Below are 46851 nucleotides of genomic sequence, written 5' to 3'. Positions count from 1 at the left end.
GTGAACCTCTTGGCTATAGACGAGTGCGGTGGTGACGGGAAGCGTCAACACGAGATTCAATAGCGTCGCAAGTCTCATTTCATTCGCTTTTCTTCGACGCCGGCGTTCGTTCCAGCTGGTGAAGTGAGTGACCATCGACAAAAAAGGCGTCAAGGCTGTCATGCGCTTTGTAAGTCTCACTACTATTCCTTCCGGTTGTATCGATGTGGTTTGTAGTCCGCCTAATACGCTCTTTTGGGAATCGCACACGGTCGTAGCTTCCAGATTTCGGTTGCGTACTCTGTGATGGTACGGTCGCTCGAGAATCTGCCGGAACCGGCCACATTCAGAATGGCTCTACGCGCCCACTCATCAGGGTCGGCGTACAAAGCTCGAAGCCGCTCGTCTGCCTCCAAGTAAGACGCGAGGTCTGCGAGGTGCAAATAGTGGTCGCCGTTCATCAACAACGTTTCGTGCAACGGCGCGAAGACGCCCGGCTCATTGCGACTGAAATAATCGGTAAAGATCAGATCTAAGGCTTCGCGGGTCTCGGGCTCTTGCTCATAATGCCTATCCGGGCTGTACCATGATCGGCTGCCCATCACTTGTTCTGCCGTAAGCCCGAAAAGGAAGAAGTTTTCCTCACCGGCTTCTGCGGCCATCTCGATCGTCGCGCCGTCGCGTGTGCCGATGGTCAACGCGCCGTTCATCATGAACTTCATATTGCTAGTGCCGCTGGCCTCATAGCCTGCCGTCGAAATCTGGTTTGAGATATCGCTGGCAGGGATCAAGTGTTCCGCAACCGAGACGCAGTACTCGGGCAGGAATACGACTTTGAGACGTCCGCGAACTGCGGGATCACCGTCGATGGTCCCAGCGAGATTGTTGATAAACTTGATAATCAGTTTGGCCAACCGATATGCGGGGGCAGCCTTTCCGGCGAACAGGAATGTGCGCGGATACATTTCCAGAGAAGGATCTTGTCGAAGCCTGTTATAGAGCACCACAATCCTGAGTGCGTTCAGTAGCTGGCGTTTGTACTCGTGGATACGCTTAACCTGGCAGTCGAAGATTGCATCCGGATCGAGGCTCTGCCCAGTCGAGTGCCTATACCACTCGCAGAACTGCCGCTTCGCATTTCGTTTTGCGTTCATGAAGTCGTCGCGGAATGCGCTGTCGCCCGTGAATGCTTTCAGCTTGTGCAGTTCACCCAGATCGGTGATCCATCCGTCTCCAATCGCATCCGTTATCACTCCGGCGAGGGCGGGATTACAGAGCTTCAGCCAACGGCGGGGAGTGACTCCGTTTGTCTTGTTGTTGAAGCGCTCGGGAAGCATCTCAGCCAAATCTCTGAGGGTCGTCTTGCGCAGCAAATCCGAGTGGATTTCGGCGACTCCATTTGTACTGTGTGATCCGATAGCGGCAAGACTGGCCATCCGCACCTTCTTCCCGACTCCCTCTTCGATAAGGCTCATGCGCCGGACACGGTCGTCATCGCCGGGGAATCGCCTTCGAACATCACTCAGGAAACGGCGATTGATTTCATAGATGATCTCGAGTTGCCGGGGCAACATGTCTTCGAGCCATGAGACGGGCCACTTTTCGAGCGCCTCTGGTAACAGGGTGTGGTTGGTATACGCCAGCGTGTTCTGCGTGATGCGCCAGGCGTCATCCCATCCGAGGTGTTCCTGGTCAACGAGGATTCGCATGAGCTCCGGCACGGCCAGCGCCGGGTGCGTGTCGTTCATCTGAAATGCGACTTTATCTGCGAACAGACTCCAGTCCGAGTTTCGGTTTCTAAAGCGACGAACCGCATCTGCGAGCGAGCAGGCGACCAGAAAGTATTCCTGCAGCAGGCGCAGGCCTTGGCCCATGAACTGCGAATCATCCGGATAAAGAACTCGCGTCAGAGTTTCAGCCGAAAGAGTCTGCGCAAACGCTTCTATGAAATCTCCATGAGAGAAATTCTCGAACCTGAAGTAGTCCGGCGCGGCCGCGGCCCAGAGACGGAGAGTATTGACGGTGGATCCACCGTAGCCAATTACCGGGCGATCAAATGGGATGCCAATCAAGGTGGACGGACGACCGGGTACTGGGCGCAGACTGCCTCCGCTGAGTTCGAAAGAGCACCCCAGGTTCACCTCCACCTTCTCGTTGGGGCGAGCGACCTCCCATGGATCAGGAGAACGAAGCCAGTTGTCGGGCAATTCCTGTTGCCATCCATTCCGGATTGATTGCTTGAAGATGCCGTACTCATAGCGCAGGCCATATCCCATAGCAGGGAGTTGCAAAGTGGCAGCGGATTCAATGAAGCAGGCCGCCAAACGCCCGAGGCCGCCGTTACCCAGGCCTGCATCGGGCTCCTCTTCCAGTATCTCGAGAAGATTGAGTCTCTTTTCCTTGAGGACCTCTGTCGCAAGCTGGCTCAGCAGAAGGTTTGCGACATTGTTTGAGAGCGAGCGGCCGATGAGGAACTCCATCGAGAGGTAATAGAGCCGTTTGCAGTTTTGTTGCTCATAGGTCCTCTCAGTTAGGAGCCATCGTTGCGAGAGAATGTCTCGCACTGATCGCGCGAGAGCTTCGAATCGATCACGCATGGTCGCCGATGACAGGTCGACGCCAGTGTCGAACAGCAGGTGCCGTTCATACAGTGCCTCGCTCGTTCCGGCGAACTGCACTGGACCGCATCCGTATTGGGTGTTAATCAAGGTAGCGGGATCTGGCATTGTCTGCACACGCGCTATGAGGTTATCTGTCATGTTCTTGTTCTCCAATCAGGCCGCAGGGCATCACAACAGGCTCTCCACAATCAATCGCTGGCGTGATTCGCACGACTCGAGACCCGCGGACCCTGCGAAGCCGCTGAATCAACTTGTGGGCGGTGTAATAAATGCAAATTCCAACGAATGCAAGACCCAGCAAAATGGTTCCCGTACGCGACAGGTACGCAGCGGCGCGGTCCAGGTCATGGCTGAAGACATATCCAAATCCGCCATAGACGCATGCGTAGAGAGTGGCGCCCGCTGCATCGAAGGCGAGGAACCGAACTCTGCTGGTGCGCGAGATTCCTGCCAAGGGCGGCGATACCGCGTCGACGCCCGGAATAAACTTGGCAACCAGTAAGAGAGGCAGCCCATGGCGGGCGAAAACCCTCTTCGCTCTGCGGTCGTGGAAGTCAGGATCGCGCGTGAATCGATGCATGAAGTGCAAGATCTTGTCGCCACCCTGACGACCCAACTCGTACCATAGCCAGTCCGCTGAAACACAGGCCATGATTGTCAGACCGATCACAGCGAGGAAGCCCAGCTTCCCCGCCGCCGCGAGCGCCCCAGCTGCCAGCAGAAAGAGAGGCCCCGGTATGGGCAAACCTAGTTGGTGCGCAAATAACGCAGCAAACAGGAACGAATACCCATGCTTCAAAATGAACTGAAGAATCGCACTCACTGGCGACCTTCCGTGCGCACGAGCTCAGCGCGGGCGACGACCCGCTGCATCTCCGCTTCGAAGAGTTGCGCCTTCGCATCGGCCAGTTGGGCCTGCGCATCCTTGAGTGCAGTCTCGTTAGCTGTCTTCGCCACGACCTCGTCATTGGTGATGCGAACCAGTTCGGTTCGTGCGGCGACGCCTTGCCGCGCGGCTTCGAGGCCGGACTCGGAACGATGAACTTTGCGAGTCTCAGACTGGACATCCATCCGAATCTTCCTCTCTGTAGAGAGAAGATTCTCTTCAGCCTGGGCCAGCTGAGCTTTACGCTCACGAACCAACCCGATTCGCTTGCCGAACTCCGAGATCGTCCAATCCACCCGCACTCCTATGGCACCATTGCTTTGTGGCAGCAGCGGCACACCATTCTGATAAGCATGCTGTGCGACGATCGAGATGTCCGGAATGTACTCTGCCTTTGCTGCCTTTAGGCCGGCATGCGCCCTGCTCAAGGCTTGCTGCGCGGAAAGAAACTCTGGATTGTGCGCCATCGCTTCGACTTCTGGATCTGCAGGGAGCGAGTCTAGAGCGGCAATGGGCGAGACGGCAGCCACTTCCATCTCAGATAGCTCAGCCGGCGGCTCGATGAGCTCGGTGTCGGTTGGCAGTGGCAGCCCGACGAGGTCGTTGAAGGAATTGGTCAAGTCGGCGATCTGATCTTCGAGCGAGCCGAGCGTGTGCCGCGCTTCGGCAACCTGTGCTTCACTTTCCAGCGCCTTGACTCTCAGGACGACTCCGCTTTCGCTGGCATGTTCGTCCTCCTTCATGTGCTCTTCTCCGGCCTGCATGCGCAGCTCGGCCGCATGCTTGCGTTCCTGTGTTGATAGGAGCTGGTAATAGAGCCTCTTAACATTAAGCGAGACTTCGTTTCGCGCGCGATCGAGATCTTCGTGCGCCATCCGCGCCTCAGCCTCAGTCGCGCTTACGTTGGCATGAATCTTGAAGAACATCTGGCTGATTGGCTGCACGAGTGTCGTCTGACTCAAAACAGAGTTCTGTTCGCCTTGTGCAAGCTTTACGTTGGTTGACGGGATCGGTCCAGTGCTACTGTACGTTCCCAGGGACCCTGCGGGTATGGTGAGAGCCTGTGTTTCTCCAACATGAATCGCGTTGGTTTCATTCGTAACCACGGGAAAGTAGTCCGCTTTAGCCTGAACCACTTTGGCATCGGCCTCCCTGGTCTTCTGTTCGGCTATTCGCACCGTGGTGTTCTTTTTCATGGCCATTTGCAGCGCCTCATCGAGCTTGACGGAGCGCTGCGCCGACCCCAACGACGGAAGGCGGTCGTTGGGGACCCCGAGTTGCTGCGCTTGGCTGGGAGTCGCAAGAGCAAGCAGGAAAGCGATGCTTGCAGCCGCTGCAACCGCGGGTTTGGAGACTTTCTTCATGTTTACCACCACGAACAGCACCGGGATGACAACCAGCGTAAAGAACATGGATCCGAGCAAACCGAAGGCAATGACGCTTGCCAGGGGTGACCACATGGTAGAGCCGGAGATGATCATGGGAGTGACGCCGACAGCGGCTGCCATGGTAGTCAGAAAGATGGGGCGCAGCCTGCGTTCGCCTGCTTCGAGAGTTGCCTCCTCCAATGGCACTCCATGCTTCATGCGTTCATGAATGTAGTCGACAAGGATGATCGAGTTGCGCACTACCAGGCCCCCAAGGCTGATGACGCCGATGAAGGCGGTGACGCCGAAGGGGTTGTGGGTGATAAACAGCCCCAAAGCAGCTCCGGGTAAGGCCAGAGGGATCGCAGCCATGACGATGAGCGTATCGGTCAGGGTGCGGAACTGGAGCAACAGGATCAGGAAGATCAGCACCATGCTGATTCCGAGCGCAGATCGCATCTCGACGAAGGTCTCTTGCTGGAGTTCAGCTTCGCCGCCGTACTCGATGCGATATCCGGGCGGCAATTCGAGTTGATTGATTTGCTTTTTGGTATCGGCCAGAATTTGGCTGGCAAGCCGCCCGCGCGCGGGGAAGGCCCGCACCGTCATGGTACGCACGCCGTTGCGGCGCACGATCCTTCCTGGATGCCACTCCGGCGAAAGCGAAGCCACCGCTCTGACGGGAACGCGGGCGCCAGTTATCGGTGAAAGCATGTAAGTATCCGAAACATTCTGGAACGTCTGGCGCTGCGCCGGATCGAGACGAAGATCGATGTCCACATCGCGATCGCCCTCCCAGAAGGTTGAAACGGTATCGCCATCGAGACTCCCGGCGAGTTCGTTTGCAATGGTGGTATTGGTGAATCCCAGCCGATTGGCGACCTCCTGGTGCAGATCGACTCCGGCCAGCATCTGGTCTTCATGCCAATCGGTGTGCACGTAGATCGCGCCCGGCGTGTGATCGAGGATGTTTTGGACCTGATCGCCGATCGACCGTATCGTGCCCAGGTCGTCTCCCACGATGCGCACCTCAACGGGAGCCTCCATGACATCGCCCTGCTGCAGTTCCTTGACGAACACCCTGGCTTCTGGAGCAACGGAGGGCAACTGTTCGCGTAGCTGCTCCACAAGCTTCGGCGTTCCCTTGACGGTGTGCGTGTTGACCAGAATCTGCGCGTAATTGGACGCCGGGGCCACCGGGTTGACGTTGTAATAGAAACGCGGAAAGCTGGCGCCCAGGAAGCTGGTATAGCTGCGGACTTCGGACTTCTTCTGCAGAACGGCTTCGATGCGCCGCACCGCGGCGTCCGTGGCTTCGATGCGCGTGCCTTCGGGCAGCCACACGTCCATGACAAACTGGTCGCGTTCCGCTAGGGGGAAGAACTGCTGGCGAACAAGAGCCAGAATTCCGATCCCGGCTACAAAACTGAGTACCCCCGCCAACAGCACCTTCTTCCTGTGGTGCATCGCCCAGGCAATGATGTTGTTGTAATAGCGCTGCATGTGGTCCAGGGCCGTAGGCTTCTTCTGCTTTGGGTCGGCGGACGGGTCATGCAGTCCTTTCTTGATGAAGAAACCGTTGATGAGTGGTGTCAACATCATGGCGACCACGAACGACACGCTCAATGCAACTGCCACGGCGATGGGCAGAGCGCGAATGAACTCTCCGCATGCGCCGGTTAGCAGCGTCAAAGGCAAGAATGACGCGATGATAGTGAGGGTCGCGGCAAGAACCGGCACCGCCATTTCACTGGCGCATCGCCAGCAGGCATCTGCAATCGGAACCTTGTGATCCAGCAATTCGACATAGTTGTCGGCGATCACAATGGCGTCGTCGACAACCATGCCAAGAACGACGATCAGCCCGGCAATTGACACTTGGTGGAGCTCAATTCCCGCTGCGTTGAGCATTGCAAAAGTAATTGAAACCGTGACGGGGATCGCGACCGCGGAGACAAGCGCGACCCGCATGGGCAGCAGCAACATGGTCACGAGGATGACGGAGATAATCGCAATCCCGAATTCACGAGTGAAGTCCCGCACGCGCTCATGGACAACGCGAGGTTGGTCGGCGACGAAGTCCAGTTGCACATCTGGCGGCAATGTAGATTGCACGCGCGCCAGAGTCTCGTGCAATTGCTTGCCGAACTCTACGATATTGTTGCCCTCGTGCATCTCGACGGAGAGCAGGATGGTTGGTTCGCCACCGATTCGCGCATACTCGGTCGGATCTTTATAGACGCGCTTCACATCGGCCAAATCGCCCAAATAGATTGGCTGCCCGGTCGGTGATACATCCACCATGATCTGCCGGATCTGCTCTTCGGTCTGGAACTGACCATTAGCATCAATAAGAGGCTTGCTGTCTCCGCTCTCTACGCGGCCGCCGTACATGATGGTGTTACGGCCTTGCAGAGCCTTTTCGACTTTCTGCGGATCCACTCCATACTGCGAGATCCGTTCCCAGGAGCCGGTCACCTCGATGCTCTCCTTCTGGTCACCAATGCGCTTGATTTTGGACGCTGCGGGGATCGTACGGATCGCACTTTCCACACGTTGCGCATAGTCCTTCAATTCACGATATCCATAGTGGCCACCCTTGACGGCGATGAGGGCCGCGACTGTATCGCCGAAGTCGGAATCCACGATAGGGCCACGAACTCCCGCGGGAAGGTCAGTCTGCTTCAACTGCGCCATGTCGAGGCGCAGCTTTGACCAGAACTGGTCGGAGTTCTTCACCGACTTGTTCAACTCGACGTTGATGATCACCAGGCCATTGCGCGAAGTGGAGTAAGTCTTTTCCCGACGCACTTCTTCAAACCGGAACAGGCGCTCTTCGATCTTGTGGGTAACTTGGCTCTCGACCTCTTCTGCGGTGGCGCCGGGATACTCCGCGATCACCAAGCCAGTACGGATGGTGATTTTCGGATCTTCACGGCGCGGCATAGTAAGGAACTCAGTAATGCCGACCACAAAAAGCATGGCGGTGAGAACAAGCGTCACCTGGGGGAAGCGCAGGGATGCACGTACTGGATTCATCGGCCGCCTCCAGAATTGCGAACCAGGGATCCTTCATGAACATTCTGCTGACCGCCAACCACAATCTGCTCATCCGACTTCAAGCCGCTCTTGATCTCGACTTCATCCCCGACCAGATCGCCTAACTCAACACGGCGAGCGAAGACCCGCTGCCGGGTAGCGTCGTACACGTAGATAGAAGGAAGGCCGCGAAGATCTCGAATGACTGCCACGGCAGGAACCGTTAGCACGTCGATCATGGTGGAATCGTAGACGCGCGACTCGCTGATCATGCCTGCACGCAGAACGTACGTAGGATTAGGAACGGCAATCTTTGTGGCGAAGGTGCGCGAAACGGAATCCGCCGAATATCCGACGGTATCAACCTTACCCTCGAATTGCTGATTGTTTAGTGACGGTATGGTGACGCGGGCGTGTGCGCCTTGGTGCACCATGCCGATTTCCGCTTCGGGGATTCCTACGCGTACTTTGATCGGATCGAGGTCGAGTACTGAAATGACCGCATTGCCGACTGACACCGTATCGCCAACATCGACCTTTTTCATTCCGACGAAGCCACTGATGGGCGCGCGCAGTTGACAATCGCCCAGGCGCTTCTTCGCTTCGCTTAGGTTGCCGCTTGCCGCCCGCGCCTGGCCCTGCGTGGCTACCTTCTCTTCACTGCGGTAACCCTCTCGAGCCATATCGTATCGTTGCTTCTGGACGACGTAAGCCGTCTCAAACTTGTGATAATCGTTGGCTGCGAGGCTCTGGTGATCATAGAGATATTTCTGGCGCAGATACTCGTCCTGTGCACGCTCAAAATCCGCGCGCGACTGCTCGAGTTCCTGCGCTCGCACTCCGTTTTTCGCCTGCAGTGCGTTAGCCTCCGCAGTCGCTGCCTGGCCGAAAGCTGCCTCAAAGGCGTTGCGATAGTCGGAACAATCGAGCTCAGCCAGGGGCTGGCCCCGCTTTACGAACTGTCCTTCTTCGACGAACACGTGCGCCACCCGGCCGCCGATTTCGAAGGCCGTCTGTGCGGTTACATTGGCTTCCACCGAGCCGCTCGCGGCGACTGATGCCGCCTCATGAAGACGGTGAGGTTTGCTTAGCTGAACTGGGACAGGCTGATCCGCTGCTATCTTCGGATCCCGACTGCATCCGGCAAGCAGGCCAACGGAAGCACCGATAACTGCGAGAGAGCGACTTACGTCCCTGGTGAGTTTTGAAGTAAAGCAGAAGTTCATCTTAGTCCCCTTCACATATTCGGAGTGTTTCCAGACAGGATTCAGCATGGATTTACAGGCAACCCAAACTTCGTCCATATTGGGATTCCGGAGCACGTGAGCTTTCCCAGATGATCCTCACCCCCGGCCAACGTCGACAGCCCTGCCTTCTCATATCCAGGGAAGTCTTAGCCTCGTCTTACCATTTGCACTTCGATGCCCAAAATGACAGCTGGCCGCTCCGCTGAAACAAAACGAGATGAAGAGGCTCAGAGAGCCTGGACACGCGGAATGAGTGCCGCTATTGCGTCACATGCCGCGGTCGCGTCAATGTGGGTCACATTTCTTTTCTGCGCGACGCCACTATCTGGCTAGGAATGACAGCCGCTCATGCGGTAATCGCTGAATAACCAAGAGTGTGGAAGAGTTGCGCGCGGAGATGCAAAGAGCGTAGGCCTCTTCGCGCTTTGGCATCCGGGTTGCCCAAGGTATGTGCGTAGGGGATCGGGAGAACACACTTTGAAAGTCTTTGATCGATCAATCTCGCATTTGGGGTCTGGCTGGTTGGCGAATCAATAACTTGTTAAGAGCAACATGCCAGTCCCAATGTTCTTCCGATTACCACAGCGGAGAAAGCATATGTTGAACATCGCTGAAATCGGACGTCCTCACATCCCGGAACTGATTATGCACTGGATCGACGTATGCACTGATCCGGCGTCTCACAGGGACACGGGCCGATCAACGAGTGCCACGAATCCACTCACTCACCGGGACCAACTCGTGGCCGTATGGATTGAACAGGCGCAAGTCTACCGCGAACGATCTCCTAACTGGTCCTGGGAGTTGGTCAGGCGCTCGATGGAGGAGGAATGAACAAACGTTATCGTGTCAATACTAACGAGAAGGGTCTCTATGCGACACCCGAAGATTTCGAACAGCTCTTCGCAAAACAGAACACCGATCTTTCGAGATTATCGCTGCAGCTGACAGCTAATGCTGAGAAAGCGGAGTGCTGCTTCATCCTTGCCGTGAGGGACTGCTTTTTCCGGAGCAGAGTTTCAAAAGATCGGGTGCACACCTGGGCGCGCCGGATGGTGATACGGAATGCAATTCGGTTGGTTTGGGGGACGTCGAATGACATCCTCGGTGAATCAGGATTTGAATTTCACTTGCAGCCCAGCGATCTGCCGCTGGAAGCACTGCGGGAATCGCTCGTGATTCTGACTCTGCCCGACCTCGATCGCCTGGCCTTTGTGATCTGCGTCCTTGAGCGCTATTCCATCCTGGACTGTGCCCTTCTCCTGCGAAAAGCGCCCCAGGAGGTGCACGACGCTATCGTCCGCGCAACGAATCATGTCGTTTCCATCGAAGAACGGTAGGAGGATGACGTAACAGGTAACATCTCCAGGCAACATCTACCGCGGCTTCTGTGGTGAAGCGAGCAAACTCGACTACCCCTAAAGGTGTCAATCGATGGTGGCCGCGATCCCGCGATAGGAACGATGCACCCGTTCTCAGCAAAGACCGCGAATCGCCTTCCGTTTGGGCGATAGAGCGCCATGCCCATTCACCCCCTCGCCCGCGATCAGCACCACCACTGAACGCGCGCCAACGCGATACGTTGTCTCCGGCACATGCGTTTCCCCATTCCATTCGCAAATCTCGTGCGGCGGATCGAGTGCTGTGTCGATCCATCGCCACCAGTTCCGGGGCCCGTCCGCCAAAACGGGGAGTTCAAAGTCCAGAGGCTCCCAATACGCATTGAACATTATGTGGGCAAACAGCCTCTCGTTCTTTAATTCCCCGCTGATCGCGAAGCTGTGCGAGGGCGTCGACCAGTCTGGTTGATTGAGGGCGACCCCGTGCAGCGCGCGTTTCGATTCGCGGAGTACCTGAGCTAAGCTCACACGCCGGTGCTCATGTTCCAGATCCCGTATGACGCGCCGCTCGATGAGCAGCTTGACGAAGCGGTGTACGTCCGCGTGTTGGGAAAGCAGGGTCCAGTCCAACCAACTCGTATCATTGTCCTGGCAATACGCGTTGTTGTTGCCCCTTTGGCTACGGCGCACCTCATCTCCCATTACGAACATGGGCACTCCCACGGACAGTATGGTGGCGGTGAAGAGGTTCTTTACCTGCCGATTGCGTAGCTTCTCAATCTCCGGATCGTCCGCAGGGCCTTCGCAGCCGGAGTTCCAACTCCGATTGTCCTCGTGGCCGTCTCGGTTGTTCTCGCCGTTTTCGTGGTTGTGCTTGTGATTGTATGTGACGACATCGTTCAGAGTGAACCCATCGTGGCACGCCACGAAGTTGATGCTCTCCTCGGCTTCCCGCCCTCGCTTTGCATAGATGCTGGCACTGCCGAGTAGGCGGTCGGCCATGCGCGCAACTGAATCATTTGCACCCCGGAAGAAGTCGCGGACGTCATCACGAAAGTGGTCGTTCCACTCCTTCCAGCTATCTCCCACGAAGCTACCCACCTGATAAAGTCCCGCCGCGTCCCACGCCTCCGCAATCATCTTGGTGCCAGCCAGGGCGGGATCGGACTCAATGTCCCAGAGCACCGGAGGATTCGACATGACAGTTCCGGACGAGTCGCGGGCAAGAACGGATGCAAGATCGAACCGGAACCCATCCACGTGCATTTCAGTCACCCAGTAACGCAGGCTGTCAACAATCATGCGTCTTGTGACAGGATGGTTCGTATTGAGCGTGTTTCCTGTGCCGGTGAAATTCGCGTAACGCGAGGGGTCTTCACACAGCAGGTAGTAAGTCGGGTTGTCCAAACCACGGAAGCATTGAGTCGGTCCGTCATGTCCATCCTCCGCCGTGTGATTGAATACGACGTCGAGAATTACTTCGATGCCGGCTCGGTGGAGCGCCTTCACCATGTCTCGAAATTCATCCAGCGCGGCAAGCGGGTCCTGACGGGAACTGTATGCCTGGTGCGGCGCAAAGAACGAAACCGGCGAGTAGCCCCAAAAGTTTGTTCGGCCCGGGGGCGCATCCTGCGGGTCGAACTGGAAGACGGGAAGCAGTTCGACCGCCGTGACGCCGAGTTCCTGAAGGTACGGAATCTTCTCGATAAGGCCAGCGTATGTACCGCGTTTCGATTCCGACAGGCCGGAACTGGGATGTGCGGTAAACCCGCGCACATGCATCTCGTAAATAATCGTCCGGGCCCACGGCCGATTCAGAGGAGCGTCTCCCTGCCAGTCATACGCGCGTGGGTCCGCAAGCACGCTTTTCATTGCGGTCGCGGCGTTGTCGCGTTCCCGACGGGCGGCCTCGCGGCTGTAATTCCTGGGGACACTGATGGCCCGGCCATACGGATCGAGGAGCACCTTGGACGGATCGAACCTGAGACCCCGATTCGGGTCGAACGGCCCGAAGGCGCGAAAGGCGTAGATCTGGCCTGCCTGCAGACCAGGGACGTATACATGCCAATAGTGGTAGGTGCGGTTCACCGATCGGTCCATCGAGATCACGCGAGAAGGACGAGCGTCTTCCACCCGGTCGAAGAGCAGAAGTTCGATGCTGTCCGCACTGCGGGAGAACACAGAAAAGTTGGCGCCGCCCCTTACCACCGTGGCGCCTACGGGAAAGCTGCAGCCGGTTTCTGGGATTGAACCAGCTCCGGCGTTGCAGGTTCTGTTGCCCTGGATATGGCCGCACAAGTCCATCGCTCTATTTCTTCTCGTACGGCCACTTCCACCCGGCGATCTCCGGGCTGTCAATCCCCTGCTCGTAAGCATGGCGGCGGCATGCGATCTGACTGTCGCGGAATTCCTCCTTGGCATGCGCACCGATCCGCTGCAGCTTTGGGATGCGGTCAATCGCGTCGATGGCAAGGCTAAACCGGTCGGTCTGATTGTTGATGGCCAACTCCATCGGCGTGTTAATGTTGCCTTTTTCTTTGTAGCCACGCACATGCAGGTTACGGTGATTGGTGCGCCGGTAGGCTAGGCGATGAATCAACCAGGGATAGCCGTGGAAGTTGAAGATGATCGGCTTGTCGGTCGTAAAGAGAGAATCGAAATCCGCATCCGTCAAGCCATGTGGATGTTCGGCGCTGGGTTGCAGCTTGAACAAATCAACAACGTTGACAAATCGAATCTTCAGGTCCGGAAAGTGTCCGCGGAGCAGTGCGGTCGCAGCCAGCGCTTCCTGTGTTGGGATATCACCCGCCGCGGCAAACACAACATCAGGTTCATCACCCTCATCATTACTGGCCCAATTCCAGATACCGATGCCCTTTGTGCAATGAGTGATAGCGGCGTCAATTTCCAGGAACTGCAGATGTCGCTGCTTGTCCGAGACAATGACGTTGATATAGTTTTCCGACCGCAGGCAGTGATCCGCAACCGACAACAGACAATTAGCGTCCGGTGGCAGATAGATACGGGTCACCGCCGCACTCTTGTTGAGTACCACGTCGAGGAACCCGGGATCCTGATGTGTAAAGCCGTTATGGTCCTGACGCCATACTGTTGACGTAATGAGAATATTCAGAGACGCGATCTTGCGGCGCCACGATAGTTGATTGCAGATCGACAACCATTTCGCATGTTGATTGAACATCGAGTCGATTACGTGAACGAAGGCCTCATAGGACGACAAAAACCCATTGCGACCGGTAAGCAGGTAGCCCTCGAGCATGCCTTCCATTGTGTGCTCGCTGAGCATTTCGATGACGCGTCCGTCCGCATCCAGTTCGGTTCCATTGCTGTCCTCTGGGAACAGTTCAGCAATCCAGAACTTTTTTGAGACCTGGTAGATTGCATCCAGTTTGTTGGACGTGTTCTCGTCGGGCCCGAAAACTCGAAAGCTGTCCATGTTCGATTTCATGACGTCCCGAAGGAAACCGCCGAGTGGCGGCACGTTCTCGACTTCGGTGTTTCCGGGGCGATCGATCTTGATTGCGTAATCGCGGAAGTCGGGCAAACGCAGCTTGTTCCTGCGGTCTCCATTGGCGTGGGGACTAGCGCTCATACGGCGGACCCCTGATGGCGCAATTTCAGCGAGTTCGGGTTGCAGCTTCCCAGATTCATCGAAGAGTTCTTCCGGTTTGAGCGACCGCATCCAGTTCTCCAGAATGCGCAGACGTTGCGGATTCGTCTTGACATCCGCCAGCGGCACCTGGTGCGAGCGCCAGAATGCTTCAATCCGATGTCCGTCCACTTCCGCCGGTGCTCCCCAACCCTTTGGCGACCGCAACACCACCATCGGCCAGCGCGGGCGGGTCGCGATGCCGGTCCTCCGGCACTCTGCCTGATGTGTCCTGATGTCGGCATGACAACGTTCCAGCGTCGCGGCCATGGCCTGATGCATGCTGTCGTGCTCGGATCCTTCGACGAAATAAGGATTCCAGCCGTACCCGCGCAGCAGATTCTCCAGTTCCTCGTGCGTGATCCGCGCCAGCAAGGTGGGATTGTTGATCTTGTATCCGTTGAGGTGAAGGATAGGAAGTACAGCCCCATCGCGAATCGGATTGAGAAACTTGCTGATATGCCACGAGGTCGCTAACGGTCCTGTTTCCGCTTCGCCGTCGCCAACCACGGCCGCAACGATCAGGTCGGGATTGTCGAACGCGGCTCCGCAGGCATGCGAGAGGACATAACCCAGCTCGCCTCCTTCGTGAATGGACCCTGGAGTCTCTGGCGTGCAGTGGCTGCCAATGCCGCCGGGGAAAGAGAACTGCTTAAAGAAATCCCGCAGGCCTTTTTCGTCCTGACTTTTTTCTGGATAGATTTCGCTGTAGGTGCCCTCCAGATAGATTGGCGCCAAGACTCCAGGAGCGCCATGGCCGGGACCCGCGAGAAAGATCATTTCGGCGTCATGCTTCCGGATTACTCGGCTCAGGTGGGTATAGATGAAGGCAAGCCCGGGGCTCGAGCCCCAATGCCCAAGCAGCCGACTCTTGATATGTTCGGGCTTCAGTGATTCTCGCAACAAGGCATTGGCCTGTAGATAGATCATGCCCAGAGCGAGGTAATTGCACGCACGCCAGTAGGCATCGATCTTGTCCAGTTCGTCGGCGCTTAGGGGCGCTCCCGTGACCGTCGATCGTGCTGGACCATTGGCGCTCAGTGATCCCGTCAATTCTTCGGCTTTTGTAGTAGGTGCTGTCATCTTTTCTATGTCCTCACTTCGTCAACGTCTGATTTTCGTGTGCCGACCAGATCTGTCGGGAGTTCCTCAGCTAACATGCTCGTTCCAATACTTTGCGCACGGCCGGCATTTGCGTTCTTCCAGAACCTTACAAACGTTTCTCTTAGTTGACCGTGCAGATGCTCTGGTATTTGTCTTCACCTCTTCTTTGCAACTCACACCTAATCGGTTCGATTTCCATTACGTCGGTTGCAGTAACCGGAAGTTCGCAGGTGAGAATTACGAACAACACGTCGATGAGCGAATTCGTCGAGATGTTCATCAGTTCTCCGCGCCTTGCGCGTAACCGTAGAGCGAGTTGAGTTCAGATCGACAATCTGTATGTGCAATCCGAATGCCAGAGGTGAGTAGTGTGAATCGATGAAAAGTCCTTGCATATCAGCGATCCAAATCGGCCTAAGCAAGGTCTGCTTGCCGCCATTTGGGCACTGACGCAATCCGGGCAGTAGACTGATCAGGTAATGAAGCTGGCGTCTCTGCGGACCACAAGCACGTCAACTGCAAGCCTCTTGCCTGGCCTGGAATCAGTGTTTCTGGACTATGCTATTGCTGTGTTAGGATTTAGACTCACCGTGAAAAGAGTGAGGATGGCCGCGATTTCCCTGTGTGTTTTGCTGGGGGCCTGCACTTGCTCATTTGCCCTGAACCCCTCGCTGGACATCAGCCAGTACGCGCGCACCACGTGGAGGGTCCGGAACGGGTTCTCCCTGGGGAATATCTACGCGATGGCCCAGACGCCCGACGGGTATTTCTGGTTCGGCACGGAATCCGGGCTGGTTCGTTTCGATGGCGTTCGGAGGGTCGCCTGGCAACCACCAGCAGGCCAGCAACTCCCTGACAAAGGCGCCTATAGTCTGCTCGTCACGCGCGACGGCACCCTCTGGATAGGCACGTTTAGTGGCCTTGCAAGCTGGGACGGCGCCAGCCTCAACAATTATCCGGAGTTTGATAAGCGCTTCGTGACATCAATGTTTGAGGATCGGGAGGGAACGGTGTGGGCTGGCACGCTCGGCGGCTCGTTGGGGACTGGTACCGGCCGGCTTTGCGCAATCCGAAGAGGTAGCGCTCAGTGCTATTCGCAGGGTGACGCCTTCGGATCGTTCGTCTGGGGGCTGGCCGAGGACGCCTCAGGCGCTCTCTGGGCGGGTTCCGAAGCAGGACTTTGGCGATGGAAACCCGACGCTCCAAAGCACTATCCGATGCCGCATATGCGAATCAGCGACCTGGTGAAGGGCGACGACGGACGGCCGCTAATTGCAGTTAACGGCGCCGGACTCCAGCAGTTCACTCGTGACAGAGTCGAACCCTTTCCGATTCGAGACGCAAGCGATCCGAAAAGGGTGCTCAGGGATCGAGATGTTGATTCGAATAAGTTGCTCCGCGACCGCGATGGCGGTCTCTGGATCGGAACCGTGGCGCATGGACTCATCCATGTACATGATGGCCGGGCAGACACGTTCGGAAAGTCAGATGGTCTTTCAGGCGACATTGTGATGAGTCTGTTCGAGGATCACGAAGGCAATATCTGGGTGGCCACTACTGGAGGAATCGACCGTTTTAGAGAACTCCCCGCCACGACCATCTCTGTCAAACAAGGTTTATCCAGCGATGCAGTTGATTCCGTGGTCGCAAGCGCTGACGGAAGCATTTGGCTGGCAACTTACTTTGGTTTGACGAGATGGAGGGATGGACAAGCTACCATTTTCCGCAAAGCGGATGGACTACCGGATGGTTACGTGCAGTCGCTGTTTCAGGATGATCGAGGTCAAACTTGGGCGACGTTCTCGGGGCATGGATTGGGCTACCTCAAGGACGACCGGTTCATGGCAGTCACGGGCGTGCCCAGTTCAGAAGTGTATTCCATTACAGGAGACAAGGCGGGCAACGTTTGGCTGTCAGGCAACCGTGGTCTCTCCCACTTACGTGACGGACATTTGATCGAGCATTTCCCCTGGTCAGCACTGGGACGACATCAACAAGCAAAAGTGATAGTCTTCGATCCTGAGCGGGGCGGGCTATGGCTTTCATTCTGGACAGATGGTGGTGTCGAGTATTTCAAGGATGGCCAAGTTCGCGCGTCCTATACCGTCGCTGACGGGCTAGGCAAAGGCCATGTTCCCGGTCTTCGACTCGATCGCGATGGAGTAGTGTGGGCAGCAACCGAAGATGGCGGGCTTAGCCGCATTAAAGATGGTCACATTACAACAATGACCACCAGGAATGGTTTGCCGTGCAATACCATTCACTGGTCGATAGAGGACAATGATCGCTCGTTATGGTTGTACGCGGGTTGCGGCCTGCTGCGGATTGCGCGGGCCGAACTGGACGCCTGGATCGCCGACCCGACTCGTAGAATTGGAACGACGGTATGGGATGCTGCGGACGGCGTCATGCTTCACTCATCTTCGCCCAACTCTTACGGCCCACCCTTTGCGAAATCAATCGACGGCAAGCTCTGGCTACTGATAGGGGAAGGCGTCCAGGTGGTCGATCCCCATCATCTTGCCTTCAATAAGCTCCCGCCTCCGGTCCACATCGAGCAAATCGTAGCCGACCACACGATGTATTGGCAGAACTTGCCGGGCCCGGCAAGTTCGAGCGTGCGTCTGCCGGCGCGAACTCGCGATCTGCAGATCGACTACACCGCTCTCAGCCTCACCGCGCCGGACAAGGTTCATTTCAAGTACAAGCTGGAGGGGCAAGATCCCGACTGGAGAGAGGTGGTGAATGACCGTCAGGCTCAATATTCCAACCTGCCTCCGGGGCCCTATCGCTTCCGCGTAATCGCAAGCAACAACAGCGGCGTTTGGAACGAGCAGGGCGATTCGCTGGAGTTCTCGATCGCACCCGCATACTATCAGACGAATTGGTTCCGCGCGCTCTGCGCAATGCTCGGTCTGGGCGTCGTGTGGGCGATCTACCGCATCAGAGTCAGGCAATTGCACCACGACTTTGCCCTCACGCTGGACGCCCGCGTGGCTGAGCGGACGAACATCGCTCGAGATCTCCACGACACGCTGCTGCAAAGCGCTCAGGGTCTGTTGCTTCAACTTGAAGTGCTTTCGCAGATGCAAAAGGACCGACCCATCGAGGCAAAGGAAAAGCTGGCAGAAATCATTGACCGCACCGCCAAGGCGATCACGGAAGGCCGGGATGCGGTGCAGGGATTACGCGCCTCCACGATGCAGACGAATGATCTCGCACGGGCCATTAATACGCTTGGTGAGGAACTCGCTACTGACCCAGCCAATCACGAGTCACCGGCATTTCGCGTCACTATTGAGGGTGAACCGCGAGATTTACATCCCATCTTGCGTGATGAGATTTACAGAATCGCCGCAGAGGCTCTCCGAAACGCATTTCATCACGCGGCAGCACGGCAGATCGAGGTCGAAATCCGGTATGACGATCAACAATTCCGCCTCCGTGTGCGGGATGATGGTAAAGGTATTGATCTGTCAGTTCTGTCTCGACAGGTCAGCGAGGGACATTACGGTCTACCAGGGATGCGGGAACGCGCCAAATTGATAGATGGCAAGCTGGTAGTTTGGAGCGAAATTGATGCGGGAACCGAAGTGGAACTTCGTGTCCCGGCCAGCGCCGCCTACGCCGCAGCCGAGAAGCGCTCCTGGCTATCAGAATTGCTCGCCAAAAAGTGAAATAATCAACGCGGAGACCAAGCATGAGTACCGGCACGGCTCGAATACGTATTCTTGCGGTCGACGACCATCCAATCGTGCGCGAAGGCATCGCCGCGTTGATTGCTATTCAGCCGGACATGATTCTGGTAGGCCAGGCCTCCGACGGCCGCGAAGCCATCCAGCAATTCCGGACGCATCGCCCGGATGTGACGGTGATGGACCTGCAGATGCCTGAGATGAATGGGCTCGATGCGCTCATTGCCATTCGCAACGAGTTCCCGGATGCGAAGATCATCATGCTTACAACCTACAAGAGCGACACGCAGGTCATCCGAGCACTCAAGGCAGGTGCTCAAGGCTATCTTCTAAAAAATGCTCTTCACAAAGAATTGCTGGAGACGATCCGTGCGGCGAACGCGGGAAAGAAAACCGTTTCCACGGAGGCTTCCCTAGAAATTGTGGAGCATGCCATGGATGACGCCCTGACGCCGGCTGAAATCAGCGTACTGCAACTTATAGCCGCCGGTCGTGCAAACAAAGAAATCGCAGATCAGCTCTCCACCACGGAGGAATCGGTGAAAAGCCGGGTCAGAAGCATCCTTTCCAAATTGGGCGCGAACGATCGAACCCACGCAACGACGATCGCTCTGAAACGGGGAATCATCGAACTGTAGATTCTCGATCCTCGTTTTATCTTCCCCCCCGCCTCGAAAGAGGCTCGATCAGACCTCGATTTGGGGCTCTATTTCGTAAGGAAATCATTAAGAATTGAAGGCGTACACGAGAGGTGCGTCCGTTGCGACGCTTGTATTCTACTTTTGCTGGCGGTTGGCCCGGGATTGGTCTCATATTAATGCGGCTGGTTATCGGGTTTGCTTTGGCGACTAGTGCAGGTTCCGCCCTTCTAGGCGATCCGGCCATCCCCACGAGAATCTTGTCTGTTCTCTTAGCTGCTGCAGCGATTCTCCTCATCGTCGGGCTATTTACGCCGATTGTGGGAACACTGGTGGCTCTGGTTGAAAGCTGCAGGCTGGTCACGATGTCTGCAGACAGGTCGGTCTACCTCCTGGTAGCAGCCTTTGCCGCTGCCCTGGCAATGTTAGGGCCCGGACTATGGTCCGTCGATGCTCGCCTGTTTGGATGGAAGCGCATCGAACCCACGCCTCGCAAGAGGTAGCTCGGGCACCCGAAAGAATCCCGCCGCCCCCCAAACAAGCTTGCCTTCTCCGCCAATGGAGGCATCCGTCTGCCTCCACATAGCTCGTCGTTTGCCTCGATGCAGAGTATCGCGAAATGGAAATCGCAGCCAGAATGTCTTTCATCAAGAGCTATCAAGGGTGCTCCGGATGGAATGAAAGAGACGGGCCTAGCGAGGACCTAATCTGGCCGCTCGCATCAATCCGAACCGAACACGCGCCCTCTCGCGGGACGCTGTAGAAAGCGAGTAACGAAAATGAGGCAATCAATCAAGGTCATCTATGACGCGATCCTGGCAGCCGCAACGCGGGATGAATTGATCGTCGTGGAATCAGACGCGGATAGTTCCGACTCTGCAATGCTCTGCGCAATGTCGATGGACTCTCTCGAAATTACTCCCTTGGCCGTGATCTACGGCAAAGAGGCCGAGAAGAGTGAACCCGCCCCCTTCACCGCTGATGACGACAAGTTCCTGTTCTCAATGGGAATCACGCCCTTCGTGCTGTCCGAAATGGACGGAGCTACGTTCGGCGAACATGCAGAGTGACCTCCGTCCCAGTCGGGGCAGAAAGCGAGAAATAAACATGCGGACTTTCAATTGCACTGAACACTACGCCGACAAGGGATGCTATGCCGTAATGACGCGGACGGCAGTTGTCAAATACACGCAGCTGACGAGGATTGCTGATCAACTCCGCCGAAACGCCGAGGATCTTGCGTCCTCGACCAATCCTCCCACGCTCGAAAACTGCCGGATTGCTGGAGCGATGGTGGGTTGGGCTTTCAAACTCGTATCACTCCGCATGCCCACGGGGTTCGACTACTAGCGGATGCACATAAGACGTTTGAAGCGGCCGGGTTGAATCCCGGTCTAAGGAGGAAGGCAAATGGCGACGGTTTTCACAGACCCCGGGGGCTTCATGAAAGCACGCTTCTCCAAAGTGAGTGACTTCGAAGACGAGCAGCTCTGTCCCGGATCAGAAATCAGCTCTGGTTACGGGTTCGAAGACATAGTCGGCAAAAGCTCCGCTTTGCGTAGAGTGCTCGATCAGGTGGCGATCGTTGCTCCCACCAATGCCACCGTCCTGCTTCACGGAGAAACGGGGACGGGGAAGGAACTGATTGCACGTGCAATTCACAAGCTCAGTAGCCGGCGCCACCGCAATTTCGTTTGCATGAACTGCGCTTCCGTTCCGTCGGGATTGCTGGAAAGCGACGTCTTCGGGCACGAGAGGGGCGCGTTCACCGGGGCCCTGATGCAAAAGAAGGGCAGATTAGAACTGGCGGACGGAGGCACGCTGTTTCTTGATGAGATAGGTGACATCAGCCTGGAATTGCAACCGAAACTGTTACGGGCAGTGCAGGAGCAAGAGTTTGAACGTCTGGGTAGCACCAGGACGATTCAGGTCGATGTGCGAATGATTGCCGCGACCCACCGAAGCCTCCCTGAGATGGTCCGCAACGGAAGCTTTCGCGAAGATCTGTTTTACCGGCTCAACGTGTTCCCGATTGAGATCCCGCCTCTTCGCGAACGGCGCGAAGACATTCCACTCCTGGTGCATTACTTCGTCTCGAAGGCATCCAGACGGATGGGTAAACAGATCAGATCAATTCCCGACTACGCGATGGAACATCTCACCAAGAATCCCTGGCGGGGAAACATTCGGGAATTGGCGAACTTTGTCGAACGCGCGGTCATTCTTACTCGCGGAGATGAGTTAGAGGTTCCGACTGTCGCGTTCTCTAGTTCCCCCGAACTGTGTATCACCCCTTCATCGACCTTCCATCAGGCGGAATCCGGCGCAATAATCGCGGCTTTGAAAGAAGCGTCCGGACGCCTGTCGGGCCGCGGCGGGGCAGCCGAGCGATTGGGATTAAAGCGTACGACTCTCCAGACGAAGATGCGCAAACTTAACATCTGCCGCGCCGATTACGGTTGCTAGCCCACGCGGGCAAGGGCGAGTGCCGCCGGAGTCCGCCCTAAATAGGAAACAACTAATGAATTCGAGGCACAAATGAGCCCTGCTGCAATCAGCTTCGGAGCAAAAGTTCGAATTCCGGAATCAGGTTCCGTCCAGTTGAATGATTCCACACCCAGTGTCGATGCGCTCGCCCTGGGCGCTCCGATCATCCAAAAATCAGGGAAGTACATCCATATTGATGTCCTCAGGTGGTTATCATTGAGCGGGGTCGCAGTTTTTCTTCTCATGGCGCTGTTTATTGCAGGCCTTCATGCACAGTCACCCTGTCCCGCGAATGTCGAGTCAGTTCCGTTTCGAAATTCTCATAAGCATCAGTTGATCGTACAGGTGTCGATCAACCACGCCCGGCCCTCGGACTTTGTGCTCGACACGGGAGCGCAGATGACCGTGGTCGATCAGTCGCTTGCTGCAGAACTCCACCTGCAGATCACGGGAAAGGCGATTGTCGCTGGTATGAGCCTCCAGGGGCAGTCGAAATTCGCGCTAGTCGATTCGCTCGAGGTCGGCAATCATGTGTCAACCAATCATCGGGTGTTGGTTTACAACATGAATGGATTGCAGCGAGCGGGGTTCGCCATCCGCGGCCTCCTAGGTCAGGATTTTCTCTCACGATTCGACGTTCTGATCAACAATGCACACAACGTCCTCTGCATCGACGACACCGGCGCGCTGGATGCCGGCCTGATGGTGCGCGGCAATCTGAACGGAAAATAATCCGTCGCTTTCACTCTTGGCCGATATCATCCCCGATTTCCTGGGTGAGTGAGCGCCAACGTTTCACGTCATGATTGTGCTCGTTGTTCCAGCGATGAATCTCGCATGCGGGACCGAAGACCGCAACCACGAAGCCCATGATCACCAATATTTCGGAGTTCCCGATCTACGCCGGGGCGTCGCCCTGCTAGACCGGCTCTTGGCTGCCACTATAGCGGCAACTGCCTCTATAGCGTTAGGCGCGAGACTTGTCCTCCACTTCGTTCTTGTTTCCATCTCCTTCATAACAATGAGATTAGCTGTTCGTTGGCAGATGGCAATTGGCGTGCACATCCATCGAGTGTTTAAGGACACGATGTTTCAGGGTGCATAAGGGACCGAATGGGGATTGCAGGTTGGAAGCCGATCATTCGCCTGTTCGGCTTCCCACTACAGAGGGAGTGATACTGATCCGACAAGTCATAACATGCAATATCTGCGGATCGCAGAAGCGCCAGACCAACCACTGGTTTGTGGCGTACCAGGAAACCGGAGAGTTGCGCATCAGCGGCTGGAACTCTCTCCGCCTGCTGTCCCCTGGAACGAAGCATCTCTGCGGAGAGGCCTTGTGCGCACAAGCTGATCAGCCAATTCCTGATGAGATCTGTCGATCTAGGAACACAACGGGCTACAGACAAGAGTGAGACTACGTCGACACCGGACTCGAACATCAAGTGCGCCAGCAGGGGGCGCAGATTCGCCCAGATCTACCGATTATGCACGTCGGGAACTCGAACGCCTGCAGCGATCGCACCCGCGCACCGTAAGGAGAACATCATGACAAAGGCCAATCTCCCCAAGCTTCACACGTGCCGCTCTGTCCTGCATGTGGTTTTTCAGCGGGAACCCTTGTCATACGCTTGTGTGCAGATGGATCTTCAGGCACCAACAGGATTCCGGTAGTCCTAACAAGGGCACTCGGAAACTTGGCGCATAAGCCGCCATTGATTCACGTTTGTTCACCGAGGAACTTCCCTTCATAGAGGAGGAACGCGGCGAAGTAACTATTCTGTTCGGCGGGCTCAACTGGGAAGCATGAGCGGTTGATTGAAGGACTTCTTCGCAGCGCCGGACATCGCTGCTAGGCTCCTCCCGCAACACCGAAACGCCGTCCTTGCGGTAGTCGGGGTTCCCTATCCAGGTTACCTCGACGCCGGGGAGCGGACGACTCGCATACCACTCCTTGATGGCCTCGCCGCGGTATCCCACGGCAAATGACGAGTCTCTCGATGCCTGCCTCCCGCGCGCCGCTCATCACGTGCTCGAGGAGAGTCTTTCCATTCAGGGTTACAAGGGGCTTGGGCCCCTCTCCCGATCGGGCGGCAATGCGGCTTCCGTTACCAGCAGCGAGAATCAGAAGCAAGCTTGGCGGTTTGCAGTGCGCCCCGATCCATTGAGTTATCCGGAGAACACCGGCAAACAGCCTTCCGCCGGTGCAGCTCTTCGTCTCCACCGCCGAAAGAGCCCCCGGTGAATCTGCGTACTGCGAACCGAAGGGATTGGAGACCACCTGCACGGAGGACACGACGTCGATAGGGGGTCGATTGCCGGACGACCCGCATAGCAGCTGCGCTCCGGGCAGGTAGGAACTCCCGGTTGCATCTACGACCACCACCTGCCCCTTGATGCTGCCGGTGTTCGCACTGGTTTGCGCGCCTACGCCACCCGGGTGCGAAAGCCATAACGCGCTGAACAGGATTGCCAGGAGAGTTCCGCGGCAGTTCTGAGTGCCCGGACATCTCCCATTCGCTTGTCTGAGTTCCGTCATGTTCTTTTCACCCGGGCGGTGCAGCTTCGAAATCTTGCCTTCACACTTTCGATATGCTCTTCTGCTCTGCGGCGACACGCAGGTACCGGGTCGATCGAAACTCGGTATGAGCCGCTATGTATTCCTCGTATTCCCGTACCTTTCTGCAGAATGGTGGAATGACCGTCATCCCAGCGGATCAAACGAAACCCGCCACCGATCGAGGCGGGCACCACGGTGGGTACTACAATCTCCCCGAATACCGCGTGTACCAGCGGGGAAGAGCGAGAAGATCTTCAAGGAGCATCGTCCGTCTCACTCTCCACAAAGTGACCGGTCAGCGGCCGATGTATCAAGTCTTCCGGCATGCCCGGTTCGGCGCTGGCCAGGCTTGCGAGATCCTTCCGCATCTTCCGGTTGTTTTTTGTCCGCTTCCGAGTTAGCTACCCGACTCAACCTCAAGCGATGGCAGAGATCCTTGCCGTATGCCGATTCGGCGATGAACCTTGCTCCGCGGCCGCCGAGCAATCGCAGAGCGTCTTCGCCAGCGGAATCGACGTAGAAAACTTCCTGCAGATCAAAGATGTTGTCATATCCCTGATTTGTCCCTCGAGCGACGCGAAGGAGTTCCTGGGCCCACAAGCCGGTCAATCTGCCCTCGAGGATGAAGGCCTCAGAGCTGTTCGCCGACGGCAATGTAATTCGCAACATGCCCACCCTCAGTGCACGCTGTCTGCCAAACGCGAATGACCAGGAAATTCATTGAATTGGAAGCAGATTGCGAATATGTTCCCGCGGCTACCGGCGAATCGCTTCCGCCGGGCTTGCGGCAATGCCGCCGAAGCGGCACCTCGAAGGCTGACAAATAGAGGTGATGGGCATTCGGAAAGGGAAATTCGGCCTATCCACTGCGGGCGGCGATCCGGGACAGGCGACACAATGAGCCCACCATACTCTGGTTAATTCCGGAGATATGCCAAGACCGACCGTATAAGGAGCAACCTCCGCTCCGGTATCACACTTCTGCCACCGCCGCTATTGTGGCAGTGCCACGATCGCGGCAATAGGACGCAAGCCCATCTGCTGAAAACGAAGGAGATAGGTGGATCGAAATCTGGCACCTTCCTTGCAAGACACATGATTGAGAACTGTCCGAAAGCTGGCCGCCGCGCGGCGAACTTCAAAAGAGACCACATGGATAAACGAAACCGCATTCAAACCCGACGAGCGCACGCCGGCGCAGGTTGCGAGGAAGAGAAATGAGCAGAACCCTGGTATCCAACGATCGATGGAAACTGTACCCAGCGAGCGAATATGCAACCGCGAATGACTTCCAGAAGCTGTTCGCCTCCGAGATGGTTGAACTCTTTCGTTTGGCATTTTTCCTCACGGCCGACGCGGAGAAAGCCGAGCATTGCGTCACTCTCGCAATGCAGGAGTGCATGGCGACTGGCGACGTACTCAAAAGTTGGCTGCCACTGTGGCCCCGGAATGCGCTCATCCGTAATGGCGTCAAAATCGTGACAGGCAAGCCGGTCTGTTCTCCGGGCAACATCCCGCCCCAAAAACCGCTCCCCACGATCCATAAATCGCATCGGAGCTCCATCGCCGCATCCGATGATTCGCTCGGGATTCTGCAGTTTAGCGATTTCGACCGACTCGTCCATGTCATTTGCATTCTGGAGCACTACCCGACGCGTGACTGCGCGGTACTTCTCGCCAGCTCGCGGCAAGAAGTCCGTGACGCGCAGAATCGGGCCCTCGGGCTGACTGCCGCATTCGAGCGCGAATTCCGCCGCCTTTTCAGTGAGGCATCGCCCAGGTCCTTGCTCGAAATCGACAGAATTGGAGTGAACACACCTTGAAAACGCTTATGCAGACATCCGTGATTCCGCTCGTCCATGCTGTGCTTTGCCTGGACTGCAATTGTGTAACTGACGCAAACCGGGAGTGCCCGGTGTGTTCATCAAGGGCACTGATGAATCTGAGCTCAGTGCTGGACCGTCCAAAGATGTTCGGCCACTCCCTAAAGCGGGCGGCTGCCTGACATGTACAGATCTCTGCAACTGTCTCGCTCGATTCGCATCGATTCCTGGGAGACGAAACGAAAGTAGCTGTGAAGCATTCCACCATGCCCGACACTGAGAAGCGAATGAGACCAAATATCAAACTGATTGTGTTAGTTTCCCTGGTTGCCTTCATATGCGGAGCCGTCCCTTATGTAAAAGCCCAGTCATCATCCAGCGTTGAAAACAATATCCGCGCAACAAAGCCCTCGTCAATTCCTGTTTGCGAGAACGGCGATGCAAACGCGCAGGTTAAAGCAGCCCTGCGACTCGTCTGTGCACAGAGTGTTTCTGACAAAGCGCCGGCATCCGCGCAAGGGCTGATCGTTATTGGATTCCTTGGAGGGTTCGCGAAGAATGACACGAAACACCCCGAGGTATGGTTTGGCGCCTACCTTCGAGAGCTTTACTCGCCGGCGGCTCAAGTCTCAGTTTTCCCGAATCACCAGCGGCGGAGAGCAGTGGCCGAGGTTCTGCGGCTAATTGATACGGATCAGAATGGTACCCTGACGGCTGCCGAAACGAGGCAAGCAAAGATCATCGTGTATGGGCATAGCTGGGGAGCATCGGAAGCTGTAGCGTTCGCCAAGGAACTGGAACGGCTTAAAATTCCCGTGCTGCTCACAATTCAAATTGATATCGTGCCCAAACCCGGCCGACAGCCGACCCTCATACCTTCGAATGTTGAAGCGGCAGTCAATTTTTTCCAATCAGAAGGGGAAGGGCTACTGCACGGACGATCGGAGGTGGTCGCCGAAGATCCGACACGGACACAGATCATCGGGAATCTTCACATGACTTATGAAGGTCAGCACGTCGATTGTCGAAACTACCCTTGGTTCGCGCGCACATTTAACAAGCCTCATCATGAGATCGAGAACGACGCCCGCGTGTGGAAGCAAATTGCAGCTATCATCGATTCGCGCCTTTCCTCGCGGAGGAGCCCAATGGATCAGGCGGCAATGCATTGACGGCGGAATGAATTGCGTGACCAACGCCGACCACGAGACCCGACATGTTCATCAAGCGCGCGGACGAATTTGAGCAGGGTGGCCCATCCTAGGAACTATGTTCTGCTGCTTGGATGAGGACGCTGAATATGCTGGGTCGGATATTGGCGGAGTCGATGACTCGAAGAAGTGTGTCAGAGTACTCCAACCGGCAATTGAACTGGCACAAGAGATCAGCCGGACTTGAAAGTGATCATCGTTCTCAAGCCAATCCGGGCCTACTTCTCGTTCGCGATGTCTTCGGTATTCGCCGACATCTGGCGGCAGGCACAGCCGCTGAAGAGTGATGCGCTTCAGAACCAGGCGAGGCACCAAATGGGGAGAGCCGGGATATTTGCGAATGTCGAGTTGGTCAGCGGCAATGAAGTACAACGATCCTTAAATACGCGAAAGAATACCGGGCTGATTTAGTTGTCATGGGGATGAGAAACCACAAGATCGGGTCCGATCATACCAATCAGGATGTCGCTGAGCGTTCATCCAGCGCTTTTCTGGGTGTGCCATAGCGGCATCTCGGATAAATCCCTGGATGGTGCGCTTTCTTCGCCCGGCCCGCTAATTCCGCACGTCAGCCTTTTCGCGGTCGTAATCGGAGCGCGAGATGTTGAGCCGGCTCATTTTTCTTTGCAATGTGGTGCGCTTCAGGCCGAGACGTTCTGCCGCGCCACCACGACCCGCGATTCGTCCGCGGCAGGCCTGTAGTGCATTGATGATCGCCAGCCTCTCCGCTTCGTGGAATGTCGAGGCATGCACGTTGAACACGGGCGCCGATCGCACCAGTTCATCCAACGGCACTAGAAGCTGATCGCCTCGTGTAAGGATGACGCAGCGTTCGATAAAGTTCTCAAGTTCTCTGATGTTTCCTGGCCAAGACGCGTTCGTCAGCGCATCCATGGAGCGCGCCGGAATTGACCCGATTCTCTTCTCCATCAGGCGCGCGAAGCGTGCAACGAAGTAGTGGACGAGCAACGGTATGTCTTCGCGGCGCTCGCGTAGCGGCGGAACTTCGATCGGGAAAACGTTCAGGCGATAGAAGAGGTCTTCACGGAACTTGCCTTCGCGGATCATCGACCCAAGATCGCGATGGGTGGCGGCGATCAGGCGTACGTCTACGCGAGTGGTCTTCGTGCTGCCAAGGCGTTCAAACTCGTGTTCCTGCAATGCGCGAAGGAGCTTTGGCTGCAATTCCAGGCTGATATCGCCAATCTCATCGAGAAACAGCGTGCCTCGATCGGCGAGTTCGAAGCGTCCGCGCTTTTGGATCAACGCGCCGGTAAACGCTCCTTTCTCGTGTCCGAAAAGTTCACTCTCGACCAACCCGGCAGGAATGGCAGCGCAATTCAGCCGCACCAGGTTGCGATCCCTTCGAGGGCTGAAGCCATGCAGCGCGCGTGCGACGAGTTCCTTGCCGGTGCCGGTCTCGCCGTGCAGAAGAACCGTCGAATCGGTCGGCGCAACGATGGCGACCTGTTCCAGAACTTTGCGCAGCGCGTTGCTTTTGCCGACCATGTCTTCGAAGTTGTACTCGGACGGTATCTCCGATTCGAGGTGCAGACGTGCATCTTCATAGTACGTGGCACTCTGCTGGATTGCGTTCAAAAGCTCTTCATCGTCGAATGGCTTGGTCAGAAAATTTACGGCGCCCGCTTTGACCGCGCGGACTGTCATGGGGATGTCGCCCTGGCCGGTGAGGAAGATGATCGGCACGTGGACAGCGGCTTTCGCCAGCTGCTGTTGGACATCGAACCCACTCACTCCTGGGAGATTCACGTCGAGCACTAGGCAGCTCTGCGTTTTGGGCGGCGGTGCGGCAAGGAATTCCTCTCCTGACGCGAAGGTCTTCGCCCTCAGTCCGGCGGAGCGAAGCAAGCCAGCGACTCCTTCTCGGGCGGACGCATCGTCATCCACTACGTAAACTAAAGTTCCTGTGTCACTCATAGGTCCTCGTTGGTTTCGCCATTTTGCATTAGCTGTTTCGGTGGCCACTTTAGTGCTGCCTGGACGGCGTCGAACAACTCGTCCTCACTGAATGGCTTGGTTAAACATGCTACCGTCCAGTCAGAGCAGGTTTGCGATCTGGTGAGGTCGTCGTATCCATGTGCCGTGATGAAAATAGCCGGCACTTTACAACTGCGAGCCACCAGTTGACGGTGGAGGTCGATGCCGCTCATACCCGGCAGGCGAACGTCCAAAATGAGACAGTCCGCCTTACGGGGATGGGCCACGTTCAAGAACTCCTCCGCTGAGGCGAACACACTCACCTCCAGGCCTGCGGACCTGAACAGGCTTTCGAGCGATTCACGCACTGAGATATCATCGTCAACCACTGCTGCAAGAGGTGCCATTGATGTTTCCAACTAAATGGATATTACAGCCGACACAGAAAATATCTATTACACCTTGGCACTAGATTGACGCGTTTCCGCTCGTCGGCAACAAACTCTCTTCGTGACTCAGACAGCATTTGCAATTGCGATTCTGTGTTCGGGCTTACCGCTTATGCGAGCGGACTCCAAGGCGCTCCGCCATCCGCACCAGCTCCGCCAACGAGTCGGCGCGCATCTTGCGCATCACCTGCCCGCGGTGAATCTTGACTGTGAATTCGGTTATGTTCAGCTCTGCCGCTACTTGCTTGTTCAGCAGGCCGGAGATCACCTGCTGCATCACTTCCCGCTCACGCGCCGTTAGCGAGTCATGCCGACTCTGCAGATCATGCATTTCGGCATGCTGGTCCCGGGCACGACGGTCGCGGTCAATAGCCTCTTGAATTGCCCGCAGCAGGTCCTGTTCATCAACCGGCTTAGTCAGAAACTCAATGGCGCCGGCTTTCATTGCCTGCACCGAAGCTGGGATGTCGCCATGGCCCGTCAGGAAGACGATGGGGATCTCCAGGTCGACCACGGCCATTCGTTTCTGCAGGTCGAGGCCGCTCAGGCCGGGGAGTTGCAAGTCCAGGATCAAGCAACTTGTCGCCTCGGGCCGGGTGCGGGCCAGAAATTCCTGCGCGGAGGTAAAGGTCTCGGCTCTCCACCCTGCGGACCGGACAAGACTGTGCAGACCCTCGCGAACCGAAGGGTCATCGTCCACTATCGCAATCACTGGTCTAGACTCGCGCGGGTTCTGCATTTGCCTCTTCCTGTTCCTTCGGAAGGGTGAAGTGGAGCGTTGTGCCTACGCCATGGTTGGCCGTAGCCCACAGCCGCCCGTTGTGAGCCTGAAGAATAGAACGACAGATCGACAGGCCCATACCCATACCGGCAGGCTTGGTGGTGAAAAACGCCTCAAAGATCCTGCCGCTCGCGTCCGGATCGAGACCTGTTCCAGAGTCTTCGACCGTGACCTCCACCTGGTCCGGATCAGTGTTCCGGATGGTGATCACAAGCTCTCGAGCCCGCTCAGTTACGGTGTTCATCGCTTCGATGCCGTTCATAACCAGATTAAGCACCACCTGCTGCAACTGCACGCGATCGCCGAGAACAGGAAAAACATGATTTCCAAAACACGTTCGGATGATCACGCTCTTTTTCTTCGCTTCATCGCCTACCAGCGGGAGAATTTCCAGAATGGCTTCATTGAGGTCGAGCTTTTCTCTAGGCGTCGCAGTCCTCTTGGTCAGCGCTCGAATGCGGCCAATGATTTCAGCGGCTCGTTTCCCATCGCGGACGATGCGGCGGGCGGTCTCCCGGGCCTCGCCGATGTTCGGCGTCTCTCCGGCCAGCCAACGAAGGCAAGCGCTGCCGTTGCTCACCACGCCAGAAAGCGGCTGGTTGACTTCATGCGCGATCGAGGCGGTCAGTTCTCCCATGATGCTCACTCGGTTGATGTGCGCGAGATCGTTTTCTAGCCGGTGTAAACGCGCGCGCTCTTCCTCAGCGCGTTTGCGTCCCGTGATATCGACCGTCGTGCCGATCACTTCAACGAGTTCCTCATTGGTACTCAAAACTGGATGTCCTATGGCGTGGATCCATTTGACTGCGCCATCCGGCAAGACGATTCTGTATTCCACTTCGGAATCGACTCTCTGATCGATAATCCGAGAGAAGGCCTGGAGGAGCTTATCGAGGTCTTCCGGGTGTACTCGCTCCAGCGGCTGTACCCGCGTAGGCAAGCCCTGCTGCGGGTCGAGTCCAAAGATCCGGTAGTGTTCCTCAGACCAGTACAGCGCCTGGAGAGAGCCGGCGCCGGCCCAACTGCCGGTGTGGGTCAGCCTCTGTGCTTCGGTCAGGTAGGCTTCACTACGGCGCAGAGCCTGCTCCGTGCGCTTGCGTTCGGTGATGTCGACCGTCGTACCCACGATTTCAACTAGATCCCCATTCGCATTCAGTACGGGATGTCCTATGCTATGAGCGTATTTAAGTGTTCCATCCGGAAGTACGATTCTGTATTCGGCTTCGGAATCTGTTTTCTGATGGATGACCCTCTCGAAAGCCTGGAGCACTTTGTCCCGGTCGTCTGGATGGATTCGCTCCAGGGGTTGGTCGCGCGTGGGTAAGCCCTGCCGCGGGTCGAGTCCAAAGATCCGGTAGTGTTCCTCAGACCAGTACACGGGCCGCACGGTGCCATCGTCGACCCAACTGCCGGTACGGGTCAGCCTTTCCGCTTCGGCTAGGTAACCTTCGCTCCGGCGGAGAGCCTCTTCGGCCTGCTTACGCTCGGTGATGTCGTTGTTGGTCTCCATGATTGCGAGCGGTGCACCGTGCTTGTCGCGCTGCAAAGACCAGCGGCTTGCCACCACGACTTTGCTTCCGTCCTTCCTCGTGTGCAGGATCTCTCCTTTCCATTGACCCGTTCGAGCCACTTCCGCTTTGATCTTTTCTACCGGCGCGGGAAGCACCGTCTTGAGCAGGTCGTCCACATTTTTGCCCTGCACCTGGTCCGCGGTCCAGCCGTACCGCTCTTCAGCGCCGCGGTTCCAGTACTTGATCTCTCCGTTCATATCTATGACGAAAATAGAATCATGCGTAAGATTGAGGAGATTCGCTTGCTCCTGCAGGACCCCCTCGGCGTGGCGCCGAATTGTGGCGAACCATGATATGAGCGAGGCGAACGCAACAAATTCAACGAAATATATGATCTGAGACGGATAGATGTAGGGAGTGCGGACCGGCTCCACGACATACCAGTAGAAGCTGATTGTCGATAGGACGACCGCCACGACCCCAGGCCCGGTCCGGCTGTACCAGGAAGTTATGGCGACTGCAAACAGCAGCAAAGGAACCGCCGCGTCCCGGAAATGCGGGGACTCCAGGAGCAACGCCGAACCGACTGCGATGGCAACGGAAAGAAACGCAAGCCCATAACTTTGGAGAGCGGCGAAGCGCAGTGACGATTGCTGTTCGCCTCGAGAGTCATACGCCCGGTTACGTGAAAGGTCATCTTCCGAACTCCACGTCGGCGATTCGCTGTCACCAGGAGCAAGTCTCTGAGAATAAGAGCTGTCACTCTTGTCGTTCATGGCAAGCTCCCTTGACGGGCTTAGCTGGGAATCCATGTAGGGCTAAACGGATCGATGTTTAGGGTTGGCGGACAATACTTGATTCCCGAACCCCAACTCCAACTAACGCGAGCACCGTTAAGAAACAGTCGACCCTTCATCGTTGCGACTCCTTTTGGCTCCAGGTTGACAGTTCAAACTCGCGGGCTCAGTGACACGCGTCGGCGAACGAAATCCTCTGTCTTTCCAATTTCGACCGAATTTTCAGTCGTGCACGCAGCAAACGTGATTTGGCAGTGCCCAGCTTGATTCCCAATTTCTCGGCGGTTTCTTGAAGTGGTTGTTCTGTACCGTGGAATTGCTGAACCAGGTCGCGGTAACGCGGCGAAAGCCGATTAACGGCAACCGACATGCGTTCAATTGCCTGTCGCTTTACACATATTTGTTCCGGATTGGGTGAGAGATCCGGGAATTCCCATGTCAGCGATTCCTGGCCTTGATCGGCTCGCTGGTCATAAGAAATCTCGGAGCGCGATCTTCTCTTGCGCATCAACATCAAGGCGGAATTGATCGCGATTCGGGTCAACCAAACCGAAAATCTACATGTGCCTCGAAAGCACTTAAGGTGCACAAAGGCGTTGTAAATTGAGTCCTGAAGCACATCCTCGGCATCCTCGCGATTTCTGAGCATCCGGAAGATTCTCTTTTGTATTGAAGCTGCATGTCTGCGGCACAGTTCCGCGAATGCGCGCCCGTCGGAGCTTCTCGCCGCCGCGAGCAATTCGTCATCAGACGCCTGAGAGTATTCGACGATCGCACCACTGTTCGCGCTTGAGTCAAGTAAGTGTGACCGCCAAATGGGCGCTGAGCTTTTCATTTCTTTGCCTGCTGGAAGGAATGTCATTCCGGAATGTCCTCACTTTGGCGCAGTCTGTTTCTCGCGGGCAGCGAGATCTGCCGGGCGCTCGTGGTTCAGGTACGCCCGCCAGAATTGGTCTGCCGTCGGATATGGCTCTCGAGGTTCAATAGGCTGGTTCATTGTAGAGAATCCTTTCTATCGGTATTACTTTTGCTCAGTGGTCATTGCGAGCCTTGCAGTTTTCGAAAATGCGCGTCAGAGAATTTAGTTCCCGCTTGTCAATGAGTTCGTCAGTCCTACATGACTGCAATTCAGCTGCCAGATGAACTCCTTGTGTCTCAGCAACATCGGCAACAAATATCGCAGCGTGCATGACGCCATCTCGGCAGCTGACGTAATCACGGCAGAATGCGGCACCGAAGCACATGAACGACAGTGGCCTGATTATTCAACATCGGTTCAGCCGTAGGTGAGCGTGTCCAAACGCTGGTCTCGTGCCCTACTCGGCAAAGAAGGGGCTGTGAAGATATTCACTCGGGGCTGTCCAGAGAGTCCGGGAGCCGGAGCTTCGCGGTCAACAACGTGTGGCCGGATCCGATCGACACGAATTTGAATCCCGTCTTGGGCGATATCGAAGAAGTCCGCTACAGCGCTCGACCGCTATGGGCGCGTTGACGAGATTGCCGCAATGGTAGCTCTCGTTGCGGGTCCTGAATCCTCATACATCATGGGAGCGAACCGTACGAGATGGGCTCTTCAATCTCATCAAGGCCATGCAGAGAGAATCCGCTGAAACATTGGAATGCGGTTAATCGCGTCGATTGCAGACTGAAGTGATCGATCTGTTTGTTAATCGCCAATTCTATTGAAGTGTTGTTGACACAGCTCCTCTCTTCGCTGCGGTGCGACTCTCATCACGACCTTGCCGCTATTGCGGCAGGTGCCGCCATGGCGTTCGACATTATCTTGTTCGAGCTGTTTGTGGCGAGCAACTCCCTTATGAAGTTGAACGACTTACGTTCTTTGCGCGGATGGCCACATGCGTGCAACTCATCAAGACGAGTTGAAACATCTTCCTGAGGCAAGGACCAATGCAATGAAGAGACCTGATCTCAACCATCCAATCAAATGCGTTGTGATGATCAACGTCTCGCATTCCGCAGACGCGATCTTGCGCAAGAGCGAAGTCAGTCGCGTGGGGGTTGTCGGCTCATCACATCACACGGAGTTCTCTCCGACCCACATGATCCATTGCTCTAAATGCTCGGTGATTCTCTAGAGGGAAGGAATTTATGGAGACCAATTCTACTGTAACGATGCACCCCACTTCGTCTGTGTCAATCTGTCAGACGCCACTCAGACAGGTCGAGATGAAGCAACTGCTCTGGCTCGCAGAGGCCATTGTCGGTGACGCCCTGATCGCGGAGAGTTGCGTCGCAGCCGCAATGTTGCGTGCCGACAGCTCAGCATACGTGGCTCCGAATTGGCGTGACCTTTGGATCCGGCGATGCGTGGTTCGCGACGCAGTAGAGAGAAATAGCGCGGAGATCAAGCGACTCGCCGCGAACTATATTCGTGATGCCATCTGTAAGCGACTTCCCAACTCGGGGGCATGGGATACACAAGCCATCGGATCTCTCACTGCCATCAAGATCAACGAGAGTCTGAACCTATTCGAACGCGCTGCACTCATCCTGCATGCGTATTTGGGCTTCTCAACCCACGACTGCGCGTTACTAGTCGATTGTCACTGGTCGCTGATTGAGCCCGCATGTTCGAACGCAATATCGCGCCTATTCCGAGAGCGCATCGACACACGTGAGAATGCAGCAGAACTCGGAACATCATCGGTAGTTGCATGATCAGTACCTTACACCAAGCGGTTAAAAGGCCGTAGAGGAGATAGTTATGCTCAACTTACTCAAACTTATTCACGTCTTCCTGGGTCTCAATGCGCTCGGCGCAGGTGCAGCCGTTTGCACGAGGATGGTCATGGGCCGCCCCTTTGCGATGTGGGTCAAGCATTTCCTGCGATTCAGTCTCGTTGGCGCCTCGGTCGGACTGCTTGTGTCCATCGGTCACACCAGCCTGACTCAGTTGTTTACAATGCTCGCTGTTTACGCATCCGCCTTCGCCGTATTCTCTTTGCGCAAATACAGCGCCTCAGACAGTTGGGGGCCAGCCGTGGTCCTGAGCACAATGTCCGTTCTCTGTCTCGATACGGTGATTATGATCGCGCATATTTTCAAGTTTCTGGCAGCCTGCAACGTGCTGGGTTTGGAGCGGCCTGACATCCCATTGGCCGTTTCCATGGTCACTGTCGTCCTTCTGTTTGCATTGTTAAGCGCGAACGCCCTGAAGAAAATCCATCAGCACTCAAGCAATTCTTTGATGCACAAGGCGGCCAGATGAAATTTTCCCTACATTGTTCAGTCCTTGCGGCCGCCGCCATTGTTGCAGCCGTGATTGCTTCATCCTCCGGGCTTGACGCGCAGCAGTTGGTGTCCTCCCCCTCCCTGTCAGATGCGCCCAGATCGCACTCGCTCAACTCTGGAGGGCCGATGGTAAGCAGTGACACCAGCACCACGGCGGAGGGTTCAAGGAGGATTGCCTCGATTCCAGATCCCGCGAACATCAGTGGTACCGTCACCGACATGAACGGAGATTTGGTCCCTGGCGCCACCGTGATACTCGACGGCCCGCAATCCGAGGATCATCGCGAAGTTGTCGCGAACGATACCGCAGCATTTACCTTCGACAACCTCGCGCCGGGTGCTCTCTATCGCATCATCGTTAGGGCCAAGGGCTTTGTAGATTGGAGATCGTCGCCCATCACCCTTGCTCCTGGACAGTACGATTTTCTTACCGATGTTCGAATCAAAATCGAAGGAGAGGACTCTTCCGTAACCGTCTACGCTTCGAATGATCAGGTAGCGGCCGAACAGGTTCGATTGCAATTGCAGCAGCGGGTCCTTGGGATCGTCCCAAACTTCTATGCCGTGTATGACGCAAGGAATGCTGTACCGCTCACGACCAAACTGAAATTCAAGCTCGCGTTGAGAGTCTCCGTCGATCCCGTCACGATCGCTGGCGTGGCCGCGATGGCTGGGATCAATCAGGCTGCCAATCGGCCTGATTTCCAGCAGGGGGCCAAAGGCTACGGCCAGCGCTTCGGAACAGAAGCGGCGCAGGGCGCGAGCGGCATTCTGATAGGGGGCGCCATTCTACCCTCCCTGCTGCATCAGGACCCACGGTATTTCTACCAGGGTACGGGCAGCACGAGCTCACGGTTGAGACATGCGATGCTCAGCCCATTCATCTGCAGAGGAGATAACGGCCGTCTACAACCCAACTATTCGAGCCTCGGTGGGGACCTGGCATCCAGCGCGTTGGCGAATACCTACTATCCACAGTCGAATCGTGGTGTGGGCCTGGTATTTGGCACATTCGCGATCGGTACAGCCGAGCGTATGTTCACCGGTATCGCGCAGGAATTCATCTTGCCCAGGTTCACTTCTCATTCGCGCAGAAACACCAGGTGATCAAAGATTCACGCTGACAATATGACGAGCATAGCAATACAGAGCAGGAGAAAGTGACGTCGCCTACAATCATGGCGCAAGAAAGGAAGATCTAAGCAATGGCAAGCAATGCGGCGCAAGTGACATTCAACAGCGGATGGAGCGTACCCACTCCGCATCTTGTATCGAGCAACCGCGAATTCCTGTCGTGGGCAAAAGATACTTCCCTGGGGACGCTGCCGGTAGAGGCATTACGGAATCTCGAATCGATCATGTCCATTGTGGACTATCCTGCCGGTGGCATTTTGTTCATGGAACAGGAGCCCCTATTTCAAGTATTCCTCGTCCTTGACGGAGACGTGAGACTGTCGCTGCAAAACATCGGTGGGAGGAACCTAACCTTACGAATTGCAAAGCGCGGCGCCGTACTTGGAATGCACTCCGCATTATTTGGAAGCCTCTCCGAGTGGTCGGCAGATACCCTCTATCCGTCCAGGATCGCCTTGATCACACGTGGCGACTTTCTCCGTTTTGCGCAGCGGTATCCAGAGGTAAATCGCCTTGCGACTGTCGAGCTCATGACAATTCTCAGGTGCGCATGTGCAACGCTGCATATCGTGGGACTGTCGTCTTGCGTTCGTGAAAGATTGGCGTCGCAATTATTAGTGTGGGGAGAGCGAGGCAAGAAAACTGGGGACCAAACACAGTTTTGCATGGCTCTGACCCATGCTCAGATCGCGGAGTTTATTGGCGCAACGCGTGAAACTGTCACGCGTGCGCTGACGGTCTTCAAAGAACGCGGATTAGTGGAGATCCGAGGTTGCACGCTCAAGATCCCCAGTACGACAGCCCTCAGGAAGTACGCGGAACGCGTTTAATCAACCCCGTCTTGCGCGCCGTTCAACGATCGGAAACTGGAATATGACTATGATTCGAAATCGCGGTAAATCGTCTAGGATCGGTGTGGCGCACCTGAACGATCGAGTTTGGATGAGCCGAACTCCAATTCTCATTTGGGCAGCTTTGGCGATCATGGTGTTCGCCCGTACCGCTTCTTCTCAAGGGTTGGGTACGGTCGAGACGTCGATGCCTGCCCCGACGACTGCACAAATCATTGAACAGATGCAACGGCATGATCAGCGTCAGGCGACATCGCTGCAAAGCTATGAGGGACAGCGTCATTATTCGGTTACTTATCGAGGATTTACGCGGACGATAACTGCAAATATGGATGTGGAGATGACTTATGACGCCTCTTCGGGAAAGAGTTTCCGCATCATCTCACAAAAGGGCTCGCGCATGCTTTGCGACAAGGTCCTAAAACGGGCCGTCGACAGCGAAAGAGAAGCATCCTTGGACAAGTCTTCGACCGCGCTCAACTCCGTGAACTACAAGTTTCTGCTTATTGGAATGGATCGGGTGGACGACCGTCCGGCATACGTACTCACCGTTGAGCCCATCTCACCAAGCAAATTCCTCTATAAGGGACAAATATGGGTCGATGCTACTGAGTTCGCGGTGGCAAAGATGGAGGTTCAACCCGCCAAGAACCCCTCTTTCTGGATTTCACGTACGCTAATCCACCATACAAACAGGATCACGAATGGTTTCTGGCTGCCCGAGCAGAATCAAAGCGAGACCAAGGTCCGCGTCGGTGGAACCGCAACGATGTGCATCGACTATCAGTCATATCGAATCGCAGCAAAAGCTGACTCCTCGACCACTCCTCCAGCAGCGGGAACCCGATAACGGGGAGAAGAACCGGATTCCGCTGTCGACGATCGGATTCCTTGCACATTGCCAATCTGCAAGTGAACTGAACACCAGAGGCCTGGAGAGCTCTGCCGACAGAGTCTGTTTTGAGGGCGATACCTGGCCGGAAAGGAATGCCGAATTTGATAGTTCATCCATCGCCTGATGTCGTCGTGCGCAACATCGCGATTGCCACTGATTTCTCGTCCTGGTCTGATCGCGCAACGCGGCACGCCCTGCTCGTCGCCCGCCAGTTCGGAGCTGTCGTTCATTTTCTGCATGCAGTCCGGCGTTCCGAATTCGCGCTGGTCCCGAATATGATGGTCGACCTTGGCGCGCTTGCACAGCGCGATTCCGATGACCAACTAGCTCGCCTTCGGGCGGTTCATGAGCTCGATGGCATCGGGCTTCGGTGCTGGAATATGAACGGCGAAATCCCAGATGTCTTTGGAGATTTCACTCAGGATCATTGCATCGATTTGCTGGTGCTTGGAACTCACGGGCGGAGCGGCGTCTCCAAGCTCCTTTTTGGCTCCATTGCACAGGAGATCAGCCATCATGTCACCTGTCCAATTCTTACCGTGGGTCCCTTGTCCCGCAGCGCAGGCAGACCGCTTCTTCTCAAGCGGGTGCTCTTCGCTACCGATCTCTCCACAGAGTCTAGAGCCGCTATCCCCTACGTTCTAGCTGCAGCAAGAACATGGAATGCCGAAATCGACGTTTTGCATGTCTGCTCGTCAGAGAACTCTGATTGCCAGCGCATGATGGAGGAGTTTGGCCGCGCCATAGAAGATACCGCAAAGCCGGAAGGGTTGATCCACTACCACCTGATTCCTGGAGAGCCTTCGCGTGCTGTTCTCGAATTCGCGAGACAGAATAGAGAAGATCTGATTGTGTTGGGACTAGACCGGCATCGCTCTCTGTACGGTGGCCCCTCTCTTTCTCATGCCCATGAAATCGTCTCAGAGGCGACCTGCCCAGTGCTCAGCGTCTGCTCCACTGCACACCGCCGAAAGTAGCCGCGGACCAGAAACCTAAGCCATTCTCGCTCCTCCTTTGCCGTCGGCGGGCGGGCAGCCACAATGGCGGCAGATGACGGGATTGCGGCGCATATCTAGACCTTGTGTCCGTGCGGGCATCTCCATCTCCTTCGCCTTAAAGTGGATAGCTTGCCTTCCTGTTTGGACAGCCACGTGCAACCGAGATGGCATGGACCGATCGGACACAAAGATGTTGACTCGAGCGCTAACTAACTACGCGATCCCAGACGCGCTGGTGCCTGACTTCTTGAGAACCCCTTATGAACTCACTCCGTCCATGCCGGGATTCGGATTAGGGGTTCTTCGATGAAAGTTCACCAGCTATGAGGGCAGATTCGGTGAGCTTCGAGCAAGGAACTCGCTATCAATTATCCACCTTCAACCGCGGACAACGTCCGCATCTTCAAAACAGGAGAGCATATGAAAAGGTTACTTGCATCATTCTTGGCGTTTGCTACTTTGACCACCCCGTTACTTGCCGCTAAAAAGTCGACAGTAACTATCACGGAGAATGTTACCGTCGGCTTGACGCAGATCAGGGCGGGTGAATACAAGCTTTCATACGAAGGCGAGGGTCCGACTGTAAAAGTCACATTGACCAGAGACGGGGGAGCGCCCGTCGTTCTTGACGCAAAGCTCGTAGTTACTGGGCATGGCCAGGCTGCCGTCACCTACTCTACGGAGAACGGCGTTCGTACTCTTCAGGAAATCGATCTGAGCAAAGTCACCCTCGTCTTCGAAACGCCGCAGGGGGCGAATCAGTAGTCGCTCGGTCCTTCGTGGCATGTGCGGCCAAAGGCCGGGGCGCTCTCGCAACTCTGCTCCAAGTTGTTGTGGCGAGCGCTTCGGCTGATTGCGTCTAGCGAATAGATGCGAATCTAGCGGATAGCTATTTCGAAGCGTGTGACTGAATGTCCGGTTCTCGTCTGCGAGCGCCCCTTCGCACCAATTCCCTTTTGTCGAGTGAATCAGCCAGGCTCCGTCGCGCACGGTACAGGTGCGATTTGGTTGCCCCGGGCGTTAATCCGAGTAGTCGTGCAGCTTCCCGGGTCGGTTGCTCGTCAAAGACACATGCCTGCATTACAAGCTGGTGTATCTCGCGTTGCCGGGATATTCCCTTCCTTAGAACCTGTAGTAGTTCGAGTCGAATGACTTCCTGCTCAGGATTGCGGGCAGTATCGGGAAAATCCCAACCCTCCACTCTTTTTTGTCCGTTACGGTCGTCGACCGAGAGCCACCGCGCCAGTTTTGTCCTTCGCTTCAGCGAGAGCGCCGCGTTATTGACGATAGCGATGAGCCAGGTACCTATGCGAGACTCCTTCCGAAATCGCCTGATATTCACGATGGCGCGCAGCATCGCGTCCTGTACCAGGTCTTCGGCATCTTCCTGGTTCTCTGTAAACCGGCGGGCGGCACGAAACATCGCCCTTCTGTGTCGTGCGAGGAGCTCATCTATGGCCCCGGACTCCCCGGCTTGGGCCGCCATGACTAGCTCTTGCTCACTCGATCCCTGGACCTCCTCGCAGTAAGGCTCGTTCAAGCTCAACAATGACCTCCTTCCCTGCAAATCTCCAAACTGAGCGGGTAATGATCGGAGGTACAGATCGAATCGTGAATTTCAGGGTCAGACGAGCGGAGTGTCTTGTCCGTCAAGATCCAATCGATCGCGGTGCACACTGCATTCCCGCGATCCCGTACAGTCTTCTTTCCCGCCAATCGATCAAACGGGCTGTCAAGTTGCATGTCAGCAATGAGAGAAGCTGCCGGACCACGTGAAATGTTGAAGTTCAAGTCGCCTGCGACAATCAGATGCGCCTTTCCGGAATTACTCTCCGCTTCGCTGAGAGTCTCAGAAAGTTGGCTATACCGCAGTTCGTCGTTGCCCCGGCTCTCTAGGTGTGCGTTGTAGACATCCATGGTCCGGCCCTGAATAGAAATCTCGCAAATGAGTGCCATTCTTGCCCCCAGCCGTCTCTGGAAAGTCTGCAATCGAGGAATGAACCATCGCGGCTGCCAAAACCTCGATTGCCGCCGAAACCGGAGAATACGAGGATTCGAGAGCGGGAATCGAGATAACGTCGTCTGCCCATGAAAGGCGGGGCAGCCGCGCTTTCCTTGTCCCAACTCCTCAAACTCGCGTCCGAAAACGTAGTTCATCTTGAGGGCCCTAGCGATCTCTCGCGGCACGTTGATATAGCGCGTTCGACGCGCATGCACATCTGTCTCCTGCAACAGGATTAGGTCTGCCGACGCTGCCGCCAGAAACTCGATAATCTCAGTTAAGTGAAGCCCACGATTCACGTTCCAGCTAACCAGCCGGATCGTTCCAGGCCATTCATGCGGAAGCGGCTCCTTTGAAAATGAACCTATCTCCAATTCATCCTTCCCTTGTCACTTACATCAGCCAACGGCAGTTCACGCCTTCACGATCACAGGCTTTCGGTCCGCTGCAGAGGATCCGAGCCCTTCCCCGGCGAACTTGCCTCTTTCAGAAAAGGCGATAAGTGAACTCAGTGAAACAATCCAGGCCACATTCGCGCCGAATGCGGTCATGTAAACCAGCGCGTCCATCCGGTTCAGCGCTGCCACGACCAGCAGAAAATATGGCAGGAAGCATCGCCGCACAATGAATTCTGTTTGCCGACCCATTCTCAGCAGTAGACCCGCCGACTGGCTCTCTGCATGCTTCTGCCACACCTGAAGATACTGCTCAGGCCGATTGCCCGATAGCCGTTTTCGTCCGATCGAAGCCGAGATGAAGGTTAACAAGGCTCCCGCGAAGATCGCGATACTCAATCCGATGATTCTGGGGTCGCCCGAATTGCGCGCAACTCCGACGACGATCCCGGCGAATGTGACGACGTAGTAGGTGTAGTCGCAAATCGTATCCAACCAGCAGCCGAAATCAGATGCTTGCAGCTTCAGCCGGGCAACCTCTCCATCGCACCCGTCCAGAATGCTCCCCCACACTCCCAGTACCGCACCGGCAAGACAGTTCCAGTAACCTCCCAAGGCGAAGAACCCGGCGGCCACGATGCTCAGAGCAAGTGTGAATAGGCTAACCATGTTTGGAGTGATTGGGAACTTGATCAGCTGCCTGCTGATCGGAATCGACACGCGGCGATTCATTCGAGCGAATATCCCGTCGGTCGGCTTTACAAGCCATAGATCCAACTTGCACTCCGCAGCTTGGAGATCCTGCGGGTTGGTAATTGCCTGCCATGATCCTTCATCCACCTCTATACAAGGATCAGAGCCTGATGCCGCCGCGACTTCCATATGCTCAGCAATCCAATTGTGGAGATCCATTTCGTTGACGATCTTCCTTTCGCGCTCTCGAGCGAGCCTCTCGGCCATCTCGCGGCCGAGAGCCATAAGCCCGATTGGCTTGGCCGAGCTGACAAACTCTATGGCTCCCGCTTCTCCATTCCACTCGTGCAGCTTTCTGAAAAGAATGGGGCGATAACTGACGTTCCCTCTGACGAGCTCGACTCTGTCGACTCTCACATCGGCAAGGCACAGAATCTCTGACAGCGTGGTGCCCGCAGCAACCTCGAGCCATTCAGTGCCTACCGGCAAGCGTCCACTAGCGAGAAGTTGCCTGCCAATCTCTGGACCGGAGTCCGAGTTCAACACCACAATGGTTCGGATGGTGTCTTTGCTCTGAACACCAAGGATCGCGCGTAAAAGAATCGGGAGAGTCGCCACTCCGCCCAAAACGGGTTCGAACTGTCCATATTGAGCAGAATCATGGGCGAGGATAAATGCGGCTTTGCACTCGTTAACTGACCGACACGAATCGTTGCCCGGCGCCGTGGTCGTGTTTACATCAACTTTAGACGTGCTCTGAGGACTGGCAGATCTCCGCTTCTTCGAAAACCAGAACAGACAAATGCCACCCACGATCGCCCAGAAGACCGCCCGAAGCCGTCGGCAAAATGCGAGTAAAAGTCCCTGCGTAGCCGTCATCCGCACAAGGCGACCGATGACCATGATTCCGCCCTCGTACGTGCCCACATTGCCGGGATTGACTGATCCTGCGACATTGATCAGCTTCGTTAATGATTCGAGAATCAGTGCGCCGAGCAGCGTCGCGGGGGCACCCAGCATCCTGACGATCAGCAGGACCTCGATAATTGCCAGGGAATGACAGAAGAGGTTGAGGATCAGGCTGCACCAGAACGCGCGCGGCGCTTCGTGGTAGAACGCTGCAATCCGCTGCTCCACTGCGTTAAGAGTTGCTTCCTTGCTGTGTACCCATTTCCGGCACCCCGGAATGCGAGCCGCTGCACGGGCGGGTCCGGAAAGCACAGGCCACCTTCTCTGCATTGCAATTGCGCCGGCAACCAACAACAACACCAATCCAACCACGAGGGCTGCGGCGTAATAATGGACAGCATGGGATACAGACACAGCCAGAAGAAGCCCGACGACCCCGGTGATCGTGACTAGCGCACCCGCAAGGATGAAGAGAGTGCGATCCAGTGCCACCGAGCTTATGGCACCAGCGACGGAGATTCCTGGACCCAATAATGATATGCGGGCGGCCTCTCCTCCAAGCATTCCGAGAAAGCCGAATTGGCCGATCGCCTCGGAGATCAGACGCAACCCAAGCATTCGCGCAAACGAGACTCTGCGCGCTTCAGCCGCTAGAGTGAGTCGCCAAGCCCAAGTCTTAATAACGTGCGAGAGCCCTCCTAGCGCGATAACGAGTAGCATTCCCCAGCCGATTGTCTTGGCATTTACCGTCAGAGCGCTTAGCTTCACAGTGGACAAGAGGTAGGCCAGCAAGCCCACTCCCAAGATAGGCGCGACGCGAAGCAGAGCCGTCTTTGCACGCGAGCGATCAGACATAAGTGGCCCCTGCGATCCCAGAGGAATTCCGAATAAGCGGGGAGACGATGTGCTGCGCGTAATCAAGCGCTGCCGGCGTGTCGACATCCTGCCATTGCGCCTCACCGATATCGAACCCTTTGAAGGTCCCGTTCTGCGCCATCAGCCGCAGTCCATCCGATAAAGAGCAGTTGCCGTTCGTCGCAGCCAATTCAAGCCAGCCAAAAAGGGTCGGACTGCAATGAAACATTCCGGTGTCCAGGGCGTTATAGTTCCGAAGCGATTTGCCGATCTCTTGAATTCGATCCTCCTCCAGTCTGACCTTGGTTGCATCGTCGAGATCGAACACCCGGCAGATATTTGTATCGATACCCAGGATCACCTCTTCGCTGCCCAGAGGTTGCCGAAGGAGCGACCTCGCCGTTTCCGGCTCAAAGAGATGATCCGCCATGAGCAGCAGAAAGTTCTCGTGAATGACTCTCTTGGCGCACAGAACTGAAATGCCGTTGTCCTTCTTGTAGTTAGGATTGGCAATCCAGGTCACCTCGACCCCCTCGATGGGATGGCTTTCATACCACTGCTTGATTGCATGTCCGCGGTAACCAATCACGACCACGAATCTCTCGATTCCGGCCTGCCGGGCACCAGTTATCACATGCTCGAGCAGCGGCTTTCCATTCATGCTTACGAGTGGCTTTGGCAACTCTCCGGCCCGAGCTGCGATGCGGGTTCCATTTCCCGCCGCGAGAATCAGAGCGAGCTTAGTGTCTGTCATTTTTTGCCTCCATTGATGAGAGATTTGGGGGCCATTCGATGCGCCCGAGACCGGCTTGTAATCGAAATAGCGTATGTTTACATCAGTCGCACCGAACATGCGTGCATCAGTTACGCTCGTCGTCATTGCTGGGAACCAGTAATCCCCATCTTTCCGGTATTGCTGGACGAAACGCACCTGGCGCGTCCAGAACGACGGATTTTTTGCCGGCTCCCTTTCAACACGAGCAAGGGCATAGTCTTCCGCATCCACCCAGATCCGGCCACGAAAGAGGGACTTGTCTTGTCGTTTGGGTGTTACTTCGATGACGTAAGCGGTTCGTCCGCTAAGGAAACCCGCTTCGATCGATCGAAATGTGTAGTTGTCTGAAGTGATGCGGGACTTGGTACGAGTGTCCGGATGCGAACTATCCGATTCCGCCGCGAGCATCTCTCGAAGGACACGCTTGTTGGCTGATTTCCATCCATCCTCTGACAACACTTCAAAATGCTTGATCCCTTCCGGATCGCATTTCACTCGGGCAAGCATCTGTGCCCGCTTTTGGAATGTATGGTTTTCCAGGATGTATTCCCGGTTGCCAATGTACCCGCCGCTTGCTGACTCGCGAACCCCATCCCGAGCCAGCATTGTGGCGACTACTTCGTCGGCAGTCTTGATCTGCTGGCCGCACAGGGGCTGCATGGATCCAGCTGCGCACATCAACGTGGAAAGAACAATTGGGTGAAGTCTCATACTCAAAACTCGAAGGTGAATTTGCCGCGATATTCTCTCCACGCGTCGTTATAGAAAGAGCCGTAACTGGAGCTATCGAGATCATTCTGAACATCGCGTGGATTGTCGTGATTGAATGCGTTGGAAACGGAGCCGCCGGCGCGCACTCTAAAGTTGTGATCCCCAACGTGCATCGTGAAGGGCCTCGTAATCTGCAGGTCCGCAGATGAGAATCTCGGAAAGCGCTTCGAACTGCGCG

At 56.0% G+C, this 46851-nt stretch carries 38 protein-coding genes; 18 read left to right on the top strand and 20 right to left on the bottom strand.

What is annotated here, in order from left to right; all coding sequences use genetic code 11:
* From WA354_RS07820 to WA354_RS07800, 5 genes are all read right to left on the bottom strand, one after another.
* A partial coding sequence (locus WA354_RS07820) for a hypothetical protein (RefSeq protein WP_472812439.1) occupies positions 1-180 on the bottom strand: 180 nt, incomplete at its 3' end.
* Positions 181-221: 41 nt separating this feature from the next.
* Complete coding sequence (locus WA354_RS07815; protein ID WP_472812438.1) at positions 222-2738, bottom strand: glycogen/starch/alpha-glucan phosphorylase; 2517 nt, start codon at positions 2736-2738, stop codon at positions 222-224.
* Positions 2728-3423 (bottom strand): DedA family protein, encoded by a 696-nt coding sequence (locus tag WA354_RS07810; protein WP_472812437.1) that lies wholly within the window; start codon positions 3421-3423, stop codon positions 2728-2730. The genes WA354_RS07815 and WA354_RS07810 overlap by 11 nt, the downstream gene beginning before the upstream one ends.
* A complete protein-coding gene (locus WA354_RS07805; RefSeq protein ID WP_472812436.1) occupies positions 3420-7892 on the bottom strand; it encodes an efflux RND transporter permease subunit in 4473 nt (1490 codons plus the stop codon). Before WA354_RS07805 ends, WA354_RS07810 begins: the two co-directional genes overlap by 4 nt.
* Complete coding sequence (locus tag WA354_RS07800) at positions 7889-9196, bottom strand: efflux RND transporter periplasmic adaptor subunit (RefSeq protein WP_472812435.1); 1308 nt, start codon at positions 9194-9196, stop codon at positions 7889-7891. Before WA354_RS07800 ends, WA354_RS07805 begins: the two co-directional genes overlap by 4 nt.
* A gap of 773 nt (positions 9197-9969) precedes the next feature.
* Here WA354_RS07800 and WA354_RS07795 point away from each other — a divergent pair.
* On the top strand, positions 9970-10479 hold the full coding sequence (locus WA354_RS07795; protein ID WP_472812434.1) for a hypothetical protein: 510 nt from the start codon (positions 9970-9972) through the stop codon (positions 10477-10479).
* A 135-nt stretch (positions 10480-10614) separates the two neighbouring features.
* Here WA354_RS07795 and glgX read toward each other — a convergent pair whose 3' ends face one another.
* The 3 genes from glgX to WA354_RS07780 form a co-directional block, all read right to left on the bottom strand.
* Complete coding sequence (gene glgX, locus WA354_RS07790) at positions 10615-12783, bottom strand: glycogen debranching protein GlgX (protein WP_472812433.1); 2169 nt, start codon at positions 12781-12783, stop codon at positions 10615-10617.
* A gap of 4 nt (positions 12784-12787) precedes the next feature.
* Positions 12788-15232, bottom strand: coding sequence for a phosphoketolase family protein (locus WA354_RS07785; RefSeq protein ID WP_472812432.1), 2445 nt, complete (start codon positions 15230-15232; stop codon positions 12788-12790).
* Between the two features lie 142 nt (positions 15233-15374).
* Complete coding sequence (locus tag WA354_RS07780) at positions 15375-15533, bottom strand: hypothetical protein (RefSeq protein ID WP_472812431.1); 159 nt, start codon at positions 15531-15533, stop codon at positions 15375-15377.
* A 325-nt stretch (positions 15534-15858) separates the two neighbouring features.
* On the opposite strand from WA354_RS07780, the gene WA354_RS07775 reads away from it, so the two are divergent.
* From WA354_RS07775 to WA354_RS07745, 7 genes are all read left to right on the top strand, one after another.
* Positions 15859-18930, top strand: coding sequence for a sensor histidine kinase (locus tag WA354_RS07775; RefSeq protein WP_472812430.1), 3072 nt, complete (start codon positions 15859-15861; stop codon positions 18928-18930).
* A gap of 23 nt (positions 18931-18953) precedes the next feature.
* Complete coding sequence (locus WA354_RS07770; protein WP_472812429.1) at positions 18954-19586, top strand: response regulator; 633 nt, start codon at positions 18954-18956, stop codon at positions 19584-19586.
* 260 nt (positions 19587-19846) lie between these two features.
* On the top strand, positions 19847-20089 hold the full coding sequence (locus WA354_RS07765) for a hypothetical protein (RefSeq protein WP_472812428.1): 243 nt from the start codon (positions 19847-19849) through the stop codon (positions 20087-20089).
* A 276-nt stretch (positions 20090-20365) separates the two neighbouring features.
* Entirely contained in the window at positions 20366-20656 is a 291-nt protein-coding gene (locus WA354_RS07760; protein ID WP_472812427.1) for a hypothetical protein, read from the top strand.
* Positions 20657-20693: 37 nt separating this feature from the next.
* The gene (locus WA354_RS07755; protein WP_472812426.1) at positions 20694-20936 is read left to right on the top strand and encodes a hypothetical protein; all 243 of its coding nucleotides are present in this window, start codon (positions 20694-20696) and stop codon (positions 20934-20936) included.
* Positions 20937-20996: 60 nt separating this feature from the next.
* Positions 20997-22052, top strand: coding sequence for a sigma-54 interaction domain-containing protein (locus tag WA354_RS07750; protein WP_472812425.1), 1056 nt, complete (start codon positions 20997-20999; stop codon positions 22050-22052).
* Between the two features lie 72 nt (positions 22053-22124).
* Entirely contained in the window at positions 22125-22805 is a 681-nt protein-coding gene (locus tag WA354_RS07745) for a retroviral-like aspartic protease family protein (protein ID WP_472812424.1), read from the top strand.
* Between the two features lie 1120 nt (positions 22806-23925).
* On the opposite strand, the gene WA354_RS07740 is transcribed toward WA354_RS07745, so the two are convergent.
* Together WA354_RS07740 and WA354_RS07735 are read right to left on the bottom strand one after the other, a co-directional pair.
* Entirely contained in the window at positions 23926-24612 is a 687-nt protein-coding gene (locus WA354_RS07740; protein ID WP_472812423.1) for an NTP transferase domain-containing protein, read from the bottom strand.
* Positions 24613-24906: 294 nt separating this feature from the next.
* Positions 24907-25302 (bottom strand): hypothetical protein, encoded by a 396-nt coding sequence (locus tag WA354_RS07735; protein WP_472812422.1) that lies wholly within the window; start codon positions 25300-25302, stop codon positions 24907-24909.
* 548 nt (positions 25303-25850) lie between these two features.
* Between WA354_RS07735 and WA354_RS07730 the strand changes: the two genes are divergently transcribed.
* The 3 genes from WA354_RS07730 (at position 25851) to WA354_RS07720 (ending at position 28078) form a co-directional block, all read left to right on the top strand.
* On the top strand, positions 25851-26456 hold the full coding sequence (locus WA354_RS07730) for a hypothetical protein (RefSeq protein ID WP_472812421.1): 606 nt from the start codon (positions 25851-25853) through the stop codon (positions 26454-26456).
* A gap of 662 nt (positions 26457-27118) precedes the next feature.
* The gene (locus WA354_RS07725) at positions 27119-27628 is read left to right on the top strand and encodes a hypothetical protein (RefSeq protein WP_472812420.1); all 510 of its coding nucleotides are present in this window, start codon (positions 27119-27121) and stop codon (positions 27626-27628) included.
* Between the two features lie 222 nt (positions 27629-27850).
* Positions 27851-28078, top strand: coding sequence for a hypothetical protein (locus WA354_RS07720; protein ID WP_472812419.1), 228 nt, complete (start codon positions 27851-27853; stop codon positions 28076-28078).
* A 144-nt stretch (positions 28079-28222) separates the two neighbouring features.
* Here WA354_RS07720 and WA354_RS07715 read toward each other — a convergent pair whose 3' ends face one another.
* From WA354_RS07715 to WA354_RS07695, 5 genes are all read right to left on the bottom strand, one after another.
* A complete protein-coding gene (locus tag WA354_RS07715; protein ID WP_472812418.1) occupies positions 28223-29605 on the bottom strand; it encodes a sigma-54-dependent transcriptional regulator in 1383 nt (460 codons plus the stop codon).
* Positions 29602-30012, bottom strand: coding sequence for a response regulator (locus WA354_RS07710; protein ID WP_472812417.1), 411 nt, complete (start codon positions 30010-30012; stop codon positions 29602-29604). Before WA354_RS07710 ends, WA354_RS07715 begins: the two co-directional genes overlap by 4 nt.
* 145 nt (positions 30013-30157) lie before the next feature.
* Positions 30158-30793 (bottom strand): response regulator transcription factor, encoded by a 636-nt coding sequence (locus tag WA354_RS07705; protein ID WP_472812416.1) that lies wholly within the window; start codon positions 30791-30793, stop codon positions 30158-30160.
* Entirely contained in the window at positions 30771-33122 is a 2352-nt protein-coding gene (locus tag WA354_RS07700) for a PAS domain-containing protein (protein WP_472812415.1), read from the bottom strand. The genes WA354_RS07705 and WA354_RS07700 overlap by 23 nt, the downstream gene beginning before the upstream one ends.
* Positions 33123-33309: 187 nt before the next feature.
* Positions 33310-34005: an RNA polymerase sigma factor gene (locus tag WA354_RS07695; protein WP_472812414.1), complete on the bottom strand. Its 696-nt coding sequence runs from the start codon at positions 34003-34005 to the stop codon at positions 33310-33312.
* Between the two features lie 1247 nt (positions 34006-35252).
* Here WA354_RS07695 and WA354_RS07690 point away from each other — a divergent pair.
* The 7 genes from WA354_RS07690 to WA354_RS07660 all read left to right on the top strand — a co-directional run bounded on the left by WA354_RS07690 (position 35253) and on the right by WA354_RS07660 (position 41038).
* Positions 35253-35822, top strand: coding sequence for a hypothetical protein (locus tag WA354_RS07690; RefSeq protein WP_472812413.1), 570 nt, complete (start codon positions 35253-35255; stop codon positions 35820-35822).
* Between the two features lie 46 nt (positions 35823-35868).
* Positions 35869-36372, top strand: coding sequence for a hypothetical protein (locus WA354_RS07685; protein ID WP_472812412.1), 504 nt, complete (start codon positions 35869-35871; stop codon positions 36370-36372).
* Positions 36373-36521: 149 nt separating this feature from the next.
* Complete coding sequence (locus WA354_RS07680) at positions 36522-37502, top strand: carboxypeptidase-like regulatory domain-containing protein (protein WP_472812411.1); 981 nt, start codon at positions 36522-36524, stop codon at positions 37500-37502.
* Between the two features lie 98 nt (positions 37503-37600).
* The gene (locus tag WA354_RS07675) at positions 37601-38359 is read left to right on the top strand and encodes a Crp/Fnr family transcriptional regulator (RefSeq protein WP_472812410.1); all 759 of its coding nucleotides are present in this window, start codon (positions 37601-37603) and stop codon (positions 38357-38359) included.
* Positions 38360-38408: 49 nt separating this feature from the next.
* Positions 38409-39230: a LolA family protein gene (locus tag WA354_RS07670; protein ID WP_472812409.1), complete on the top strand. Its 822-nt coding sequence runs from the start codon at positions 38409-38411 to the stop codon at positions 39228-39230.
* 137 nt (positions 39231-39367) lie between these two features.
* The gene (locus tag WA354_RS07665) at positions 39368-40252 is read left to right on the top strand and encodes a universal stress protein (RefSeq protein WP_472812408.1); all 885 of its coding nucleotides are present in this window, start codon (positions 39368-39370) and stop codon (positions 40250-40252) included.
* 441 nt (positions 40253-40693) lie between these two features.
* Positions 40694-41038, top strand: coding sequence for a hypothetical protein (locus WA354_RS07660; protein WP_472812407.1), 345 nt, complete (start codon positions 40694-40696; stop codon positions 41036-41038).
* 124 nt (positions 41039-41162) lie between these two features.
* Here the strand turns inward: WA354_RS07660 and WA354_RS07655 are convergent, their stop codons facing one another.
* From WA354_RS07655 to WA354_RS07635, 5 genes are all read right to left on the bottom strand, one after another.
* A complete protein-coding gene (locus WA354_RS07655) occupies positions 41163-41759 on the bottom strand; it encodes an RNA polymerase sigma factor (protein WP_472812441.1) in 597 nt (198 codons plus the stop codon).
* A 56-nt stretch (positions 41760-41815) separates the two neighbouring features.
* Positions 41816-42574 carry an endonuclease/exonuclease/phosphatase family protein gene (locus WA354_RS07650; protein ID WP_472812440.1) on the bottom strand — a complete coding sequence of 253 codons (759 nt, stop codon included), beginning with the start codon at positions 42572-42574 and terminating at the stop codon, positions 41816-41818.
* Between the two features lie 114 nt (positions 42575-42688).
* Positions 42689-45127, bottom strand: a complete 2439-nt coding sequence (locus tag WA354_RS07645; RefSeq protein WP_472812406.1) for a lysylphosphatidylglycerol synthase domain-containing protein — start codon at positions 45125-45127, stop codon at positions 42689-42691.
* Positions 45120-46613, bottom strand: a complete 1494-nt coding sequence (locus WA354_RS07640) for an NTP transferase domain-containing protein (protein WP_472812405.1) — start codon at positions 46611-46613, stop codon at positions 45120-45122. The genes WA354_RS07645 and WA354_RS07640 overlap by 8 nt, the downstream gene beginning before the upstream one ends.
* A gap of 2 nt (positions 46614-46615) precedes the next feature.
* Positions 46616-46851 (bottom strand): hypothetical protein (locus WA354_RS07635; protein ID WP_472812404.1); only part of this gene is annotated, 236 nt, incomplete at its 5' end.

The organism is Occallatibacter sp., assembly GCF_049802275.1.
Lineage (GTDB): Bacteria > Acidobacteriota > Terriglobia > Terriglobales > Acidobacteriaceae > Telmatobacter.
This window is presented reverse-complemented; position numbering and strand designations above follow the sequence as displayed.

Bases quoted from the DNA above. Each gene is read 5' to 3' on its own strand.
- WA354_RS07805 (WP_472812436.1), bottom strand. From the start codon at position 7,892: ATGAATCCAGTACGTGCATCCCTGCGCTTCCCCCAGGTGACGCTTGTT.
- WA354_RS07670 (WP_472812409.1), top strand. From the start codon at position 38,409: ATGATTCGAAATCGCGGTAAATCGTCTAGGATCGGTGTGGCGCACCTG.
- WA354_RS07785 (WP_472812432.1), bottom strand. From the start codon at position 15,232: ATGACAGCACCTACTACAAAAGCCGAAGAATTGACGGGATCACTGAGC.
- WA354_RS07665 (WP_472812408.1), top strand. From the start codon at position 39,368: ATGCCGAATTTGATAGTTCATCCATCGCCTGATGTCGTCGTGCGCAAC.
- WA354_RS07745 (WP_472812424.1), top strand. From the start codon at position 22,125: ATGAGCCCTGCTGCAATCAGCTTCGGAGCAAAAGTTCGAATTCCGGAA.
- WA354_RS07795 (WP_472812434.1), top strand. From the start codon at position 9,970: ATGAACAAACGTTATCGTGTCAATACTAACGAGAAGGGTCTCTATGCG.
- WA354_RS07690 (WP_472812413.1), top strand. From the start codon at position 35,253: ATGGAGACCAATTCTACTGTAACGATGCACCCCACTTCGTCTGTGTCA.
- WA354_RS07730 (WP_472812421.1), top strand. From the start codon at position 25,851: ATGAGCAGAACCCTGGTATCCAACGATCGATGGAAACTGTACCCAGCG.
- WA354_RS07645 (WP_472812406.1), bottom strand. From the start codon at position 45,127: ATGTCTGATCGCTCGCGTGCAAAGACGGCTCTGCTTCGCGTCGCGCCT.
- WA354_RS07680 (WP_472812411.1), top strand. From the start codon at position 36,522: ATGGTAAGCAGTGACACCAGCACCACGGCGGAGGGTTCAAGGAGGATT.
- WA354_RS07700 (WP_472812415.1), bottom strand. From the start codon at position 33,122: ATGAACGACAAGAGTGACAGCTCTTATTCTCAGAGACTTGCTCCTGGT.
- WA354_RS07735 (WP_472812422.1), bottom strand. From the start codon at position 25,302: ATGTTGCGAATTACATTGCCGTCGGCGAACAGCTCTGAGGCCTTCATC.
- WA354_RS07780 (WP_472812431.1), bottom strand. From the start codon at position 15,533: ATGAACATCTCGACGAATTCGCTCATCGACGTGTTGTTCGTAATTCTC.
- WA354_RS07655 (WP_472812441.1), bottom strand. From the start codon at position 41,759: ATGGCGGCCCAAGCCGGGGAGTCCGGGGCCATAGATGAGCTCCTCGCA.
- WA354_RS07770 (WP_472812429.1), top strand. From the start codon at position 18,954: ATGAGTACCGGCACGGCTCGAATACGTATTCTTGCGGTCGACGACCAT.
- WA354_RS07685 (WP_472812412.1), top strand. From the start codon at position 35,869: ATGCTCAACTTACTCAAACTTATTCACGTCTTCCTGGGTCTCAATGCG.
- WA354_RS07710 (WP_472812417.1), bottom strand. From the start codon at position 30,012: ATGGCACCTCTTGCAGCAGTGGTTGACGATGATATCTCAGTGCGTGAA.
- WA354_RS07800 (WP_472812435.1), bottom strand. From the start codon at position 9,196: ATGGACGAAGTTTGGGTTGCCTGTAAATCCATGCTGAATCCTGTCTGG.
- WA354_RS07740 (WP_472812423.1), bottom strand. From the start codon at position 24,612: ATGACGGAACTCAGACAAGCGAATGGGAGATGTCCGGGCACTCAGAAC.
- WA354_RS07755 (WP_472812426.1), top strand. From the start codon at position 20,694: ATGCGGACTTTCAATTGCACTGAACACTACGCCGACAAGGGATGCTAT.
- WA354_RS07715 (WP_472812418.1), bottom strand. From the start codon at position 29,605: ATGAGTGACACAGGAACTTTAGTTTACGTAGTGGATGACGATGCGTCC.
- WA354_RS07695 (WP_472812414.1), bottom strand. From the start codon at position 34,005: ATGACATTCCTTCCAGCAGGCAAAGAAATGAAAAGCTCAGCGCCCATT.
- WA354_RS07640 (WP_472812405.1), bottom strand. From the start codon at position 46,613: ATGAGACTTCACCCAATTGTTCTTTCCACGTTGATGTGCGCAGCTGGA.
- glgX (WP_472812433.1), bottom strand. From the start codon at position 12,783: ATGGACTTGTGCGGCCATATCCAGGGCAACAGAACCTGCAACGCCGGA.
- WA354_RS07705 (WP_472812416.1), bottom strand. From the start codon at position 30,793: ATGCAGAACCCGCGCGAGTCTAGACCAGTGATTGCGATAGTGGACGAT.
- WA354_RS07660 (WP_472812407.1), top strand. From the start codon at position 40,694: ATGAAAAGGTTACTTGCATCATTCTTGGCGTTTGCTACTTTGACCACC.
- WA354_RS07775 (WP_472812430.1), top strand. From the start codon at position 15,859: ATGGCCGCGATTTCCCTGTGTGTTTTGCTGGGGGCCTGCACTTGCTCA.
- WA354_RS07750 (WP_472812425.1), top strand. From the start codon at position 20,997: ATGGCGACGGTTTTCACAGACCCCGGGGGCTTCATGAAAGCACGCTTC.
- WA354_RS07675 (WP_472812410.1), top strand. From the start codon at position 37,601: ATGGCAAGCAATGCGGCGCAAGTGACATTCAACAGCGGATGGAGCGTA.
- WA354_RS07815 (WP_472812438.1), bottom strand. From the start codon at position 2,738: ATGACAGATAACCTCATAGCGCGTGTGCAGACAATGCCAGATCCCGCT.
- WA354_RS07760 (WP_472812427.1), top strand. From the start codon at position 20,366: ATGAGGCAATCAATCAAGGTCATCTATGACGCGATCCTGGCAGCCGCA.